The sequence below is a fragment of the Streptomyces sp. NPDC059534 genome (genome assembly GCF_042743475.1).
Lineage (GTDB): Bacteria > Actinomycetota > Actinomycetes > Streptomycetales > Streptomycetaceae > Streptomyces.
In genome coordinates, this window is sequence record NZ_JBHWAQ010000033.1 from 1 (window position 1) to 54285 (window position 54285).

General features: G+C 71.4%; 54 protein-coding genes, 1 tRNA gene and 2 riboswitches. Of the genes, 35 read left to right on the forward strand and 20 right to left on the reverse strand.

Annotation, left to right across the window (positions count from 1 at the left end; translation table 11 throughout):
• Positions 1-204 precede the first annotated feature (204 nt).
• Positions 205-1617: a tetratricopeptide repeat protein gene (locus ACFVZH_RS30935; protein ID WP_384902462.1), complete on the reverse strand. Its 1413-nt coding sequence runs from the start codon at positions 1615-1617 to the stop codon at positions 205-207.
• Positions 1618-1716: 99 nt separating this feature from the next.
• Here ACFVZH_RS30935 and ACFVZH_RS30940 point away from each other — a divergent pair, with 99 nt between their 5' ends.
• Positions 1717-3084: an FAD-binding oxidoreductase gene (locus tag ACFVZH_RS30940; protein ID WP_384902464.1), complete on the forward strand. Its 1368-nt coding sequence runs from the start codon at positions 1717-1719 to the stop codon at positions 3082-3084.
• Positions 3085-3110: 26 nt separating this feature from the next.
• Here ACFVZH_RS30940 and ACFVZH_RS30945 read toward each other — a convergent pair whose 3' ends face one another.
• A complete protein-coding gene (locus tag ACFVZH_RS30945; protein WP_384902466.1) occupies positions 3111-3602 on the reverse strand; it encodes an SsgA family sporulation/cell division regulator in 492 nt (163 codons plus the stop codon).
• A 297-nt stretch (positions 3603-3899) separates the two neighbouring features.
• Here ACFVZH_RS30945 and ACFVZH_RS30950 point away from each other — a divergent pair, with 297 nt between their 5' ends.
• Both ACFVZH_RS30950 and ACFVZH_RS30955 read left to right on the forward strand, forming a co-directional pair.
• Positions 3900-5405 (forward strand): RDD family protein, encoded by a 1506-nt coding sequence (locus tag ACFVZH_RS30950; protein WP_384902467.1) that lies wholly within the window; start codon positions 3900-3902, stop codon positions 5403-5405.
• A 75-nt stretch (positions 5406-5480) separates the two neighbouring features.
• Positions 5481-6254 (forward strand): RDD family protein, encoded by a 774-nt coding sequence (locus ACFVZH_RS30955; protein WP_384902469.1) that lies wholly within the window; start codon positions 5481-5483, stop codon positions 6252-6254.
• 31 nt (positions 6255-6285) lie between these two features.
• Here ACFVZH_RS30955 and ACFVZH_RS30960 read toward each other — a convergent pair whose 3' ends face one another.
• On the reverse strand, positions 6286-6564 hold the full coding sequence (locus ACFVZH_RS30960; protein ID WP_384902471.1) for a hypothetical protein: 279 nt from the start codon (positions 6562-6564) through the stop codon (positions 6286-6288).
• Positions 6565-6894: 330 nt separating this feature from the next.
• On the opposite strand from ACFVZH_RS30960, the gene ACFVZH_RS30965 reads away from it, so the two are divergent.
• Together ACFVZH_RS30965 and ACFVZH_RS30970 are read left to right on the forward strand one after the other, a co-directional pair.
• Positions 6895-9303 (forward strand): immune inhibitor A domain-containing protein, encoded by a 2409-nt coding sequence (locus ACFVZH_RS30965; RefSeq protein ID WP_384902473.1) that lies wholly within the window; start codon positions 6895-6897, stop codon positions 9301-9303.
• 122 nt (positions 9304-9425) lie between these two features.
• A complete protein-coding gene (locus ACFVZH_RS30970) occupies positions 9426-9737 on the forward strand; it encodes a hypothetical protein (protein ID WP_015033879.1) in 312 nt (103 codons plus the stop codon).
• A 43-nt stretch (positions 9738-9780) separates the two neighbouring features.
• Here ACFVZH_RS30970 and ACFVZH_RS30975 read toward each other — a convergent pair whose 3' ends face one another.
• Together ACFVZH_RS30975 and ACFVZH_RS30980 are read right to left on the reverse strand one after the other, a co-directional pair.
• On the reverse strand, positions 9781-10380 hold the full coding sequence (locus ACFVZH_RS30975) for an isochorismatase family protein (protein WP_384902475.1): 600 nt from the start codon (positions 10378-10380) through the stop codon (positions 9781-9783).
• A 119-nt stretch (positions 10381-10499) separates the two neighbouring features.
• Positions 10500-11828 carry a nicotinate phosphoribosyltransferase gene (locus tag ACFVZH_RS30980; protein ID WP_384902476.1) on the reverse strand — a complete coding sequence of 443 codons (1329 nt, stop codon included), beginning with the start codon at positions 11826-11828 and terminating at the stop codon, positions 10500-10502.
• A gap of 112 nt (positions 11829-11940) precedes the next feature.
• Between ACFVZH_RS30980 and clpS the strand changes: the two genes are divergently transcribed.
• The 4 genes from clpS (at position 11941) to ACFVZH_RS31000 (ending at position 15090) form a co-directional block, all read left to right on the forward strand.
• Complete coding sequence (clpS, locus tag ACFVZH_RS30985) at positions 11941-12246, forward strand: ATP-dependent Clp protease adapter ClpS (RefSeq protein WP_384902478.1); 306 nt, start codon at positions 11941-11943, stop codon at positions 12244-12246.
• A complete protein-coding gene (locus tag ACFVZH_RS30990; RefSeq protein ID WP_384902480.1) occupies positions 12246-12830 on the forward strand; it encodes a DUF2017 domain-containing protein in 585 nt (194 codons plus the stop codon). The genes clpS and ACFVZH_RS30990 overlap by 1 nt, the downstream gene beginning before the upstream one ends.
• Before the next feature lie 321 nt (positions 12831-13151).
• Positions 13152-14588: an amino acid permease gene (locus ACFVZH_RS30995; RefSeq protein WP_384902482.1), complete on the forward strand. Its 1437-nt coding sequence runs from the start codon at positions 13152-13154 to the stop codon at positions 14586-14588.
• Positions 14589-14664: 76 nt separating this feature from the next.
• Positions 14665-15090, forward strand: coding sequence for a Mov34/MPN/PAD-1 family protein (locus ACFVZH_RS31000; protein ID WP_384902483.1), 426 nt, complete (start codon positions 14665-14667; stop codon positions 15088-15090).
• Here the strand turns inward: ACFVZH_RS31000 and ACFVZH_RS31005 are convergent.
• Positions 15081-16034, reverse strand: coding sequence for a GlxA family transcriptional regulator (locus ACFVZH_RS31005; RefSeq protein ID WP_384902485.1), 954 nt, complete (start codon positions 16032-16034; stop codon positions 15081-15083). The two genes, ACFVZH_RS31000 and ACFVZH_RS31005, sit on opposite strands and share 10 nt — an antisense overlap.
• Before the next feature lie 73 nt (positions 16035-16107).
• Between ACFVZH_RS31005 and ACFVZH_RS31010 the strand changes: the two genes are divergently transcribed.
• The 7 genes from ACFVZH_RS31010 to ACFVZH_RS31040 all read left to right on the forward strand — a co-directional run bounded on the left by ACFVZH_RS31010 (position 16108) and on the right by ACFVZH_RS31040 (position 21307).
• The gene (locus tag ACFVZH_RS31010; RefSeq protein ID WP_384902487.1) at positions 16108-16746 is read left to right on the forward strand and encodes an HD domain-containing protein; all 639 of its coding nucleotides are present in this window, start codon (positions 16108-16110) and stop codon (positions 16744-16746) included.
• A 32-nt stretch (positions 16747-16778) separates the two neighbouring features.
• A riboswitch (cobalamin riboswitch) is annotated at positions 16779-16852 on the forward strand.
• 61 nt (positions 16853-16913) lie between these two features.
• Positions 16914-17885: an ABC transporter substrate-binding protein gene (locus tag ACFVZH_RS31015; RefSeq protein ID WP_384902488.1), complete on the forward strand. Its 972-nt coding sequence runs from the start codon at positions 16914-16916 to the stop codon at positions 17883-17885.
• Positions 17882-18979 (forward strand): FecCD family ABC transporter permease, encoded by a 1098-nt coding sequence (locus ACFVZH_RS31020; RefSeq protein WP_384902490.1) that lies wholly within the window; start codon positions 17882-17884, stop codon positions 18977-18979. Before ACFVZH_RS31015 ends, ACFVZH_RS31020 begins: the two co-directional genes overlap by 4 nt.
• On the forward strand, positions 18976-19761 hold the full coding sequence (locus ACFVZH_RS31025) for an ABC transporter ATP-binding protein (protein ID WP_384902492.1): 786 nt from the start codon (positions 18976-18978) through the stop codon (positions 19759-19761). Before ACFVZH_RS31020 ends, ACFVZH_RS31025 begins: the two co-directional genes overlap by 4 nt.
• 44 nt (positions 19762-19805) lie before the next feature.
• Complete coding sequence (locus tag ACFVZH_RS31030; protein WP_384902494.1) at positions 19806-19979, forward strand: putative leader peptide; 174 nt, start codon at positions 19806-19808, stop codon at positions 19977-19979.
• Positions 19980-20072: 93 nt separating this feature from the next.
• A complete protein-coding gene (locus ACFVZH_RS31035; protein ID WP_384902496.1) occupies positions 20073-20351 on the forward strand; it encodes a MoaD/ThiS family protein in 279 nt (92 codons plus the stop codon).
• A gap of 5 nt (positions 20352-20356) precedes the next feature.
• On the forward strand, positions 20357-21307 hold the full coding sequence (locus tag ACFVZH_RS31040; protein ID WP_384902498.1) for a PLP-dependent cysteine synthase family protein: 951 nt from the start codon (positions 20357-20359) through the stop codon (positions 21305-21307).
• A 43-nt stretch (positions 21308-21350) separates the two neighbouring features.
• On the opposite strand, the gene ACFVZH_RS31045 is transcribed toward ACFVZH_RS31040, so the two are convergent.
• The gene (locus ACFVZH_RS31045; RefSeq protein WP_384902500.1) at positions 21351-21854 is read right to left on the reverse strand and encodes a type II toxin-antitoxin system PemK/MazF family toxin; all 504 of its coding nucleotides are present in this window, start codon (positions 21852-21854) and stop codon (positions 21351-21353) included.
• 201 nt (positions 21855-22055) lie between these two features.
• On the opposite strand from ACFVZH_RS31045, the gene ACFVZH_RS31050 reads away from it, so the two are divergent.
• Positions 22056-22808 (forward strand): MBL fold metallo-hydrolase, encoded by a 753-nt coding sequence (locus ACFVZH_RS31050; RefSeq protein WP_384902502.1) that lies wholly within the window; start codon positions 22056-22058, stop codon positions 22806-22808.
• An 80-nt stretch (positions 22809-22888) separates the two neighbouring features.
• Here ACFVZH_RS31050 and ACFVZH_RS31055 read toward each other — a convergent pair whose 3' ends face one another.
• Complete coding sequence (locus ACFVZH_RS31055; RefSeq protein WP_384902505.1) at positions 22889-24154, reverse strand: PTS transporter subunit EIIC; 1266 nt, start codon at positions 24152-24154, stop codon at positions 22889-22891.
• 286 nt (positions 24155-24440) lie between these two features.
• A complete protein-coding gene (locus ACFVZH_RS31060; RefSeq protein WP_384902507.1) occupies positions 24441-25739 on the reverse strand; it encodes a PTS transporter subunit EIIC in 1299 nt (432 codons plus the stop codon).
• A gap of 210 nt (positions 25740-25949) precedes the next feature.
• Between ACFVZH_RS31060 and ACFVZH_RS31065 the strand changes: the two genes are divergently transcribed.
• The 4 genes from ACFVZH_RS31065 (at position 25950) to rdgB (ending at position 28160) form a co-directional block, all read left to right on the forward strand.
• Positions 25950-26207: a glucose PTS transporter subunit EIIB gene (locus ACFVZH_RS31065; protein ID WP_384902591.1), complete on the forward strand. Its 258-nt coding sequence runs from the start codon at positions 25950-25952 to the stop codon at positions 26205-26207.
• Between the two features lie 84 nt (positions 26208-26291).
• On the forward strand, positions 26292-27023 hold the full coding sequence (rph, locus tag ACFVZH_RS31070; RefSeq protein ID WP_384902508.1) for a ribonuclease PH: 732 nt from the start codon (positions 26292-26294) through the stop codon (positions 27021-27023).
• 97 nt (positions 27024-27120) lie between these two features.
• Positions 27121-27501 (forward strand): hypothetical protein, encoded by a 381-nt coding sequence (locus ACFVZH_RS31075; RefSeq protein ID WP_384902510.1) that lies wholly within the window; start codon positions 27121-27123, stop codon positions 27499-27501.
• A gap of 56 nt (positions 27502-27557) precedes the next feature.
• Positions 27558-28160: an RdgB/HAM1 family non-canonical purine NTP pyrophosphatase gene (gene rdgB, locus ACFVZH_RS31080; RefSeq protein ID WP_384902512.1), complete on the forward strand. Its 603-nt coding sequence runs from the start codon at positions 27558-27560 to the stop codon at positions 28158-28160.
• A 53-nt stretch (positions 28161-28213) separates the two neighbouring features.
• On the opposite strand, the gene ACFVZH_RS31085 is transcribed toward rdgB, so the two are convergent.
• Both ACFVZH_RS31085 and bcp read right to left on the reverse strand, forming a co-directional pair.
• Positions 28214-28300, reverse strand: a tRNA-Leu gene (locus ACFVZH_RS31085).
• A gap of 193 nt (positions 28301-28493) precedes the next feature.
• A complete protein-coding gene (gene bcp / locus ACFVZH_RS31090; protein ID WP_384902514.1) occupies positions 28494-28961 on the reverse strand; it encodes a thioredoxin-dependent thiol peroxidase in 468 nt (155 codons plus the stop codon).
• 126 nt (positions 28962-29087) lie between these two features.
• Here bcp and ACFVZH_RS31095 point away from each other — a divergent pair, with 126 nt between their 5' ends.
• The 3 genes from ACFVZH_RS31095 to ACFVZH_RS31105 all read left to right on the forward strand — a co-directional run bounded on the left by ACFVZH_RS31095 (position 29088) and on the right by ACFVZH_RS31105 (position 30268).
• A complete protein-coding gene (locus ACFVZH_RS31095) occupies positions 29088-29408 on the forward strand; it encodes a DUF3618 domain-containing protein (protein ID WP_384902515.1) in 321 nt (106 codons plus the stop codon).
• Between the two features lie 46 nt (positions 29409-29454).
• On the forward strand, positions 29455-29793 hold the full coding sequence (locus ACFVZH_RS31100; RefSeq protein ID WP_017237090.1) for a co-chaperone GroES: 339 nt from the start codon (positions 29455-29457) through the stop codon (positions 29791-29793).
• Positions 29794-29845: 52 nt separating this feature from the next.
• A riboswitch (guanidine-III (ykkC-III) riboswitch) is annotated at positions 29846-29914 on the forward strand.
• Between the two features lie 33 nt (positions 29915-29947).
• Positions 29948-30268 (forward strand): multidrug efflux SMR transporter, encoded by a 321-nt coding sequence (locus ACFVZH_RS31105; protein ID WP_093800677.1) that lies wholly within the window; start codon positions 29948-29950, stop codon positions 30266-30268.
• On the opposite strand, the gene ACFVZH_RS31110 is transcribed toward ACFVZH_RS31105, so the two are convergent.
• Positions 30262-32454 carry a transglycosylase domain-containing protein gene (locus ACFVZH_RS31110; protein ID WP_384902517.1) on the reverse strand — a complete coding sequence of 731 codons (2193 nt, stop codon included), beginning with the start codon at positions 32452-32454 and terminating at the stop codon, positions 30262-30264. The genes ACFVZH_RS31105 and ACFVZH_RS31110 overlap by 7 nt on opposite strands.
• Positions 32455-32604: 150 nt before the next feature.
• On the opposite strand from ACFVZH_RS31110, the gene ACFVZH_RS31115 reads away from it, so the two are divergent.
• The 4 genes from ACFVZH_RS31115 (at position 32605) to ACFVZH_RS31130 (ending at position 36611) form a co-directional block, all read left to right on the forward strand.
• Positions 32605-33405 (forward strand): ABC transporter permease, encoded by an 801-nt coding sequence (locus ACFVZH_RS31115; RefSeq protein ID WP_384902593.1) that lies wholly within the window; start codon positions 32605-32607, stop codon positions 33403-33405.
• 154 nt (positions 33406-33559) lie between these two features.
• Positions 33560-34336 (forward strand): ABC transporter permease, encoded by a 777-nt coding sequence (locus tag ACFVZH_RS31120; protein WP_384902595.1) that lies wholly within the window; start codon positions 33560-33562, stop codon positions 34334-34336.
• Positions 34337-34348: 12 nt separating this feature from the next.
• Entirely contained in the window at positions 34349-35329 is a 981-nt protein-coding gene (locus ACFVZH_RS31125) for an ATP-binding cassette domain-containing protein (protein ID WP_384902519.1), read from the forward strand.
• Between the two features lie 70 nt (positions 35330-35399).
• Positions 35400-36611 (forward strand): DUF445 domain-containing protein, encoded by a 1212-nt coding sequence (locus ACFVZH_RS31130; RefSeq protein ID WP_384902521.1) that lies wholly within the window; start codon positions 35400-35402, stop codon positions 36609-36611.
• Between the two features lie 34 nt (positions 36612-36645).
• Here ACFVZH_RS31130 and ACFVZH_RS31135 read toward each other — a convergent pair whose 3' ends face one another.
• Entirely contained in the window at positions 36646-36948 is a 303-nt protein-coding gene (locus ACFVZH_RS31135; RefSeq protein WP_384902524.1) for a hypothetical protein, read from the reverse strand.
• Positions 36949-37050: 102 nt separating this feature from the next.
• Here ACFVZH_RS31135 and ACFVZH_RS31140 point away from each other — a divergent pair, with 102 nt between their 5' ends.
• The 4 genes from ACFVZH_RS31140 to ACFVZH_RS31155 all read left to right on the forward strand — a co-directional run bounded on the left by ACFVZH_RS31140 (position 37051) and on the right by ACFVZH_RS31155 (position 41678).
• Entirely contained in the window at positions 37051-37518 is a 468-nt protein-coding gene (locus ACFVZH_RS31140; protein WP_384902526.1) for a very short patch repair endonuclease, read from the forward strand.
• Between the two features lie 112 nt (positions 37519-37630).
• A complete protein-coding gene (locus ACFVZH_RS31145) occupies positions 37631-39733 on the forward strand; it encodes a helix-turn-helix transcriptional regulator (protein ID WP_384902527.1) in 2103 nt (700 codons plus the stop codon).
• Positions 39730-40713 (forward strand): hypothetical protein, encoded by a 984-nt coding sequence (locus tag ACFVZH_RS31150; protein WP_384902529.1) that lies wholly within the window; start codon positions 39730-39732, stop codon positions 40711-40713. The genes ACFVZH_RS31145 and ACFVZH_RS31150 overlap by 4 nt, the downstream gene beginning before the upstream one ends.
• Positions 40710-41678, forward strand: a complete 969-nt coding sequence (locus tag ACFVZH_RS31155; protein ID WP_384902531.1) for a DUF6339 family protein — start codon at positions 40710-40712, stop codon at positions 41676-41678. Before ACFVZH_RS31150 ends, ACFVZH_RS31155 begins: the two co-directional genes overlap by 4 nt.
• An 8-nt stretch (positions 41679-41686) precedes the next feature.
• Here ACFVZH_RS31155 and ACFVZH_RS31160 read toward each other — a convergent pair whose 3' ends face one another.
• The 6 genes from ACFVZH_RS31160 to ACFVZH_RS31185 form a co-directional block, all read right to left on the reverse strand.
• Entirely contained in the window at positions 41687-42694 is a 1008-nt protein-coding gene (locus ACFVZH_RS31160) for a DNA cytosine methyltransferase (protein ID WP_384902533.1), read from the reverse strand.
• A 143-nt stretch (positions 42695-42837) separates the two neighbouring features.
• A complete protein-coding gene (locus ACFVZH_RS31165; protein WP_384902535.1) occupies positions 42838-43821 on the reverse strand; it encodes a DNA cytosine methyltransferase in 984 nt (327 codons plus the stop codon).
• A gap of 14 nt (positions 43822-43835) precedes the next feature.
• Entirely contained in the window at positions 43836-46835 is a 3000-nt protein-coding gene (locus ACFVZH_RS31170) for a Z1 domain-containing protein (protein ID WP_384902537.1), read from the reverse strand.
• Positions 46836-46884: 49 nt separating this feature from the next.
• Positions 46885-47868: a PD-(D/E)XK motif protein gene (locus ACFVZH_RS31175; RefSeq protein WP_384902539.1), complete on the reverse strand. Its 984-nt coding sequence runs from the start codon at positions 47866-47868 to the stop codon at positions 46885-46887.
• Positions 47861-49408 (reverse strand): ATP-binding protein, encoded by a 1548-nt coding sequence (locus tag ACFVZH_RS31180; protein WP_384902541.1) that lies wholly within the window; start codon positions 49406-49408, stop codon positions 47861-47863. Before ACFVZH_RS31180 ends, ACFVZH_RS31175 begins: the two co-directional genes overlap by 8 nt.
• Before the next feature lie 124 nt (positions 49409-49532).
• Positions 49533-50537: a hypothetical protein gene (locus ACFVZH_RS31185; protein ID WP_384902543.1), complete on the reverse strand. Its 1005-nt coding sequence runs from the start codon at positions 50535-50537 to the stop codon at positions 49533-49535.
• A 63-nt stretch (positions 50538-50600) separates the two neighbouring features.
• Between ACFVZH_RS31185 and ACFVZH_RS31190 the strand changes: the two genes are divergently transcribed.
• A complete protein-coding gene (locus tag ACFVZH_RS31190) occupies positions 50601-51416 on the forward strand; it encodes a class E sortase (protein ID WP_384902545.1) in 816 nt (271 codons plus the stop codon).
• Positions 51417-51599: 183 nt separating this feature from the next.
• On the opposite strand, the gene ACFVZH_RS31195 is transcribed toward ACFVZH_RS31190, so the two are convergent.
• Complete coding sequence (locus ACFVZH_RS31195; RefSeq protein WP_384902547.1) at positions 51600-53132, reverse strand: MFS transporter; 1533 nt, start codon at positions 53130-53132, stop codon at positions 51600-51602.
• 89 nt (positions 53133-53221) lie between these two features.
• Here ACFVZH_RS31195 and ACFVZH_RS31200 point away from each other — a divergent pair, with 89 nt between their 5' ends.
• Both ACFVZH_RS31200 and ACFVZH_RS31205 read left to right on the forward strand, forming a co-directional pair.
• A complete protein-coding gene (locus ACFVZH_RS31200; RefSeq protein WP_384902549.1) occupies positions 53222-53785 on the forward strand; it encodes a winged helix-turn-helix transcriptional regulator in 564 nt (187 codons plus the stop codon).
• 95 nt (positions 53786-53880) lie between these two features.
• Positions 53881-54177 (forward strand): DUF6412 domain-containing protein, encoded by a 297-nt coding sequence (locus tag ACFVZH_RS31205; protein WP_384902551.1) that lies wholly within the window; start codon positions 53881-53883, stop codon positions 54175-54177.
• Positions 54178-54285: the final 108 nt, after the last annotated feature.

A 54285-nucleotide genomic window follows, 5' to 3' on the forward strand; every position in this document is an offset into this window, starting at 1 on the left:
CACCTGTTGCGCGTCGCGCTGTCGGTGCGGGTCCAGGCGCAGGGGGCGGAGGCGCCGCTGAGGGCGCCGTCCCGTGTGCCCACCCGTCCCGCCCCAGCGGGACGATTGCCCACACGGAGGTGGGGGCCGCACGGGGGCGCCGTCCCGTGTGCCCACCCGTCCCGCCCAGCGGGACGATTGCCCGCACGGCGGGGGCGTTCCGGCTCATGCGGGGGTTGAGCCGGGACGTTCGGGGCGGGTGGGGGCGTCGGGGCGGAGTTCCTTCGGGAGTTCGTCCGGCGGGTCGCCCAGGGCCGTCATCGCCTCCACCGCGCGGGGGGCATGCAGCGGGGAGAAGCGCGGGTTGATGCGGAGGGCCTCGGCGAGGTGGCGGCGGGCCGGGCCGTCCTGTGCGAGGGCCCGCTCGATCGCGGCCCGGTGGTAGGTGAAGAGCGCGCTCCGCAGCCCTTCCTCAGTGGCCAGCTTCGCGTATCCCAGGGCCTCCTTGGTCCGGCCCGACCGGTGGAGGGCCCAGCCCAGGGCGTCGGCGGCGCGGACCGAGCGGTGGCCGCGCGCCCACTCGGCCCGCATGCGGACGGCCGCCGCCGCCGGGTCGCCGTGATCGGCCTCGAACAGTCCGAGGACGACCTCCGCCCCCGCTGCCGTCCAGGTGCCGGTCCGCAGGCGCGCGTAGAGGGCGCGGGCGTCCCCGTCCAGGCCGAGTGACTCGTCCAGCTCGCCGGCCTCCAGGAGGTACTCCGGCAGCGGCTGCCGGGCGAGGGCGGCCCGCCATGCGGGGACCGCCTCCTCCGTGCGGCCGAGGGCCGCCAGTGCCCGCGCCCGGCCCGCGAGCGAGGGTCCGTGGTCGCCCGCGAGCCGCAGCGCCGCCGTGTACCGGGCGAGCGCCTCCTCCGGCTCGCCCCGCTCCCACGCCAGGTCGCCGAGCCGGGCGAGCGAGGCCGCCTTCTCCGGGTCCGTCTCCGCGAGCGCCGCCGCGTCGAGCGCGGCCGCGTCGGCGTCCTCGCGCCAGCCCCGGTCGCGGTACGACTGCGCGGCCCTGCCCCGTACGGACGCGCCCGCGTGGAGCCCCTCCAGGGTCTCCATCGCCTTGTACGCGGCCTTGTGGTCCCCCAGGCCGTTGTACGCGTCGATGAGCACCGGGTACGCCGGCCACCGCCGCGGGTCCGCCTTCCGGACCCGCTCGCCCCACTCCTTGGCGGACTTCCAGTCGCCGCGCGCCCCCGCGAGCGCCCCGAGGCCCAGCTGCGCGTCCAGATTGCCGCGCGCGGCGGGCCGCTCCGCGAGGGAGCGCCGCAGCGCCCGCTCGGCCCGCGGGAAGTCCCGTGCGTCGCCGGTCCGCGTCCCCTGCTCCGTGTACGCCGTGCCGAGCCGCGCCCAGGACACGTCGTCGTCGGGGTGGGCGCGCAGCCACTGCTCCCGGTCGGTGATCAGCGCGGCCAGGTCGGGCAGTGCGGCCTGCGCGCCCGCGTGGGCCGCGATCGCCGCCCGCTCCGCCGGACCGGGCGGGGGCGGCGGCCCCTGGCCGACCAGCTCCGGGAGGTACAGCAGTGCCGTCGCCGCGAGCACCGCGCCCACGCCGGCCGCCAGGACCGTCCTCGACACGTTCTGGGTCTTCATGGCGCTCACTGTGCGCCCGCGTCCGCCTGTACGAAGAGCACACGAAGCGCCCGCCCCGGCGGGTTCACACCGATGGCCCCGGGTGCCACGCTGGGACACATGGACGATCTTCTGACGCGGCTGCGCGCCGGTCTCCCCGCCGAGGCGCTGCTCACCGACCCGGACGTCACGGCCTCGTACGCCCGCGACATGGCGAGCTTCTGCGCGGCCGGCGCGCCCGCGGTCGTCGTGCTCCCGCGGACCGTCGAGCAGGTGCGGCACGTCATGCGGACCGCGACCGAACTCCGCGTCCCGGTCGTGCCCCAGGGCGCCCGCACCGGCCTCTCCGGGGGCGCCAACGCCTCCGAGGGCTGCATCGTGCTCTCCCTGGTGAAGATGGACCGCATCCTGGAGATCAACCCGGTCGACCGGATCGCCGTCGTCGAACCGGGCGTCGTCAACGCCGTGCTGTCCCGGGCCGTCGCCGAGCACGGCCTGTACTACCCGCCGGACCCCTCAAGCTGGGAGACGTGCACCATCGGCGGGAACATCGGCACCGCCTCGGGCGGTCTGTGCTGCGTCAAGTACGGGGTGACCGCCGAGTACGTCCTCGGTCTCGACGTCGTCCTCGCCGACGGCCGGCTCCTGACCACCGGCCGCCGCACCGCCAAGGGCGTCGCCGGATATGACCTGACGAGGCTCTTCGTCGGCTCCGAGGGAAGTCTCGGCATCGTCGTGGGGGCGGTCCTCGCGCTCCGGCCGCAGCCTCCGGCGCAGCTCGCGCTCGCCGCCGAGTTCCCCTCCGCGGCGGCCGCCTGCGAGGCCGTCTGCACCATCATGGAGCGCGGCCATACGCCGTCGCTGCTCGAACTCATGGACCGCACCACCGTCCAGGCGGTCAACAAGCTGGCGCGCATGGGTCTGCCCGACACCACCGAGGCGCTGCTCCTGTGCGCGTTCGACAGCCCGGACCCGGCCGCCGATCTGGCCGCCGTCGGGGAACTCTGCACGGCGGCCGGTGCCACCGAGGTCGTCCCGGCCGCGGACGCCGCCGAGTCCGAACTCCTGCTCCAGGCGCGCCGCCTCTCCCTCACCGCCCTGGAGACGATCAGGCCCGCGACGATGATCGACGACGTGTGCGTGCCGCGGACGCGGCTCGCCGAGATGCTCGACGGCACGGCGGCCGTCGCGGCGAAGTACGGCCTGACCATCGGCGTCTGCGCGCACGCGGGCGACGGCAACACCCATCCCGTCGTCTGCTTCGACCACATGGACGAGGACGAGTCGCGGCGGGCGCGGGAGTCCTTCGACGAGATCATGGCGCTCGGGCTCGCCCTCGGGGGCACGATCACCGGCGAGCACGGCGTGGGCGTCCTCAAGAAGGAGTGGCTGGCACGGGAGCTGGGGCCGGTCGGCCTGGAGCTCCAGCGCGGCATCAAGGCGACCTTCGACCCGCTGGGGCTGCTCAACCCCGGAAAGCTGTTCTGAGGCCCGTTCAGGGCGCTGTACGCGGGTCACAGCTCGCCGTCCTGGGACTCGTCCGACGGCCACGGGTCGCGCAGCCACAGCTCGTCGGCGATCACGGTGGTCGCCAGGAGCTCGGCCAGGCCGTCGTCCATGCCGAGCCGCTCCGACTCGGTGCCCGGCGGGACGGCGCGCAGGGTGCGCTCCAGCCAGGCCGACACCTGCGCGGACGGGGCTTCGAGCAGGGCGTCTCCGTCGGGGGAGGAGAGCGCCATCAGGATGACGCTGCGGCCGTCGACCTTGGTGGGCCAGATGCGGACGTCGCCGTGGCCGCAGGCCCGGAAGACGCCCTCGACCAGCAGTTCGCGCGCGAAGGTCCAGTTGACCGGGTGGTCGGAGCCGACGTGGAAGGTGATGTGGACGGCGTACGGGTCGTCGGTGCGGTAGCCGAGCCGGGCGGGTACGGGGACGGCGCGCTCGGGGGAGAGCACCAGCTTCAGCTCCAGCTCGCGCTCGACGGTGGTGTTGTCGGTGTTCTGCATGGTCGTGCTCCCTTTCGCGGACCGGCCCGGGGCGGGCCTTCACAGGGAGAGAGCGGGGTGCCCGTGGTTCATTACGCGACTTCGGGAAGTTTTTTCGGGAAGTTTTTCCGGGCCGGATGTACCGGCCCGAACATCACTAGGAGTGATCGATTCCGGTATGCGTCCCCCGAAGGCGGCCTTTCTCGCGGGCTCTTTGTTCCCTCGGCGACGTTCTTCGTTACTGTCCTCCTTGGGCGCGGCTCGCCCGGACCGCGGCCGCGCGGTTCAAGGGCGTTGTGACTGAACGGAGTCGGGGCAGTGGCTACTCCTCCCGGAGGCGGCGAAGAGGTACCGCAGGCGGGGTACTACCCGGACCCGTCCATTCCCGGGTACATCCGGTTCTGGAACGGAGGCGCCTGGGTCCCCGGCACGAGCCGGCCCGCGCCCCCGGAAGGTGAGGTCGCGCCCCACCCGCCGGCCTCGGCCACTCCGGCCGGCCCGATCCTGGCCTCGGGACCGGCACCGACACCCGTACCCGTACAGCCCCGGCACGCCGCGGAGCCCGTCCCGGTCCCGCAGGCCGCGGAGCCCCGGCACGCCGTGGAGCCCGTGCAGCCCCGGCACGCCGCGGAGCCCGTCCCGGTCCCGCAGGCCGCGGAACCTGTGCAGGCCCAGCAGCCCGGACAGCCCGCCGCCTCCGTGCCGGCCCAGCACCACCCCGCCGCGGACCGGGCGCAGCCCAGGGCCGCCGCTCCGGCGCCCGTGCCCGTCCCCGCGGTGGAGGAGACCGGGCCGGTCTTCTTCGACGAGGAGCCGGCCGCCCCGGAGCCCGCGTCGGCCTGGCAGGCGGACACCGCGCGCCAGACCGGTTTCGGGGGCGACCGCGACCAGAAGGTCTCCTGGGGCGCGCCCCAGGCCGCCGACCCGCGCACCCCGGCGGAGTGGCCGGTCGCGGGCGGCGGCGAGCCGGCCGAGGCACAGGCCCCCGCGCAGGCCGCCGCGCCGGCACGGGGGACGGACCCCCGGGCGACCGGCGGAGCCGCGCGCCTCGGCGGGATGCCGGTCACCCCGATCCCCACCCCCGCACCGGCGCCCCAGCCGGAGCCGCAGCGCCATTCCCGGCCCCAGCCGGTGCCCGAGCCCGTACGGGCGGCCCCCGCTCCGACGGCGGCGGCCCCCGCTCCGGGCCCCGCCCGGACGCCCGCCCCCGTACCGGCGGCCCCGTCCTGGGCACAGCAGCCGCAGCCGCAGGCTCCGGTCCAGCCGCAGGAGCAGCAGCCGGTCGTCCCCTGGAAGCCGCCGGTCGAGGACGTGTTCCAGCAGGCGGCCCGGGTGCAGGCGTCCGCGCGCCCCGCCGGGCTCGGCAGGCGTCTGCTGGCGCGGCTGATCGACACCGTCGTGCTCGGCGCGCTGGTCGGCGCGGCCTCCTTCCCCTTCGTGACCGCCGCCCTCGACCACATCGACGGCAAGATCGAGGCGGCCAGGCAGTCCGGTGTCACCGTCCAGGTCTGGCTGGTCGACTCGACGACCTCCGTCCAGTTCGGCATCGTGCTGGCCGCGCTGTTCGTGATCGGCGCCCTGTACGAGGCGCTGCCGACCGCCAAGTGGGGGCGCACACTGGGCAAGAAGCTGTGCGGGCTGGAGGTGCGGGACATCGAGGCGCACCAGCCGCCGACGTTCGGGAAGGCACTGCGCCGCTGGCTCGTCTACAGCGTCCTGGGTCTCCTGGCCATCGGCGTCCTCAACGTCCTGTGGTGCCTCTTCGACCGCCCGTGGCGCCAGTGCTGGCACGACAAGGCGGCCGGCACGTTCGTGGCCCGCTAAGGGCCTGTCGCGGGCCGTCCCCCGAACGGGCGACGATCTTTTGCGGGGTCGTCGCCCCCGGGATGCACTGCCCCCATGAGCACCGACCAGCCGCCGTCCGGCCAGCCGCCCGAGGAGGACCCGTTCCTCAAGAGGCCGCAGGAGCCCACGCAGCCCTCCGCCGGCCAGCCGCCGCCCGGCGGGCCCCCTCCGTCCGGGCCGCCGGGAGAGCCGCCGGGAGGACCGCCGCCGGGAGGACCGCCGGGAGGGCCGCCGCCGGGAGGACCCCCGCCCGGGAGTCCGTACGGCTCTCCGTACGACAACATGCCCCCGCCCCCGCCCCCGTACGGGAGCCCCTACGGCGGCGGTTACGGCGGGGCGGATCCGCTGGCCGGGATGCCGCCGCTCGCCGACTCGGGGCGCCGCATCCTCGCGCGTCTCGTCGACTGGGTGATCGTCGCGATCCCGTTGGCGATCATCGGCATCCCGTTCGACATCTATCAGCGGGCCGGCCGGGACGGGAACGACTTCGGGGACACGGTCAACAGCCTCAACGGCGGCAGCCAGCTGGTGTTCCAGCTCATCACGATCGTCGCGTACGTCGCCTACGACACGGTGATGACGGCCAGGAACGGCCAGACCCTCGGCAAGAAGCTGATGAAGCTGCGGGTCGCGATGCTCAACGACGGGTCGACGCCCCCGATGAGCCAGTCGCTGCTGCGGGCGGTCGTCCTCTGGCTGCCCGCGCTGATCTGCTGCGCCTGCCTGTGGCCGTTGCTGATCCTGATCCTGATCCTGGTCGACAAGCCCTACAAGCAGGGTCTGCACGACAAGGCGGCGAAGACGGTCGTGGTCTCCGTCCCGCGGTAGGGGCCCGTTCCGTACGTATGCGGACGAAGCGTCATGAACCGATCCGGGTATCGGCCCCCGCGCCCACACGCGCGACCGGCACCCGGATCGTTTCGCTCCCGGGGGGCGGCGGAACCGCGACGGGACCCTTGACGGGGTTCGTCCGTGCGGGCATCGTCACCGCCACGAGGATGCCGAGCAGGAGACCGGCGGCGCAGATCACCGCGATGCCGAGCGGCGTCGTCGTGCGGGAGAGCAGCAGCAGGGCGACGGTCGCGAAGACGACGGTGGCCGAACCGTAAGCGAGCTGTGCGGCGTTCGGACGCTGCATGACGGGTACCGCCCTCTCGGGACAACGGTTCGACTCTACGACGGTGGATGCCCGAGCGGGGCCGCGAGTAAGCGTGACCTAACCCACGGTGTCGGTGCACGGGGGGCGCACGGGGTCACGAGATGCCCAATTCTCGGCGGTGATGCGCCCGGTGGGTGTCCGAATACCGGAATCTGACTCCCGCATAGTGCACTTGGTCTGTGCAAGTCAAGATCTGTCTTTTCTTGTCTCACTCCGGTCGAATGTCGTCACTTGTGACGCGCGACCCCGCCGGACGGACACCCCACCATTCGGTCCGAGGGCGGCGGGCGCCGGGGAGGAACACATCAAGTGACCAACAGACGACGGGCGATCAGAGCGTCCGCAGTCGTCGTGGCGCTCGCGGCCACCGCCGCCACCGCCTCGACCTTCACCACCGCCTGGGCCGACAACCACGGAAGCGTGGAGCCGGCCGGCATCCAGACCGTCGACAAGACGACGGTCGACCACGACCTCGAAGGCCCCTACAGCGAGCAGCAGGACCTGCAGCGCCAGGCGGCCCTGGAGCAGGTCCTCAACGGCGACGCCAAGGTCGAGAACCGCGGCGGCTCCAAGGTCGTCAAGCTCGGCAGCAAGAAGTACGTCGAGCTCGGCCGCGAGAAGACCGACAAGATCTTCACGATCCTCGTCGAGTTCGGCGACCAGGTGGACAACACCACCCTGGTCGACCGCAAGGACGACGACACGACCGACCTCAAGCCGAAGTACGGCGGCGAGCCCGGTCCCCTGCACAACCGCATAGCCCAGCCCGACCGTGCGAACGACAACTCCACGGCCTGGCAGGCGGACTACAACCAGAAGCACTTCCAGGACCTGTACTTCGGCACCGGCAAGGACGCCAAGGGACAGCCCAAGCAGTCGCTGAAGACCTACTACGAGAAGACCTCGTCCGGCCGCTACTCGGTCGACGGCACGGTCTCCGACTGGGTCAAGGTCCCGTACAACGAGGCCCGTTACGGCTCGAACTACTGCGGCCAGACCAACTGCGCCAACGTCTGGGACACCGTCCGCGACGGTCTCAACGCCTGGGTCGCCGACCAGAAGGCCAAGGGCCAGACGGACGCCCAGATCAAGGCCCAGCTGGCCACGTACGACCAGTGGGACCGTTACGACTTCGACGGCGACGGCAACTTCAACGAGGCCGACGGCTACATCGACCACTTCCAGCTCGTGCACGCGGGCGAGGACGAGTCGGCCGGCGGCGGCGCCGAGGGCACCAACGCCCTGTGGGCCCACCGCTGGTACGCCTACGGCACCAACGCGGGCAAGACCGGCCCGGCCAACAACAAGGCCGGCGGTACCCCGATCGGTGACACCGGCATCTGGGTCGGCGACTACACGATGCAGCCGGAGAACGGCGGCCTCGGCGTCTTCGCGCACGAGTACGGCCACGACCTCGGTCTGCCGGACCACTACGACACCGCGGGCGGCGAGAACTCCACCGGGTTCTGGACCCTCATGTCGTCCGGTTCCTGGCTCGGCCAGGGCAAGGACTCCATCGGCGACCTGCCCGGCGACATGACCGCGTGGGACAAGCTCCAGCTCGGCTGGCTGAACTACGCCAAGGTCGGCGACTGGCAGCGTGGCACCAAGACGACCCACAAGCTGGGCGTCTCGGAGTACAACACCAAGAACCCGCAGGCGCTCCTCGTCGAGCTGCCGAAGAAGGGTGTCACCACTGACATCGTCGCTCCCGCCGAGGGCGCGACCCAGTGGTGGAGCAACATGGGTGACGACCTCAAGAACACGCTCACCCGTGAGGTCGACCTGACCGGCAAGACGTCCGCCTCCCTGGAGCTCCAGGGCTGGTACGACATCGAGGCCGAGTACGACTACCTCTACACCGACGTGTCGACGGACGGTGGCGCCAACTGGACCGCCGTGGACGGCACCGCCGACGGCGTGGCGCTCCCGCGCGACGCGGCCGGCGCCCCGGCCCTGACGGACGTCTCCGGCGCGCACAAGAAGCTCGTCTACGACCTGGGCGCGTACGCGGGCAAGAAGGTCCAGCTCCGCTTCCGCTACCAGACGGACGGCGGCGCGGGCGGCAAGGGCTTCACCGCCGACGCCATCACGCTGACGGCCGACGGTGCCACCGTCTTCTCGGACAACGCCGAGAACGGTGACAACGGCTGGGTCGCCAAGGGCTTCTCCCGCGTGGGCAAGGGCTTCACGAAGGAGTACGAGCAGTACTACATCGCGGAGAACCGCCAGTACGTCTCGTACGACGCGACCCTCAAGGTCGGCCCGTACAACTTCGGTTTCACGGGTGACAAGGCCGGCTGGGTCGAGCACTACGCGTACCAGAACGGCCTGCTGATCTGGAAGTGGGACCTGTCCCAGAAGGACAACAACACCTCCCAGCACCCGGGCAAGGGTCTGATCCTCCCGATCGACTCGCACCCGACGCCGCTGAAGTGGTCGGACGGCACCCTGATGCGCAACCGCGTCCAGGCGTACGACTCGCCGTTCACGATCGCCCGCACGGAGGGCTTCGCCCTGCACAAGGCCGGCGTCTCGACCTGGGTCCCGTCCCAGGCCGGCAACCCGACCTTCGACGACCGCAAGGGCGTCTACTGGTTCGCCGAGACCCCGCGCGCCGGTGTCCAGGTAACTGACACCAACACCAAGATCCAGGTCGTCAAGGAGCCGAAGGATGGCCAGACGATCACGGTTCAGGTGGGTCCGTCCACGAAGTAATCAGTAAAACCGCAGGTCAAAGCATGATCGGCCGTCGCCCCCTAGCGGGCGGCGGCCGATCGTGTTTAGGTGCGTCTGACGCTTTTCTTATTGACATCTGATCCACGGGGGAGTGGTTCCGTATGCCCAACGGAGGGTTCTGCAAGCTGCCGGGCGGCAGCGTGGTCGTCGCGATAGGGCTGCCCAGCCCGGCCCGCGACGGCGCCACGGTCCGCTTCCTGGTGCACGCCGCCAACCGAGCCCGCGCCCTGACCCGGCTGCGGAACCTCGGACTGCGGGCGGTCTACCTCCGCGGCAACAGCGAGCCGCCCACCCCGGACGAGATCACGGCCGTCCTGCACCACCCCGACGGCCTGCTGTGGAGATCCACCCCCGGCGCCGCCCAGGAGCTCTGGCACCCCGTACGGTCCCTGCCGAGGGAACCCGCCGCGTAGGCGACCGGGAGCCCGTGCCGCAGGCGCCGGAGAGCCCGCGCCGCTACGCGACCACGGGCTTGCCGGTCAGCTCCACACCCGCCGCCCGGAGCTCCTCCAGGGCCCGGCCGGTGGTCTCCTTGGCCACGCCCGCCGTCAGGTCGAGCAGCACATGGGTCCGGAAGCCCTCCCGCGCCGCGTCCAGGGCCGTCGCCCGGACGCAGTGGTCGGTGGCGATCCCGACCACGTCGACCTCGGTGACGTCCCGGGCGCGCAGCCACCCCGCGAGCGTCTCGCCGTTCTCGTCGCGCCCCTCGAAGCCGCTGTACGCGGCGGAGTACGCGCCCTTGTCGAAGACGGCGTCGATCGCCCCGCTGGCGACGGCGGGCGCGAAGTTCGGGTGGAAGCCGACACCCTCCGTGCCGGCCACGCAGTGCACCGGCCAGGACGACACGTAGTCCGGGGCCTCGCCGGCCGGGGCGAAGTGCGCGCCCGGGTCGACGTGGTGGTCACGGGTGGCGACGACGTGCCGGTAGGAGGTGCCCGCCGTCTGGCCGACCAGGTCGGTGACGGCGGCGGCGACGTCCGCACCGCCCGTCACCGCGAGGCTGCCGCCCTCGCAGAAGTCGTTCTGAACGTCCACAACGATCAATGCGCGGTGCATGGCGGGTGTCCTTAGCGCGTCGGATGGGGGTGGAGTCCGAGCCTAGAGACTTCCCCCTCCCGGCGGGAGGGGGCGTCCCCGAGGACTCGTGGGCCTGCTCGTCGCGGGGCCGCAGGCCGTCAGGCGTACTCCGTCGGCAGCACCGGCTCGCCCCGGGAGAGCTGGATCGCCGACATCGGCAGCCCGGCGCGGGCCGCGATGTGCCGCGACCTGGCGGCCTCCAGGGGCTCCCGGGCCACCACGTCGCCGCCCTTGACCAGCTCCACCAGCAGCTGGTGGTCGGAGAGCTCCGGCGGGACCGGTCCGGTGCCCACGACCTCGGCCTCGGCGATCCCGGCCGCGTCGGGCCGGCGGGCCGCCCACTTGCGGCCGCCGACGGACGCCTTGCCGCCCAGGGACTTCTTGGCGACCGGGACGAGCGGCGCCTTCGGGTCGGCCGAGGAGGCCCGCGCCACCAGCTTGTAGACCATCGAGCAGGTCGGGTGGCCGCTGCCGGTGACCAGCTGCGTCCCCACCCCGTACGCGTCGACCGGGGCCGCGGCGAGCGAGGCGATGGCGTACTCGTCGAGGTCGGAGGTGACCACGATCCGGGTGTCGCGGGCGCCCAGCTCGTCGAGCTGCGCCCGCACCCGGTGCGCGACGAGCAGCAGGTCGCCCGAGTCGATCCGGACCGCCCCCAGCTCGGGTCCGGCCACCTCGACGGCGGTCCGGACGGCCTCGGCGACGTCGTAGGTGTCGACGAGCAGGGTCGTACCGCGTCCCAGGGTCTCGACCTGGGCCCGGAAGGCGTCCCGCTCGCTGTCGTGGAGCAGGGTGAAGGCGTGGGCGGAGGTGCCGACGGTCGGGATGCCGTAGCGGAACCCGGCCGCGAGGTCCGAGGTGGAGTCGAAGCCGCCGACGTAGGCGGCGCGGGAGGCGGCGACGGCCGCCAGCTCGTGGGTGCGTCGGGCGCCCATCTCGATCAGGCGCCGTCCGCCGGCCGCGGCCGACATGCGGGAGGCGGCGGCCGCGATGGCCGAGTCGTGGTTGAGGACGGAGAGGATCACCGTCTCCAGGAGCACGCACTCGGCGAAGGAGCCCTCGACGCGCAGCACGGGCGAGCCGGGGAAGTACACCTCGCCCTCGGGGTAGCCCCAGATGTCGCCGGAGAAGCGGTAGCGGGCCAGCCAGGCGAGGGTCGGCTCGTCGACGATGCCGCGCTCGCGCAGGAAGCCCAGGACGGCGGGGTCGAAGCGGAAGTTCTCGACGGCGTCCAGGACCCGTCCGACGCCCGCGAGGACTCCGTAGCGCCGCCCCTCGGGCAGTCGACGGGTGAAGACCTCGAAGACGGAGCGCCGGTCGGCGGTGCCGGCCCGCAGGGCCGCCTGGAGCATGGTCAGCTCGTACTGATCGGTGAAGAGCGCGGTCGACGGCACGTCCACCGGCAGCCCAAGGTCCGCAGCGTTCATGTCAGCGATGCTAGCGCAGAAATCGTCAGAGTGACGATTTCTATTGCCGTCCGTGTGCCGCGGGCGCGCCCCGTTTGCGCGACGGGCCCCCAGGGGTGACAACATGGGGTGAGTGAGCGTCGCGCCTATTGAGATCGAACGTACGGAATCGGCCGAGGAGGTCTCCGCGGTAGCGGAACCCGACGTGCCGTGGGTCACCCTCGTGCACAACGATCCGGTCAACCTGATGAGCTACGTGGAGTACGTCTTCCAGTCGTACTTCGGCTACTCCAAGGACAAGGCGCACAAACTGATGCTCGACGTGCACCACAAGGGCCGCGCGGTGGTCTCCAGCGGCACTCGTGAGGAGATGGAACGCGACGTGCAGGCGATGCACGGCTACGGCCTCTGGGCGACCCTCTCCCAGGACCGCTTCTGATGGCCGGCCAGTTCGAGACGCTGCCCGGCGGCGGCGCGGCCGTCGCCCTCGACGACGTCGAGATCTCCATCCTCCGCTCCCTCGCCGTGCAGCTCATGGAGCTGATCGGGCCCGGTGACGAGCCCGCGGCCGACGAGGACCCGCTGGCCGCCCTCTTCTCCGAGGGGCCGAGCGAGCCGCCGTCCGACCCGGCCCTCCGCCGCCTCTTCCCCGACGCGTACGGCGACGACAGCGAGGAGCTGCGGGCGGCCGCCTCCGACTTCCGCCGCTACACCGAGAACGACCTGCGGGCCCGCAAGCGCGAGGACGCCCTCCTGGTGGTCCGCGCCCTGGACGGGCTCTCGGCCGAGGCTGCGGGCGGGGGCGGGGCGGTCCTGAAGCTGACCCCGGACGAGTCCCGGGCCTGGCTCGGCGCGCTCAACGACCTCCGGCTGACCATCGGGACCCGGCTGGACGTCACGGACGACGAGGAGAGCGAGCAGCTGTACCGGCTGCCGGACTCCGACCCGCGCAAGCCGATGGTGATGGCGTACCTCTGGCTGGGCGCGCTCCAGGAGTCCCTCGTCGCGACCCTGATGCCGTAGCGGGATCTCCCGTCGGCGAGGTGTTCGCTCAGCGGACGCTCAAATCCGGATAACGAATGCGTTATCCGAGTTTCCGCCTCGCCCTCTTGGATCCCCTTTGTCCCGCTTTTTTCGTGGCGTGCGCCACACGCAACTCCGTCGATCGCCCCCCACCGCGTGATAAATCTTCACGACCGCTCGGGGACGCCACCCCTGTTCCCGAGGGCGCTTGGACCGGCTGACCGCCGGTGGCACTCCATCCACATCCGGGGGGATCAGGAACTGATCCGCAGCAGACGCACTCGCAGTCGCGCGGATCGGCATGGAGAAAGGCGCACCACCATGACCTCAGCGCAGGTCGACCAGCAGCACGACGGCAACGAGGCCGCGGACTCCGCACCGGGTGAGGGTTACCACCGGGCACTCGGCGCCCGTCAGATCCAGATGATCGCCATCGGCGGCGCCATCGGCACCGGCCTCTTCCTCGGCGCCGGCAAGGGCATCTCCATCGCGGGACCCAGTCTGATCCTCGCGTACGCCATCGCGGGCGTCGTCATCTTCTTCATCATGCGGGCGCTCGGCGAGCTCCTCATGTACCGCCCGGTCTCGGGCTCCTTCTCGGAGTACGCCCGCGAGTTCATCGGCCCCTTCGCGGGCTTCGCGACCGGCTGGACGTACTGGCTCTTCTGGGTCGTCACCGGCATCACCGAGGTCACGGCCGCGGCCACCTACATGACGTACTGGTGGGACATCCCGCAGTGGCTGTCCGCCCTCGTCTTCACCGTCATCCTCTACGGCGCCAACCTGATCTCCGTGAAGCTCTTCGGTGAGCTGGAGTTCTGGTTCTCCATGGTCAAGGTCACCGCGATCGTCGGCATGATCCTGATCTGCGCCGGCATCCTCACCCTCGGCTTCTCCGACGCTGGCGACACCGCGTCGGTGACCCACCTGTGGGACCTGGGCGGCTTCTTCGCCGGCAAGGACGGCATCGGCTCGACGCTGATGACCCTCCAGATGGTCATGTTCGCCTTCCTCGCCGTCGAGCTCGTCGGCGTCACCGCGGGCGAGTCCAAGGACCCGAAGACGGTCCTCCCGAAGGCGATCAACACCGTGCCGTGGCGCATCGCCGTGTTCTACGTCGGCGCGCTGATCATGATCCTCTCGGTCGTGCCGTGGACCGAGTTCCGGCCGGGCGTCTCCCCGTTCGTCGCGGCCTTCGAGAAGATGGGCCTCGGCGTCGGCGCCGCCATCGTCAACTTCGTCGTGCTGACCGCCGCGCTCTCCTCCTGCAACTCCGGGATGTACTCCACCGGCCGCATGCTGCGCGACCTCGCGCTCAACGGCCAGGGCCCGAGGGCCTTCACCCGGCTCACGAAGAGCGGCACCCCGCTCGTCGGCACCACGGTCTCGGCCGCGCTGATGATGGTGGGCGTCTGGATCAACTACCAGTGGCCCGGCGAGGCGTTCGACTACGTCGTCTCCTTCGCGACCATCTCCGGCATGTGGGCCTGGATCGTCATCCTCGTCTGCCAGATCCGCTACCGCCTCAAGGCCGACCGCGGCGAGCTGCCCCAGTCCTCCTTCAAGGCGCCCGGCGGCATCTGGTTCAGCGTCTTCTCGCTCGCCTTCATCGGCATGGTCGTCGTGACGATGGGCATGGACAAGGACAACCGTGTGGCGCTGTACGGCGCCCCGGTGTGGGGCCTGCTCCTCGCCGTCTCCTACCTGGTCCTCAAGACCCGCAGCCCCCAGGGCGCGGCCTTCGCCGAGCGGTCCTGACCCTCGCCGTCCCGGCATGCGGGCCGCCCCGTACCACTCCTCGGTACGGGGCGGCCCGCATGCTTATCCTGTCGGCATGCTGACCATCACCCGGGACCTGTACGACCAGATCGTGGACCACTCCCGCAAGGACCACCCCGACGAGGCATGCGGCGTGGTCGCGGGTCCGGCCGGCAGCGGCCGCCCCGAACGGTTCATCCCGATGCTGAACGCCGCCCGCTCGCCCACGTTCTACGAGTTCGACTCCGCGGACCTGCTCAAGCTCTACCGCGACATGGACGACCGGGACGAGGAGCCCGTGATCGTCTACCACTCGCACACCGCCACCGAGGCGTACCCGTCCCGCACGGACATCTCGTACGCGAACGAGCCCCATGCCCACTACGTCCTCGTCTCCACCGCCGACACCGACGAGGCCGGCCCCTTCCAGTTCCGCTCCTTCACCATCGTCGAAGGCGTCGTGACGGAGGAAGAGGTCGAGATCGTCGAGGCTTACGCGTAGGACGGGTCCGCCACCGTCGTGCGGAACCTCGCCAGATAGGCGGAGGGCGTCACCCCGACATGCCGGGCGAACGCCCTCCGCAGCGTCTCGTCACTGCCCAGACCGCTGCGCGCCGCCGCACCCGTCACGCTCGCCCCGCCCTCCAGCAGCATCCGGGCCGCCTCCACCCGCACCCGCTCCACGTAACCCGCCGGCGTCGCCCCGGTCTGCTCCCGGAACAGCCGCGCCAGGTGCCGGGCACTCACCCCCGCCCGCCGCGCGAGCACCGGCGCGCTGTGGTCCGCCGCCGGATCGGCCACCACCGCGTCCAGGAGCGGCCGGACCACCGGATGCGCCGTCGGGGGAGTCCGCGAGGCAGCCGAGAACTGCGACTGCCCACCCGGCCGCTGGAGGAAGACCACCAGGTCCCGGGCCACCGCGCGGGCCGCGTCCGGCCCCCGGTCCTCCTCCACGAGCGCCAGGCACAGATCGATCCCGGCCGTCACCCCCGCCGAACTCCACACCTCCCCGTCCCGCACATGGATCGCGTCCGGGTCCACCGTCGCCTCCGGATATCGCCGGGCCAGCTCCGCCGCGTGCTCCCAGTGCGTCGTCGCCCGCCGCCCGGCCAGCAGCCCCGCCGCCCCCAGCGCGAACGCGCCCGTGCACACCGACGCCACCCGCCCCGAGCGCGCCGCGAGCTCCGCCGTCTCCGGCGCCACCGCCGTGCACCGGCCCACGTCCACCGCCCCCGGCACGATCAGCGTGTCCGCGCCCGCCACCGCCCCCACCGCGAGGTCGGCCCCGATCCGCAGCCCGGCCGAGGTCCGCACGTCCCGCCCGTCGGGCGTGCACACCAGCACCTCGTAGCCGGACCCCGCCGTGGCGAACACCTCCAGGGGAGCGGAGACGTCCATGAGCCGGACACCGTCGAAGGCCAACACCACCACCGTGTGCGTCGTCATGTGTCCGATTCTGTGGGATGCCTGTCCGTACGGACATGGCGGGGGTACGGCTCCGCCGACGAGGCTGGTCCCCATGAACGCACTCGCGCTGATCCCCGACAGCAGGCTCGCCACCGCCGCCACCGAACTCGTCCGCGACACCGCGAGCGACCTCGTCTACGACCACTCCCGCCGCGTCTACCTCTTCGGCGCCCTCCAGGGCCGCGCCCGCGGCCTCGCCTTCGACCCCGAACTCCTCTACGTCGGCGCCATGTTCCACGACCTCGGCCTCGGCGAGCGGCACCGGGACAGCGGCCGCCGCTTCGAGGTCGACGGCGCCGAGGAGGCCGCCGCGTTCCTCCGCGCCCAGGGCGCCGACGAGGACGCCGTCCGCCGCGTCTGGACCGCGATCGCCCTCCACACCACCCCCGGCGTCCCGGAGTTCATGGAGCCCGAGGTCGCGCTCGTCACCGCCGGCGTCGAGTACGACGTGCTGGGCATCGGCTACGACGACCCCGCCGCCGTCACCCCCGAGGACCGGGCAGCGATCGTCGCCGCCCACCCCCGCCCCGACTTCAAGCGGCGGATCCTCGAAGCCTTCGCCGAGGGCATCGCCCCCAAGCCGGACACCACCTTCGGCAACGTCAAGGCCGACGTCCTGCGCCACTACGTGCCCGGTTTCGCCCCCGGCGACTTCGTGACCACCATCCGCGAATCGTCCTGGCCCGAGTGAGACACTGGCCGGGACCGAAGGGCGGCAGGACCCAGGAAGCCGGTGCGAATCCGGCACGGTCCCGCCACTGTGACCGCCTCCTCGCGGAGACGGAAGCCAGGAACTGACCTGCCGCCTCCCACCACCGATCGGGGACGTGGAAATCCCCGGAGGAGGCCCGTTCCGCCATGTCCTGGCGTCGCCCGCTGCTGTCCGCAGCCGTCCTGATCCCGCTGCTCGCCGCCTGCTCGGCCGCCCCCGAGGCCGCCGCCCCGCCCGCGAAGCCCGCCGCCGGATTCCCGTACACCGTCACCAACTGCGGTGTGAAGCACACCTACCAGGCACCGCCGCGGCGCGCGGTCACCATGAACCAGCACGTCACCGAGATCATGCTCGCCCTCGGCCTGGAGAAGTCGCTCGTCGGCACCGCCTACCTCGACGACGCGATCCTTCCCGCGTACCGCGAGGCGTACGACACCGTCCCCGTCCTCGCGAAGGAGTACCCCTCCAAGGAGGCCCTGCTCGCCGCCGACCCCGACTTCGTGTACGGCGGCTACTCCTCCGCCTTCGACGCCAAGGACGGCCGGGGCCGTGACGACCTCGCCCGCTCCGGCATCGCCACCCGCCTCAACACCGAGTACTGCCCCACCGGTTCGCCCTCCCTCGACGACCTCTACCGCGAAGTCCGCGAGACCGGGCGGACGTTCGGCGTCCCCGACCGGGCCGAGACGTGGATCAGGGAGGCCCGCGCCACCGTCGCCGCCACCGGGAAGCGGCTCGGGGACACCCGGCCCGTCTCCGTGTTCGTCTACGACAGCGGCGACAAGACCGCGTTCACCGCCGGCGGCAAGGGCATCGGCAACGAACTCATCACCCGCGCCGGCGGCCGCAACGTCTTCGCCGACCTCGACAAGGCATTCGGCGACGCCACCTGGGAACAGGTCGTCGACCGCCGCCCCGACGCGATCGTCATCTACGACTACGGCTCCACCACCGTCGAGCAGAAGAAGAAGCGGCTCCTCGACGACCCCGCCCTCAAGGACGTCCCGGCGATCAGGAACCGCCGGTTCGCGGTCATGCCGCTCTCCGACACCGTCCTCGGCGTCCGCGTCCCCGCCGCCGTCGACAAGCTCGCCGCCCAGCTCCACCCCACCCGGTGAGCACCACCCTCCGCCCGGCCCGGACCCCCGCCCGCACGGCGGCCCCGGCCCCGGCCCCGGCCCCGGCCCCGGGCCCCGGGCGCCGGGCGCGGTACGCCCTCGTCGTCGCCGGACTCGCCGTCGCCCTGGCCGCCGCCGCGCTCGCCTCCCTCGCCCTCGGCTCCGTCCGCGTCCCGCCCGGCCAGGTCCTCGACGCCCTGACCGGGCGGGCGGCCCCGTCCCCGTACCGCACGATCGTGCTCGACGTCCGGCTGCCCCGGGTCCTGCTCGGCATCGTCGTCGGCGCCGGGCTCGCCGTCGTCGGAGCCGTCCTCCAGGCCCTCGTGCGCAACCGGCTCGCCGACCCCTTCCTCCTCGGCATCTCCTCCGGCGCCTCCGCCGGCGCCGTCCTCGTCCTGGTCGCCGGTGTCGGGGGAGGGGTGACCACGACCCTCGCCCTGCCCGCCGGCGCCTTCGGCGGCGCTCTCCTCGCCCTCGTCCTCGTCTACGGGCTCGCGCGCCGCGGCGGCACCATGACCGGCGCCCGCCTCGTCCTCGCGGGGGTCGCCGTCTCCTACATCCTGTCCGCCCTCGCCACCCTGCTCCTCGTCGTCGCCGGGCGGCCCGAACAGTTCCAGGAGGCGCTGTACTGGTCCCTCGGCGGCCTCGGCAGCGCCCGCTGGGACACCCTCGCCCTGCCCGCCGCCGTCCTCGCGGCCGGCGTCGGCGTCCTCCTCACCCTCGCCCGCCCCCTCGACCTGCTCCTCACCGGCGAGGAGGGCGCCACCGTCCTCGGCCTCGACACCGCCCGGTTCCGTGCCGCCGTCTTCGTCCTCGCCTCCCTCGTCACCGCCGTCATGGTCGCCGCCAGCGGAGCCGTCGGCTTCGTCGGACTGATGGCCCCGCACGCCGCCCGCCTCGCCGTCGGCGCCCCGCACCGCCGCCTCCTCCCGGTCGCCGCGCTCGGCGGCGCGCTCGCCCTCGTCCTCGCCGACCTCGGCGCCCGGACCGTCGCCGCACCCCAGGACATCCCCGTCGGCGTCCTCACCGCCCTCACCGGCGGCCCGTTCCTCCTCTGGCTGATGCGCCGCCGCCCGGCAGGAGCACCCCTGTGACCGAGCTCCGCCTGCACGGCCTCTCGTACGGACGGCGTCTCCTGGCCGTCGACCTCACCGTCCGCCCCGGCGAGACCGTCGGCCTCATCGGCCCCAACGGCAGCGGCAAGACCACCCTCCTGCGCTGCGTCTACGGCACCCTCGCCCCCACGGCGGGACACGCCACGCTCGACGGCGACGACCTCCACGCCCTCGGACCCAAGGCCCGCGCCCGCCGCGTCGCCACCGTCCCCCAGGACAGCGCCACCGAGTTCGAACTCACCGTCCGCGAACTCGTCGCCCTCGGCCGCTCCCCGCACAAGCGGTTCTGGGAGGGCGACACCGGCGACGACCGGGACCGCGCGGCCGACGCCCTCGCCCGCGTCGGCCTCACGGACCTCGCCGACCGCCCGTACCCGACCCTCTCCGGCGGCGAACGCCAGCGCGCGCTCGTCGCCCGGGCCCTCGTCCAGGACCCGGCCCTGCTCGTCCTCGACGAACCGACCAACCACCTGGACATCCGCCACCAGCTCGACGTCCTGGCCCTCGTCCGCACCCTGGGCACCACCAACCTGCTCGCCCTCCACGACCTCAACCTCGCCGGGGCGTACTGCGACCGCCTCTACGTCCTCGAACGCGGCCGGGTCGTCACCGGCGGAACCCCCGACGAGGTCCTCACCCCCGCCCTCCTGGACGCCGTCTACGGGGTGGACGCCGAGGTCATCCCCCATCCCAGGACCGGCCGCCCGACCGTCCTCTACCACCACGGTCCGGCAGGCGGGCAGGATTCATCCATCATGTGAGATCACATTCCGGAACCCGGACCGGGAATCGATACGATGAGCCCATGGTTTCCCACGACGTGAGCGAAGAGACTCCGGGCACACCCCTGCTCGCTGCGTTCGCTGGCGCTCACTCCGCCTCCGCTCTTCTCGGAGCCTTCGGAGGCGGAGCCGCGCGCCTGCACGTCGACCTGTGCCGCCTCGCCAGCGCGATGTGTACGACCCGCGCTGCGCTCTGAGCGACCGGCCGAGCGCACCCTCGTACGACCCCCCCTCCGCGCGGGGGCCCCAGCAGCGCGCCCACCACGCCACTTCCGACAGGAGCCCACGCCATGGCCATCGAGGTCCGCATCCCGACCATCCTCCGCACCTACACCGACGGCGAGAAGGCCGTCGAGGGCAGCGGTGACACCCTCGCCGAGCTCTTCGCCGACCTGGAGTCCCGCCACACCGGGATCGAGGCCCGCATCGTCGACGGCGGCAAGCTCCGCCGCTTCGTCAACGTCTACCTGAACGACGAGGACGTCCGCTTCCTCGACGGCATCGACACCAAGCTCTCCGACGGCGACAGCGTCACGATCCTGCCGGCCGTCGCCGGCGGCATGGTCTGATCCACATGCGCTACGACTCCTCGCTGGCCGCGGTCGGCAACACGCCGCTGGTCCGCCTCCCCCGGCTCTCGCCCTCGGACGACGTCCGCATCTGGGCGAAGCTGGAGGACCGCAACCCGACCGGCTCGGTCAAGGACCGCCCCGCGCTCCACATGGTCGAGCAGGCCGAGAAGGACGGGCGGCTCACGCCCGGCTGCACCATCCTGGAGCCGACCAGCGGCAACACCGGCATCTCCCTCGCCATGGCCGCGAAGCTCAAGGGCTACCGCATCGTCTGCGTCATGCCCGAGAACACCAGCGAGGAGCGGCGCCAACTGCTCGCCATGTGGGGCGCGGAGATCATCTCGTCCCCCGCGGCGGGCGGCTCCAACACGGCGGTGCGCGTCGCCAAGGAGCTCTCGGCCGAGAACCCGTCCTGGGTGATGCTGTACCAGTACGGCAACCCGGACAACGCGGGCGCCCACTACGCCACCACCGGGCCCGAGATCCTCGCCGACCTCCCCTCGATCACCCACTTCGTCGCCGGCCTCGGCACGACGGGAACGCTGATGGGCGTCGGCCGCTACCTCCGCGAGCACAAGCCCGACGTCAAGATCGTCGCCGCCGAGCCGCGCTACGACGACCTCGTCTACGGCCTGCGGAACCTCGACGAGGGCTTCGTACCGGAGCTGTACGACGCCTCCGTCCTCACCACCCGCTTCTCGGTCGGCTCCGCCGACGCCGTCACCCGCACCCGCGAACTCCTCCAGCAGGAAGGCATCTTCGCGGGCGTCTCCACCGGCGCGGCCCTGCACGCGGCCATCGGCGTCGGGAACAAGGCCGTCAAGGCGGGCGAGAGCGCCGACATCGCGTTCGTCGTCGCCGACGGCGGCTGGAAGTACCTGTCGACCGGCCTCTACACGGCCGCGACCACGGAAGAGGCGATCGAGGCGGTCCAGGGCCAGCTCTGGGCGTAGCCCGAGGGGCGGCTCCCGCCCCGGCCCCCCACCGGTCCCGGCGCTAGCGCGCCAGATGGCGGACCTGGTCCCACAGGACCGGGTCCGCCGTTCCGACTCTCCGGCGGAAATCCGCCACCGGAACCTCCCGCAGCTCGTCGGTCTCCAGGAAGCTCGGCCGCCCCTGCGCGTCGCCCACGGCCCCCGGCGGCAGCGCGATGACCCCCGGCCGCTCGTCGTGGTACTTGCTGGTGATCTTGGCGACCAGCGCCGAGTCGCCCCGCAGCACGAGCACCAGGCACGGCCGGTCCTTCGACCCCGGGCCGTCCTCGAAGGGCACCTCCGCCCACCAGATCTCGGCCGGCCGCGGCAACCGCGCGGGAGCCTTCCGGGGGCCCGACGGCCGCCCGGGCGGCCGGGTCGTCCGCCCCGAGGGACGCCGCACGGCCGGACGGGAGGACGCGCCCTTCCGCCCCTTGCCCGACGCGCGCTTCCGCCCGTCGGCGAGCGCCACGACCAGCGCGATCACCACGACCGCGCCCAGCGCGGGCCACCACGACGTGTCCATACCTCAAGACGGTACCGGCGCGCGGTTCACTTCGCCGCAACGGCCCGCCATCCATCCGAACCGGTGACAGAGCCCGTGAGTTCGCCCACAACGGGCCACCACGAAGGAGCGACAGGCCCGGGTGCGCCTTACGCTCGACAGATCGCACAGCCTCCCCTCCCCAGCGCGCTTTCCGTACCCGTCCACGGAGGTTCACGCTCCATGAAGCTCACCGTCGTCGGTTGCTCCGGGTCGTTCCCGTCCGCGGATTCGGCCTGTTCGAGCTACCTCGTCGAGGCCGACGGCTTCCGGTTGCTCCTCGACATGGGCAACGGCGCCCTGGGCGAGCTGCAACGACACATCGGTCTGTACGACCTCGACGCGATCTTCCTCAGCCATCTGCACGCGGACCACTGCATCGACATGTGCGGGTACTTCGTCGCCCGCTACTACCGGCACGAGGGCGGACGCTGCGACGCGATCCCCGTCTACGCGCCGGAGGGCGCCGAGCAGCGGCTGACCACGGCGTACGCGGACACCCCGTCCGCCACCTCGATGAGCGAGGTCTTCGACTTCCGCACCCTGACCTCGGGCAGCTTCGAGATCGGCCCCTTCACCGTCCGCACCGAGAAGGTCTGCCACCCCGTCGAGGCGTACGGCATCCGGGTCGAGCACGGCGGCCGGTCCCTCACCTACTCCGGTGACACCGGCGTCTGCGACGCCCTGCACGACCTCGCCGACGGCACCGACCTCTTCCTCTGCGAAGCCTCCTTCACCCACGGCAAGGAGGACATCCCGGCCCTCCACCTCAACGGCCGCGAGGCCGGCGCCGAGGCGACCCGCGCCCGCGTCGGCCGCCTCGTCCTCACCCACATCCCCCCGTGGACCGACGGCGAGCGCAACCTGGACGACGCCCGCCAGGTGTACGCGGGCCCGTCGGAACTGGCCCGGCCGGGCGCGGTCTACGAGGTCTGACCCGCCGCCCGCCCTCGGGGACAACGGGGAAGGCCCCGGAACCTGTCGGTTCCGGGGCCTTCTCCTCGTACGGGCGGGGATCACGCCTTGGCGAGGTCCTCGAGCTCCTCCTCGGGCTCGCGGCCCGGGGTGGGGAGGTTGAACTTGGTGATCGCGAAGCGGAAGACCACGTAGTAGATCGCCGCGAAGACCAGACCGATCGGGATGATCAGCCAGGGCTTGGACGCGTACGTCCAGTTCAGGAAGTAGTCCAGCGCACCGGCGGAGAAGGTGAAGCCGTGGTGCACGCCGAGGGCCGAGGTGATGACCATCGACGCGGCGGTGAGCACCGCGTGGATCACGTACAGCAGGGGCGCCAGGAACATGAACGCGAACTCGATGGGCTCGGTGATGCCCGTGACGAACGAGGTCAGGGCGAGCGAGAACATCATGCCGCCGACGACCTTGCGGCGTTCGGGGCGGGCGGCGTGGGTGATCGCGAGGGCCACGGCCGGAAGCGCGAACATCATGATCGGGAAGAAGCCGGACATGAACTGACCGGCGGACGGGTCACCGTGGAAGAAGCGCGGCAGGTCGCCGTGCCAGACGGCACCGCTGGAGTCGGTGAAGGAACCGATCTCCTGCCAGGCGACGGTGTTCACGAACTGGTGCATGCCGACCGGCAGCAGACCGCGGTTGATGGCACCGAAGACGCCGGAGCCGAGGGCACCCAGGCCGGTCATCCAGTTGCCGAAGTCGGTGATCACGTTGCCGATCGGCTCCCAGAGGAGACCGAACAGGACACCCATGACGGTGCCGACGAAGGCCATGATGATCGGGACGAGGCGGCGGCCGTTGAAGAAGCCGAGCCAGTCGACCAGCTTGGTGCGGTGGTACCGCTGCCAGATGACGCCGGCGAGCAGACCCATGATGATGCCGCCGAAGACCTTCGGGTCGTTGTACGTCGCGGCGACGTCGACACCGTTGTTGGCGGTCGTGTTGACGACGGCGTCGGAGGTCGGGAACGCCGTCAGCACGTTCTTGTAGACCAGGAAGCCGACCAGCGCGGCGAGCGCGGTCGAGCCGTCGGCCTTCTTCGCGAAGCCGATCGCGATGCCGACGCAGAACAGCAGCGGCATGTTCGCGAAGACCGCGTCACCGGCCGTGGCGAAGACAGAGGCGACCTTGTCCCAGCCGAGGCCCTCGGCGCCGAAGACGTCGGGCTGGCCGAGACGGAGCAAGATACCCGCGGCCGGCAGAACGGCGATCGGCAGCTGCAGGCTGCGACCGACCTTCTGCAGGCCCTGGAACAGGCCGGATCCGCGCTTCTTCGCGGGAGCGGCGGCCTGGGCGGTGGCCGTACTCATCAACTTCCTCCAGTAAGGCAAGGCGCCGCCGGGGACGTGAACACGGGGGGAGGCGACGTCTCGTGGAACGCGGTGGTCTGGACCGCGTGGTCTACACCAATGAGTGGTGTAGACCAGTTTTAGCACGTGAGACTTAGATAAGGAACCTGCGAATTTTGTGGGCTCGGCCATAGCCTGAAAAGCACGACATAAGGCCCCCGGGCGGTGAGGTCCGAGGGCCTTGAGCAGGGCTTACGAGGGGGGCGAAAGCCCTGAATCGGTCAGATTTCGTGGGGTGATCGAGGCGCTACTTGACGTTCTCGCGCTCCATCTCGTCCCCGACCTCGTCCGGCTCGCGGCCGGGGGTCTGGAGGTTGAACTTGGTGATCGCGAACCTGAAGATCGCGTAGTAGACGACCGCGAAACCCAGGCCGATGGGGATGATCAGCCACGGCTTCGTCGCGAGGTTCCAGTTGATCACGTAGTCGATCAGACCGGCCGAGAAGCTGAAGCCGTCCTTCACGCCGAACGCCCACGTCACCGCCATCGAGACACCGGTCAGCACCGCGTGGACCGCGAACAGCAGCGGCGCGATGAAGAGGAACGAGTACTCCAGCGGCTCCGTGATGCCGGTGACGAACGAGGTCAGCGCCACCGAGAGCATCATGCCGCCGATCTCCTTGCGCCGATGCGGCTTGGCGCAGTGGGTGATCGCCAGGGCCGCCGCCGGGAGCGCGAACATCATGATCGGGAAGAAGCCCGTCAGGAACTGACCGGCGTTCGGGTCGCCCGCCAGGAACATGGGGATGTCGCCGTGGACCACCGTGCCGTCCGGCTTCTCGTACGTGCCGAACTGGAACCAGATCGGCACGTTCAGGAACTGGTGCAGGCCGATGACCAGCAGCGCCCGGTTCGCCAGGCCGAAGATGCCCGAACCCCACGAGCCGAGCCCGACCAGCCAGTCGCTGAAGTTCTCCAGGGCGTCGCCGATCGGCGGCCAGATCCACAGGCAGATCGAGGCGAACGCGATCGCCACGAACGTCATGATGATCGGGACGAGACGGCGGCCGTTGAAGAAGCCCAGCCAGTCGACCAGCTTCGTCCGGTGGTACCGCTGCCACAGGTAGGCGGTGAGTAGACCCATGACGATGCCGCCGAAGACGCCGGGGTTCTGGTACGTGTAGCCGGCGAACGATTCGTCCAACCCCAGGCAGCCCCCGACGATGTCCTTCATGCCCGCGGCGCAGTCCTTCGGGAACTGGCGCAGCACCGAGTAGTAGACGAGGAAGCCGACCACCGCCGCCAGCGCGGTCGAACCGTCCGACTTCTTCGCCATGCCGATGGCGACGCCGATGCAGAACAACAGGGGAAGGCCGAGGCTGCCGTCGAGCAGGGCGCCGCCCGCGCCCGCCATCACCTTCGCGACGTTGTCCCAGCCGAGACCCTCGGCACCGAAGACGTCCGGCTGCCCGAGCCGGTTGATGATGCCCGCGGCGGGCAGGACGGCGATCGGGAGCTGGAGGCTGCGCCCCATCTTCTGGAGACCCTGGAAGAGCCCACCCCACACGGACTTCTGCGGCCGCGCCGCGGCGCTTTCGGAACTCATCGGCGTCCTCCCTGCCCGGAACGTGCCGGGTCCGCATCTCGTTGCGCACTGGTGTAGACCAGTTGCGGTAGGCTCCGGGGGCCGCTGAGGACAGGCCGCCGGTGATCGTCATCATTCGGCAGAACGGCGGCACTCGCTCGCGAAGTTGGGCCAACCGTGGGTTACCGTGACAAAGCGGACCGCAGGTGCGCCGAGATTCGCGTTCGCGCGATCGGAACGGACAGGGAGAAACGCATGGCCACCAAGGCTGAGAAGATCGTCGCCGGGCTCGGCGGCATCGACAACATCGAAGAGGTCGAAGGCTGCATCACCCGCCTGCGCACCGAGGTCGTCGACCCCGCCCTCGTCGACGAGGCCGCCCTCAAGGCCGCCGGTGCCCACGGCGTCGTCAAGATGGGCACGGCCATCCAGGTCGTCATCGGCACCGACGCCGACCCGATCGCCGCGGAGATCGAAGACCTGATGTGAGCGTGAGCAAACCGCTCACATCCTGACGAGGGCCCGTTCCGGCAGGGGAACGGGCCCTTCGTCATGTCCCGCTACGCTCGTCCCATGTCTCGCATCGACGGCCGTACCCCCGAACAGCTCCGCCCCGTCACCATCGAACGCGGATGGAGCAAGCACGCCGAGGGCTCCGTCCTCATCTCCTTCGGCGACACCAAGGTCTTCTGCACCGCCTCCGTCACCGAAGGCGTCCCCCGCTGGCGCAAGGGCAGCGGCGAAGGCTGGGTCACCGGTGAGTACTCCATGCTCCCGAGGGCCACCAACACCCGTGGCGATCGCGAATCCGTCCGCGGCAAGATCGGCGGCCGCACCCACGAGATCTCCCGCCTCATCGGCCGCTCCCTGCGCGCCGTCATCGACTACAAGGCCCTCGGCGAGAACACGATCGTCCTCGACTGCGACGTCCTCCAGGCCGACGGCGGCACCCGCACCGCCGCCATCACCGGCGCCTACGTCGCCCTCGCCGACGCCGTCGCCTGGGCCCAGGGCAAGAAGCTCGTCAAGGCCGGCCGCCAGCCCCTCACCGGCACCGTCGGCGCCGTCTCCGTCGGCATCGTCGACGGCGTCCCCCTCCTCGACCTCTGCTACGAGGAGGACGTCCGCGCCGACACCGACATGAACGTCGTCTGCACCGGCGACGGCCGCTTCGTCGAGGTCCAGGGCACCGCCGAGGCCGAGCCCTTCGACCGCAAGGAGCTCAACGCCCTCCTCGACCTCGCCTCCGGCGGCTGCACCGAACTCGCCGCGATCCAGCGCAAGGCGCTCGAAGGAACCCTCTGACGCCTCGCTGCGTCCTGACGGGCAACACGGGCGCACGGAGCCGTACCCGGTACGATCCGTGCGCCCGCACGACCGTCCGTACAGGGGAGGACCCGCCTTGAAGCGCCGTCTCGCACTCACCGTGGCCACGGCCGCCGCACTCACCACCGTCCTGAGTGGCTGCGGAGCCCTCGACACCGCCATGGACTGCGTCAAGACCGCAGACGCGATAGCCACCTCGGTGTCCAACCTCCAGCAGGCCGTCTCCAACGCCTCGAACGACGTGACCCAGATCGAGGAGTCCCTCAACTCGATCTCCACCGAACTCGGCAACCTCAAGAACACCACGGACAACGCCGACCTCTCGAAGGCCGTCGACGACCTCACCAAGGGCGTCGACACCGTCCGCACCGCCGTCAAGAACGGCGACACCACCCCGGACATCACGCCGATCACCGACGCGGCCGGCGAGGTGGCCAAGGTCTGCACCCCGGGCTGACCCGCCCCGGCCCACCCCGGGCCGACCCCCGCCGTCCGGCCCGGATAATCGGGGACATGACCCGTCTGATCCTCGCCACCCGCAACGCGGGCAAGATCACCGAACTCCACGCGATCCTCGCCGACGCGGGCCTCGACCTCGAACTCGTCGGCGCGGACGCGTACCCCGAGATCCCCGACGTCAAGGAAACCGGCGTCACCTTCGCCGAGAACGCCCTCCTCAAGGCCCACGCCCTCGCGCAGGCCACCGGCCTCCCCGCCGTCGCCGACGACTCCGGCCTCTGCGTCGACGTCCTGGGCGGCGCCCCCGGCATCTTCTCCGCCCGCTGGTCCGGCACCCACGGCGACGACCGCGCCAACCTGGACCTGCTCCTCGCCCAGCTCTCCGACATCGACGACGCCCACCGCGCCGCCCACTTCGCCTGCGCCGCGGCCCTCGCCCTCCCCGACGGCACGGAACGCGTCGTCGAAGGCCGCATGCCGGGCACCCTCCGCCACACCCCGACCGGCACCAACGGCTTCGGCTACGACCCGATCCTCCAGCCCCACGGCCACGACGTCACCTGCGCCGAACTCACCCCCGCGCAGAAGAACGCCATCAGCCACCGCGGCCAGGCGTTCCGCGCCCTGGCCCCCCTCGTGAAGCAACTGCTGGGCTGACCCCCGGCATGCGAACGGCCTGCGCATCGATCCTTCGATACGCAGGCCGTTCATGGTGCGGCGGAAGGGATTCGAACCCTCAAGCCCGATCAAGGGCCACAGATCCTAAGTCTGCTGCGTCGCCATTGCGCCACCGCCGCTTGCCGCCTGCCATCGTACCGGGCGGGACTTCGTCGATGGGCTGCGCCCGCACCAGGTGTCAGTCGCCGCATGGCAGTTGGGGCACGGACGGCGAAGGTTCTCCCGCGACGACCCTTCGGGGCGTACCCGGCATGCGGAACGGCCCGCGCCGTCCCTTTCGGGGGTGCGGGCCGTTCGGGCGGAGGTGGGGGCTCAGATGCCGAGGTCGCGGATGATCTTGGCGACGTGGCCGGTGGCCTTGACGTTGTAGAAGGCGTGCTCGACCTTGCCGTCCTCGTCGACGACGACGGTGGAGCGGATGACGCCGGTCACCGTCTTGCCGTAGAGCTTCTTCTCGCCGAAGGCGCCGTACGCCTCCAGGGTGGTCTTCTCCGGGTCGCCGACCAGCGTGACCTTCAGGTTCTCCTTCTCGCGGAACTTCGCGAGCTTCTCCGGCTTGTCGGGGGAGACCCCGATGACGTCGTAGCCGGCGGCGGCGAGGACGTCGAGGTTGTCGGTGAAGTCGCATGCCTGCTTGGTGCAGCCGGGGGTGAGGGCGGCGGGGTAGAAGTAGACGATGACCTTGCGGCCCTTGTGGTCCGCGAGGGAGACCTCGTTGCCGTCCGCGTCGGGAAGGGTGAAGGCGGGGGCGGTGTCGCCGGGCTGCAGTCGCTCGCTCATGGCTGGCTCTCCTCGGAATGTTCGCGTACGCGTTTCAGAGCCTAATGGGGGTCGGGCGCGGCCCCGCGGCGGTGGAACTGACAGACTGACCGGAAACGACCGGATCACGACTACGGAGGCAGCGCGGTGTCGGACGCCAGGACCCCTGCGCAGATCGAGGCGGACATCGTCCGCCGGCGCGAGCAGCTCGCCGTCACTCTCGACGAGATCGGCATTCGGGTGCACCCGAAGACGATCATCGGGGACGCGAAGGCCAAGGTCGCCTCGACGGTCGACCAGACCGCGGGGCGGGCCTTCGTCGCCGTCAACCGGGTCGTGTCGGATGTGAAGGCACGTTTCACCCACGCGGACGGCGCGCCGCGCCTGGAGCGGGTCGTTCCGGCGGCGCTGCTGGCGGTGGCGGTCGTGGGGCTGCTCGCGGCGTCCTCGCGTAAGAGCCGGGGATGACTTCTTCCGGCTACGGCCGACACGCCCGGGCAGGTAGGTTCGAGCCGTGAGCGAGAACACGCACGACAAGCTGCCCATCCGGATGCTGCACGACCGGGTCCTGGTCCGCACCGACTCCCCGGAGGGCGAGCGGCGGTCCGGCGGCGGCATCCTGATTCCGGCGACCGCCGCGGTGGGCCGCCGGCTGTCCTGGGCCGAGGTGGTCGCGGTCGGTCAGAACGTCCGTACCGTCGAGATCGGCGACCGGGTGCTCTACGACCCCGAGGACCGTGCCGAGGTCGAGGTGCGCGGCGTGGCGTACGTGCTGATGCGGGAGCGGGACCTGCACGCGGTGGCCGCGGACCGCTTCCAGGGCGCGACGGACTCGACGGGGCTCTACCTGTAGGGCGCGAGGACCTCGCGCGGGCCCTGGTGACGGGTGTCACCAGGGCCTTTGTGCTTTCTTTGCTAGCCTGGAGACTCCCGACGAGACGCGCCGTACCGGGCTGACGACAAGACGACGCACCCCTTGTTGATCCGTCTCGCGGAGGTGTCCCGTCATGGCCTGGGTTCTGCTCGTCGTCGCCGGTCTGCTGGAAGTCGGCTGGTCCATCGGCATGAAGTACACCGACGGTTTCACCCGTCTCTGGCCCAGTGTGTTCACCGGCGCCGGGATCGTCGCCTCCATGGTGCTGCTGTCGCACGCGGCGAAGACGCTGCCGATCGGTACGGCGTACGGCGTGTGGGTCGGTATCGGCGCGGCCGGTGCGGCGGTGCTCGGCATGGTCGTGCTCGGCGAGCCGGCGACCGCCGCCCGGATCTTCTTCGTCTGTCTGCTGCTCGTCGCCGTGGTGGGTCTGAAGGCGACGTCCGGTCACTGACCCCGGACGGCGGTACGGGCGGGCCGGGGGTCGCGGGACGCGGCTCCCGGCGGCCCCGCCTCGCCCGTCAGGTACTCCTCCTCCGGGCCGTCGGGCACCGGCGGCACGGTCGGCATCTCCTCCGCTCCGGGCATCAGCCGGAGTTCGAAGTCCCTGGGCGCCGTTCCGGCGAGGGCGTCCCGGGTGAACTGGCCCCAGATCGCGGCGGGCGGTCCGCCGCCGCTGACGCGGGGCAGGCCGAGGGCTCCGTAGAGGGATTCCTGGCGGCCCGATTCGGGATCCTGGCCCATGAGGGCGACGACGGTGGCGAGTTCGGGGGTGTAGCCGGCGAACCACGCGGCCTTGTCGTCCTCGGCGGTGCCGGTCTTGCCCGCGGCCGGGCGTCCGGCGGCCTGGGCGGCGGTGCCGGTGCCGGTCTCGACGACGCTCCGGAGGATCGACGTGGTGGTGTCGGCGGCCTCCCTGCTGACGGCCTGCCGGGCGGCGGCGGCGCCGGGCAGGGCGATCTCCCGGCCGCCGCGGGTGACGGCGTCGACGAGCGTGTACGTGCCGTGCCGGCCGTGCGCGGCGAGGGTGGCGTACGCCGCCGCCATGTCGAGGACGCTGGCGGTGGCGGGGCCGAGGGCGATGGACGGGGAGGCGGTGAGGTCGGGTGTGGAGCGGGGTACGCCGAGGGCGATCGCGGTCCGCCGGACGTGCGCGGGGCCGACGTCCACCGCCATCTGGGCGTACACGGCGTTCACGGACAGGTCGGTGGCGGCGCCGACGGGGATCTCGCCGTAGCTGGCCTCGTCCTCGTTGGCCGGGTCGTACAGGCTGCCGTTCCAGCCTTCCACGGGGCGCCGGTTGGTGCCGTCGTACAGGGTGTACGGGGTGATGGGCAGGCCCTGCTGGGTCTGGGCTCCGCTCTGGACGGCCGCCGTGAAGACGAAGGGCTTGAAGGTGGAGCCGACCTGGTAGTCGCGGCGGGTGGCGTTGTTGACGTACTGCTGGGTGTAGTCGATGCCGCCGTACAGGGCGAGGACCTTGCCGGTGGCGGGGTCGACGGCCGCGGCTCCGACGCGGACGTAGCGGTCGGCGGGGGCGCGGGCCGGGTCGAGCCGGGACTGGACCTGGTCCTCGACGGCCTGCACGAGGGCGTCCTGCTTGTCGGGTTCCAGGGTGGTGGTGATGCGGAAGCCGCCGCCGGCGAGGGTCTTCTCGTCGACGATCCCGTGGCCGGTCAGGTACTCCTCGACGGCCTGGACGAGGTAGCCCCGCTGGCCGGCGAGGGCGGTGGCGGGCCGCGCGGTCTGGGGGGCGGGGAAGCGTGCGGCGGCGCGGGCGGCGGGGGTCAGCCAGCCCTCGGTGACCATGCCGTCGAGGACGTAGTTCCAGCGGGCGACGGCCGTGGCGTGGTTCTCGGGGTGGGTGGTGACGTCGTAGGCGCTGGGGGCCTTGAGGAGGGAGGCGAGGTAGGCGCCTTCGGCGGTGTCGAGGTGCTCGACGTCCTTGCCGTAGTAGGCGCGGGCGGCGGCCTGGACGCCGTACGCGTTCCGGCCGAAGTAGCTGGTGTTGAGGTAGCCCTGGAGGATCTCCTCCTTGCTCTTCTCGCGGCCGAGCTTGATCGCGATGAAGAACTCCTTGGCCTTGCGGGTGAGGGTCTGCTCCTGGCCGAGGTAGTAGTTCTTCACGTACTGCTGGGTGATGGTGGAGCCGGACTGGCGGCCTTTTCCGGTCACCGTGTTCCAGGCGGCGCGGACCATGGCCTTGGGGTCGACGGCCCGTGAGGTGTGGAAGTCGCGGTCCTCGGCGGCGAGGACGGCCTGCCGGACGGTGAGCGGGACCTGGTCGAGGCGGACGTTCTCCCGGTTGACCTCGCCGTCGCGGGCGAGGGGGCTGCCGTCGCGGTAGAGGTAGACGTTGGACTGGGCGACGGCGGCGGCGTTGGCGGGCGGGATCCCCACCAGGAGGTAGCCGGCGGCGAAGGCGCCGGCGAGCAGCAGCGTGCCGAGGAGGAACAGCCCGAGCAGCGTCTTCAGGGCGCGGCGGAGGCGGCGGGGTCGGCGGGGGCGCCTCCCGGGCCGCGCGTCCGGCCGCGGGGAGGGGAGGGTGGGGTCCCTCGGTTCCCAGCCTGCTTCCCGGTCCGCTCGGGATGGCCGGGGGGTGTCGCTCGGATCGTCACGCGTACCGGAGGAAGGGGACATGGCATCACATACTGCACGGAAGGTGATGAAAGTCCCGAACGCGACCCGAGTGTGCCCCGAATCCGGCGGAAAATCCGGTCGCGGTGACAGGGCGCGGCCCACTAGGGTCGTGCGCTTCGCCGTGATTCGTACCGGAAAGGGAACTCCATGCTGCGGCTGTACGCGACGGTGGCCGCGGGTGGCTTCCGACGCCATGCCACCTATCGGGTGGCGACGGTGGCCGGGGTGTTCACCAACAGCGTCTTCGGCCTCATCCTGTCGTACACCTACATCGCCCTCTGGGACGAACGGCCGCACCTCGGCGGCTACACGATGGACGACGCCCTCGCCTATGTGTGGATCGGCCAGGCGCTGATCACCGTCTGCGGCCTGATGGGCGGCGGCTTCGAGGACGAGCTGATCGAGCGGATCAGGACCGGCGACATCGCCGTCGACCTGTACCGCCCGGCCGACCTCCAGACCTGGTGGTTCTCGGCCAACGCGGGCCGGTCCGCCTACCAGCTCCTCGGCCGCGGCATCGTCCCGATGACGATCGGCTTCCTCGTCTTCGGCTTCACCCTGCCGTCCGGCCCCGGGACCTGGCCGGCCTTCCTCCTCGCCGTGGCGCTCGGCTCGGTGGTCGGCTTCGCCCTCTGGTACGCCGTCGCGATGAGCGCCTTCTGGCTGCTCGACGGCCAGGGCGTCGTCCAGGTGGCCTGGCTGGGCGGCCTGTTCTTCTCCGGCATGCTGCTCCCGCTGAACGTCTTCCCCGGCACCCTCGGCGAGGTCGCCCGGATGCTCCCCTGGGCCTCCCTCCTCCAGGTGCCCGCCGACGTCTACCTCGGCACCTACCAGGGCTGGGAACTGGCCGGCGCGTACGCCTTCCAGCTCTCCTGGGCCCTGGTCCTCCTCGGCACCGGCCGGCTCGCCCAGGCCGCCGCGACACGCAAGGTGGTGGTCCAGGGTGGCTGAACACGAAGGGACGTACGGCCAGGAGACGTACGGGCCGGGGGCGGTCGGGGCGGGGTCGACAGGGGTGGGGACGTACGGTCCGGGGGCCTACAGGCCGGGGATCCACGACCCGGGGACCCACGGGCCGCCGGCCGGCTCCTGGAGCACGTACCGCATGGTGGCGGGGATGTGGATCCGCTCGACGATGACCTACCGCCTGTCCTTCGCCCTGACGGTCTTCACCAGCTTCTGCGTCACCTTCTTCGACTTCGTCGTCATCCTGCTGATGTTCGGTCAGGTGAAGGGCCTCGGCGGGTTCTCCTTCGCCGAGGTCGCCCTCCTGTACGGGCTGACCGGCACGTCCTTCGGCATCGCGGACCTGACGATGGGCTCGATCCAGCGGATGGGCAAGCGGGTCAGGGACGGCTCGCTCGACACCTTCCTCATGCGCCCCGCCCCGCTGCTCGCCCAGGTGGCGGCGGACAAGTTCGCGCTGCGGCGGTTCGGCCGGGTCGCCCAGGGGCTGCTCGTCCTGGTCTGGAGCCTGCTCCTGCTCGACGTGGCCTGGACGCCGCTGAAGGCCGTCCTGCTGCCGGTCACCGTGGTGTGCGGCGCGGTCATCTTCGCCGCCGTCATGGTCCTCGGCGCGTCGGCGCTCTTCTGGATGCAGGACGCGGCGGAGGTGACGAACTCGTTCACGTACGGCGGGAACACCCTCCTCCAGTACCCGCCGACGATCTTCGCGCAGGAGCTGGTGCGGGGCGTCGTGTACGTCGTACCGCTGGCGTTCGTGAACTGGCTGCCCGCCCTCCACATCCTGGGCCGGCCCGCCCCGGACGGCGTCCCGGACGCGGCCGCGTTCGCGTCGCCGCTGGTCGCGGCCGTCTGCTGCGCGGTCGCCGGCCTCGCCTGGCGCGCCGGAATCCGCTCGTACCGATCGACAGGAAGCTGAGGTCCCGGACCCATGCCCTTCATCGAGTTGGACGGGGTCGAGAAGACCTTCACCGTCCGCCGCAAAGCCGGCCTGTTCCGCCGGGAGAAGCGGGAGGTCCGGGCCGTCGACGGCATCGGCTTCGGCGTGGAGCGCGGCGAGATGGTCGGCTACATCGGACCGAACGGCGCCGGGAAGTCGACCACGATCAAGATGCTCACCGGCATCCTCACCCCGACCGGCGGCCGCCTGCGGGTCGCCGGCATCGACCCGGCGCGCGAGCGCACCCGGCTCGCCCAGCGGATAGGGGTGGTCTTCGGCCAGCGCACCACCCTCTGGTGGGACCTGCCGCTGAAGGACTCCTACCGGCTCGTGCACCGCATGTACCGCGTCCCCGACGCCCGCTTCCGCGAGAACCTCGACCGCTGCGTCGACCTCCTCGACCTGGGAGAGCTGCTCGACGTCCCGGTCCGCCAGCTCTCCCTCGGCCAGCGCATGCGCGGCGACATCGCGGCGGCCCTCCTCCACGACCCCGAGGTCCTGTACCTCGACGAGCCGACGATCGGCCTCGACGTCGTCTCGAAGGCACGGGTACGGGACTTCCTGCGCGAACTGAACACCACCCGCGGCACCACGGTCCTGCTCACCACCCACGACCTCACGGACATCGAGCAGCTCTGCTCCCGGGTCATGGTCATCGACCACGGGCGCCTCATGTACGACGGGGAACTCGCCGGCCTGCACGCCGTCGGCGAGAGCGAACGGCTCCTCGTCGTCGACCTGGAACGCGAGCTGCCCCCGATCACCGACGTGCCCGGCGCCCGCTTCGTACGGTCGGAAGGCCCCCGCCAGTGGCTCGCCTTCCCGGCGACGGCCTCGGCGGCCCCCCTCGTCGCGACGGTGGCGGCCAGGTATCCCCTCCTGGACCTCTCGGTGCGGGAGCCGGACATCGAGGCGGTGATCGCGAAGATGTACGGGGGAACTCGGGACGAGCGCCGGGAGTCCCTGATGTAGGAGGTCGAGTGCATTGGTGAGTTTCTCGTACACAGCGGCGGACGAGGAGAAGAGCAGAGGCGTCCGGCGCATGAAAACGCTGGCGACGTCCCTGCTCGTGGCGGTGGCCGCGGTCTACGCGGTCATGACCTGGGGCCACCACGCGGGCTGGGGCGCCTGGGCGGGCTACGTCGCCGCGGCGGCGGAGGCCGGCATGGTCGGCGCGCTCGCCGACTGGTTCGCCGTCACGGCGCTCTTCCGGCGGCCGCTGGGCCTCCCCATCCCGCACACCGCCATCATCCCGACGAAGAAGGACCAGCTGGGCGCCTCGCTCGGCTCCTTCGTCGGCGAGAACTTCCTCTCGGCGGACGTCGTACGCGGCAGGCTGCACGCCCTCGGCATCGGCCGCCGCCTCGGCGCCTGGCTCGCCGACCCGGCCCACGCCGACCGCGTCACGGCCGAACTCTCCACCGCCCTGCGCGGCGCGCTCACCGTCCTGCGCGACTCCGACGTCCAGGCGGTCGTCGGCGAGGCCATCACCCGCCGCGCCGAAGCCGCCGAGATCGCCCCCGGCCTCGGCAAGACCCTGGAGAAGATCGTCGCCGACGGAGCCCACCACCGGGCCGTCGACCTCGTCTGCACCCGCGCCCACGACTGGCTCGTCACCCACGGCGACTCCGTCATGGACGCCGTCCAGGGCGGCGCCCCCGGCTGGACCCCCCGCTTCGTCGACCGCCGCATCGGCGAACGCGTCTACAAGGAGCTGCTCCGCTTCGTCACCGAGATGCGCGACATGCCCGGCCACCCCGCCCGCGGCGCGATCGACCGCTTCCTCACCGACTTCGCCGCCGACCTCCAGGCCGACACCGACACCCGCGCCCGCATCGAACGCCTCAAGTCCGACCTGCTCGCCCGCCCCGAAGTCCAGGACATCATCACCTCGGCCTGGTCCTCGGTCCGCTCACTGATCATCGCCGCCGCCGAGGACGACCGCAGCCAACTCCGCCTCCGCGCCCGCGCCTCCCTCATCTCCCTCGGCAACCGCCTCGCGACGGACACCCGCCTCCAGTCCAAGGTCGACGGCTGGGCCGAAGACGCCGCCGCCTACCTCGTCACCACCTACCGCCACGAGATCACCTCCCTCATCACCGACACCGTCGCCGGCTGGGACGCCACCCAGACCTCCCGCAAGATCGAGGCCAACATCGGCCGCGACCTCCAGTTCATCCGCATCAACGGCACCGTCGTCGGCGCCCTCGCCGGCCTCCTCATCCACACCCTCAGCCAAGCGGCCGGAGCCTGACACCGCAGCCCGAGCAGGCCCCCCGGCCCCGGCGTCAGCCCTTCCCGCGGGTCACGACCCACGAGGCGACGGCCATGCCACCGGCGACGGAGAACACCGCCGGCCAGGCCCCGATCCTCTTCGCCAGCGGATGGGACCCGGCAAAGGCCCCGACATACGCGACCCCGAGCCCGGCAGCCACCTTCACCCCACCCACCTCCCGCCACTCCCTCACAGCCACCCCACCGGCCGCAGCCAACACAACCCCACCCAGGGGCCGCTTCTTCGTCCACCGCGCCACGGCATACCCCCCGACGAGTCCGACGGCGGCTATGGCGGGGGAGGGGATACGGGGCATGGTGGGGCCTTTCGGGTCGACAGGTCGATTCTTCGAGCCTAGGGCACGGCGAATCGACGCCCTGTGAGGCTCCAGTCGGCTGTGCGCGTCACAATGACCGCCATGAGGGTCCTGGAGACGAATCCGGTCACGAGCTCGCGGATGAGCAGACAGCGCAGCCGGGATACCGGTGTGGAGAAGGCGCTGCGCAGCGCGCTGCACTCCGCCGGGCTCCGCTATCGGGTCCATCGGCGGCCGGTGAAGGGGCTTCGCCGAGAGGCGGACATCGTCTTCGGGCCGGCCAGGGTGGCCGTCTTCGTCGACGGCTGCTTCTGGCACGGCTGTCCGGAGCATGCGACGTGGCCGAAGAGGAACTCCGAGTTCTGGCGGGAGAAGATCGAGAAGAACCGGGCACGGGATGCGAACACCGATGCGCGATTGAAGGAAGCGGGGTGGGTGTCCGTACGGGTCTGGGAGCACGAGAGCCCGAACGAGGCCGCCCCGCGAGTGGCTGCGATCGTCGCGGAGCGGCGAGCGCTCCTGCAGGGTCGGCCGAAGGCTGCGAAAAAGCCCCCGCTTAGCGAGAATTGACAGACTGCAAGCTGTCAAATAGCCGGTGGTAGCCTTTCCGGCGGGTGCGTGTGGCGTGAGCGGCGCGCGGTGCGGGCACCGCAGCGCGGCGATCAGGGCTCGGGGGATGCACATGACGGAACGACAAGCCGAAGAGTTCGGTCCCTGGCTGGAACGCCAGCTCGCAAGGGCCGACATGAAGCAGGCCGACCTCGCTCAGCGCCTCGATCTCACCCGAGCGGCCGTCTCCGCGTGGATCAACGGTCGTGCCGAGCCCCGCGACGAGACCAAGCGGGCCATCGCCGCCGTGTTCGGGATCGATCCCGCCTCGGTTCACGACCGGACGACCGACATCGCTTCGGCACGCCCTCGCCAGTGGCACCATCGACCGGCCCATGCCGACGGCGGGCGTGAGTACGGCAACGCCGCGGCTTTCGCCTTCGACGCCGATCTGTCCGTCCTCGCTCGTGAGGCGACCCAGAACTCGCTCGACGAGCGCCACGACTCCACTGCGCCGGTCCGTGTCCGCTACGTGCTGCACGAGATCACCGGCGAGCACCTCGACGCCTTTCTCTCGGCGGCGCGGTGGGAAGAACTTCGTCCTCATTACGAGGCGGCGGCCGTCGGCGGGCAGAAGGTCTCCCGCAGTCTCCGCGCCGCGCTCGACGACCTCGACGAGGGGCGCTCGCTGCTGCTGCTCCGTGTCGAGGACTACAACGCCGCCGGTCTCACCGGCCCGGAGTACGAGGACGGCCGCTACGCCGCCGTGGTCCGTCGCCAGCTCGACAGCCACAAGCAGGCGGGAGGGCGGGCCGGTGGCTCCTACGGACTGGGCAAGGCCACTCTCTGGGCCACCAGTCGGCTGGGACTCGTTCTCGTCAACTCCACCCTCTCGGCATCCCACGAGGGGCGTGTCGAGCGTCGTGTCGTCGGTCGGCTCGACCTGCCCTGGCACGAGCTCGAAGGCGAGGCGTACGCCGGTCCCGCGTGGTTCGGCGAGACGGAGCCGGGGCCCGTCCACAAGGGCGTGTCCCGATCCTGGTGGGCGGACGAGGACGAGGTGCGTTCCCTCCATCTCGACCGGTCGAGCTCAGACCCGGGTACTTCCTTCCTCATCGTCGGCGCGCACGATGCCTCCGGCGACGCCGAGACCCTCCAGGAAATGCACGACAAGCTCGTGCGCTCCCTCGCCGACGGGTTCTGGGCGACCATGATCGGGGGCAGGACGGCCGGAGCATTGATGGAGGCCAGTGTCACCACCCTCCGCAACGGGCGTGTCCTGGTCTCCGAGGAGCGCGTCGACCCGCACGCGCACCATCCGGCTCTCGGACGTGCCCTGCAGACCTACCTCGACGGGGAGACGGTCCCCGAACTGACCGCCGGCGATCAGGTCGCGCTCGTCGAGGTCCCGCTCGTCGTCTCTCCGCTGAAGGGCCGGGGCCGTGCCCGGGACAAGGGACGGGAACATCGCGCGGTCCTCCTGCTGACCTCGGCCGCGGATCGCGACGAGCGGCACAGTCGGGTCGTCTGCATGCGCGGCAACCGGATGACCGTCACCGAGCAGCGCCCCCGCGAGCTGCCCCTCGGTACGGCCCCCTTTCAGGCCGTGCTGCTCGCCGGCTTCGCGACCGGGCGGGAAGGCGAGGACGTCGAACTCGCGGAAGCCTTCCTGCGGGCTTCCGAGCCGCCGGAGCACGACCGCTGGGACCGTACGGAGGAGCTCACCTCGCTCTACGAGCGCGGCGCTCTCACTCGTCTCAAGGAATTCCGGGCCGAGATCGACAAGGCCGTGCGGAGCCTGGTCGGACGGCGGGAGAGCGCTCGTTCGGAGGGGCCGGCCGCACTGCGCGAGCTGCTCAGGCTGGACGGCGGTGCCGGTACCGGCGGCGGCAAGCGGACGCAGGGCTTCCCCGTCGTCCGCAACGTGGAGGCCCGCGTCGACGACAGCGGCGCCTGGAACGTCACGGTCGGCCTCAAGCTGCCCGATGCCGAGGACCCGTGGGTTCTGACCCCCGTGGCCAAGTTCGACGTACGATCCGGTGGCCGTCCTGCCGTCGGCTGGGCCGTGCTCGCCGCCTCGGACGACTGCCGAGTGGAGAACGGCAACCTCGTCGTCGCCCCCGGTGTCCGGACGGCCGTGTTCACCGGCGTCACCGACCCCGCCACCCACCCCGTTCAGGGCGCTCTCGCACGACTCGTCGTCGATGTCCAGAAGGCCCGCGGAGGAGCGGCATGAAGTCCGTCTACCCCTACCCGACCCTCTTCGGCGACGTCGATCTGGACGTCCTCTCGATCACCGTCGACGGGACGTCCTCACTCCCGTACTCGCACGTGTCCAAGTCCGAACGGACCGTGGCCCTCCACCGCTCCGGCAGGGAGAACTGGGAGCACTGCACACTGCGGCTCCAGGCCACGCTCCCCGAGCCGGAGATCGCCGACGGGCGGTGGACGGACGTCGTCTGTCTGGCAGCACTCACGGAGAAGGCGACGAACGCCCGCACGACCGCGCGCCTGGAGCGGGCAGCCGACGGGACGTGGGGCGGCGGCATCGACCTGCACCGGAGCCGACACCTCGATCGCGCGATGCTCGGCCTGACGGTCGTGGCGACCTGCGACGGGGTCGCAGGAAGGGCCATCGGCGCGACGGCGGAGGACTGGTACGTCGACCTCAAGGGAACGACTCCCGTACGCCGACGCGAGATCGAGATCGTCGAGGCGGACTTCCGCGAAGGACCCGAGCAGTGGCTTCGTCCGTACAAGGACTCGCCCTGGATCGTGGACACCACCGGAGAGGTGCCCACCGTCTATCTCAACACCGGATCCGTCGACGGCCTCGTCGACATGCTCGGCGGCAGCGGGGGCGGCCCGGCCGAGAAGCTCCTGCGCGACGTGACCTCCAGCCAGATCGCCCAGGACGCCTGGACGGCCATGTTCCACACGGCCGTCAGCGCCCTCGACGTCGACGAGGACGGAACTCCCCTCATGCCGACGGGCTGGCGTGAGTCCGTCCTTCGGATGATGTTGCCCGACGTGCTGCCCGGCCGGCAGCTCACCGACGCCCTGTACGACATCGAGGAGCGTCGCACCAAGGGGTTCGGCTGGGCCGAGCTTCAGACGGCCGTGCAGTACGCGGCCGGCAGGAGAAGCCAGATCACGAAGAGGCTGACCAACGCGGTGCGATCCGTCGACGCCGCGGAGAGGAGCGGCAGTCGATGAGCGTCCTTGCCCCCGCCGACCCGCCGGCGGTGTTCGCGCTGTTGCCCGACGCAGCCGTCACCAAGTACCTCGGCCGCGGCATTCAGTCCGGCCTGGAGCTTCCTCCGCAGGTGGCACTGACCCGTGCCTGCGTCGCGTACGACCCTCGAACCGCAGAACGTCGCCGGACCGCACCGGTCCGCGAACTCCTCGACGAGGCGATGCGGCGCTTCGCCGACGATCGAAGCGCCGCCGACGGCTGGCTCGCTCCCCGTCTGCACGCGACCCTCCGGCTGACCCGTGCCGAGGCCGCGGACAGTCGTCTCTGGAACCACCTGGCCATGGTCGTCGCCCCCGACTACGTCGTCTGGCGCCACAGGGGCCCCGACACCGCCGACGGCCGCGGCATCGCCACCGCCGCCCGCTTCAGCGGTCCCCACTACACCCAGTCGTTCTCCCGGCTCTGGTGGGCGGCGGAACTCTTCCGCGACGGCGACGACTACGCCCCGGTCGTCACCGCCTGTCGGAACCAGGACGTCCTCAACACCACGCTGCGCCTGGACGTCATCGATCACCGTCCCACCGCCCAGGCGATGATCCGCGTCATCGGCGGCTTCCTCGACGCCGGAGTCCCTCGTCCCGGCGACCATGTCAACGCCTTCTCCGCCGCCGTGAACGCGGCCGGCAGCACCCTCGTCTACGACGTGATGGCACGGGACGTCGATCCCGACGCGGACGAGTTGCTCGAATGGATCGATGCGGGTTCCGGTGCGGTGGTCGGCTGGGAGCGACTGCCGGAAGGCCCCTCCGACGGACGCGTCAAGCCGGACGCCGTCGACGCGTTGATCCCGCTCTTCGAGAAGCTGCGGGTCGAGGCACCGCTCCGAAAGAGGACTTCCGCCGGGGAGGACAGGCAAGCGGACGTGTCCGTTCCTGCTCCCCGGGCCCCCGGGGTGGTGCTGTCGAAGCCCTCCGACTTCGTCTGACCGCCTGCTCAGCCCTCGGGATCGCTCGCGTATTCCTTCGCGGTGCCGAGGGCCGCCGTCAGGACCGCCTTGCCCAGCAGCGGCGGAATGGCGTTGCCGACCTGCTGGGCGATCGCCCTGCCGGACCACGGGTAGTCGCGAGGGAACGTCTGCAGCACGCCCGCCTCGTGCGCCGAGAAGCGCGGAAGCTCTCGGCCGTCGGTCGCGACGACCCGGTTGCGCGAGACCTTGCCGGTGACCGTGAACGCGGGTTCGCCGGAGGTTCGACGCCCGCGGCTCCTGGGGTCGCCCCCGGTCCCGTAGTTCGAGACGACCTCGAAGGGCGTCGGTCGATCGAGGACCTCGGCCATGGAGACCCACGGCTTCAGGTCGGGATCGCCCTGATCCTGGGGAACACCCTTGCGGTACAGACGGTGAGTGGGCTCCGGCAGCTCCGCGATGCGGTTGAGCCGGGCCACGAGGATCGCGCGGCGGCGGGTCTGAGGGACGCCGAACTGCTCCGTGTGCAGCACCTTCGGCTTGGCCACCCAGTATCCGTTCGCGGACAGCACCTTCGCGTACTCCTCCCAGACGGGAAGGACCGCGGGCACCTGCTCCAGCACGATCGCCTCGTAGGGCCGCCCGTCACGGAGCGCTTCCAGGGCCCAGCGCAGCGGTTCCAGGACCAGGCCGGTACGGTCGTCGTCGAGTACGGCGAGCTTGGAACGGACGTCCTCGCCGCGCGCCATCCCCCGGACGAATCCGATCACCTCGTCCAGGGCACGACGACCCGCTCCGGTGCCGGCCACGGTGAACGTCTGGCACGGGGGTCCGCCCGCCAGCACGGTCGCGTTCGGGAACTTGTGAGGGCCGAAATCCCGTACGTCGCCCTGCAGGGTGAGGAGGCCGGCCTCGGCCCGGGTGTCGCACGCGTCCTGATCGAACTCGATTCCCGTCACCTCGTAGCCGAGGTCGCGTGCCGCCACGTCGAGCCCGCCGGGCCCGGCGAACAAGTCGACAATCTCGGGGCGTGGCACGGTGGTCTCCAGGGGATGGTGTGTTCGTCAAGGGGACCGGGGACCCCGCAGCGCTACAGGTTACCCGGCGTGGCCGACCGAGCGGCTCGGCTGTCGGGCGTCGCCCCCGATCGGCCGGAGGTGATGCGTTCCGTACATCGAAGTCAGCATTCCAGAGCCGTTCCGATCGCCTCGCCGAGCGCCCGCCCGACCGGTGGAGGAGTGGCGTGGCCCACCTGCCGGTACCGCGCGGTCTTGCGGCCCGCGAAGTGCCATTCCGGTGGAAAGCCCTGCAGGGCGGCGGCCTGGGGCACGGTGAGGGGCATCATCCCCGGGCGTCCGAGCGACGGATCCCAGTCGAAATCCGGCCCCGGCACGTCGTCGGCCACCGTGCCACCGTCGACGCCCATGCGTGCCCAGGCACGCTTGCTGCCCGTCGGTCCCAGGTCCGCACCGCCGCGATTCCAGGAACCTCCGACCAGTGTCGGGGCCGGGCGATCGGCCTGAGCGGCCCACGAGGCGGCCTGGGGCCAGCCGCGGGCCGCCATCGAGGAGCCCAGCACCTCCCCGACCGTCCGATGTCGTGTGACGGAGGCCATGGGAGGAGTGAAGGAGTCCAGACGTCCATCCCTGAAAGCGACGACGACCCCCTCTTTGCGATCTTGCGCCACTCCGAAATCGGCGGCGTTGAGCACGAACCAATGAATGTCGTAGCCGAGGTGGACGAGTTCCTCGGTGATGTACTCCCGGATAGGGCCGTACGCCGCCTTGGTCACGAGATCGGGGACGTTCTCGATCAACAAGGCGCGTGGCCGGACGCCGTGCATGAGCATGATCGTGGCCTTCAGCGCCTCCAGTTCGTCGTCCCTTTCGGGACGGTGCACGGAGGCGGTGGCCTTGACGCGGGGGAGCCCGGCCGCGAGCAGGTCCACGTCGTAGGTCTGCTGATGCTCGACGGGATCGAAATCGAGGAGGTCGAGATCGAGGACGTCCCAGGCGGGCCTGTTCGCACGGAGCGTGTCACAGGCCACGGTCCTGTTGTCGAGAAGGAGCACAGGATCGAAACCCGCCTGCTCCAACCCGAGGGCGAGACCTCCGGCGCCGGCGCAGACGCCGACGCTCCGCAGGCGGGCCGTCGTGGTGGCCATCCCGTTCCCCGTCCTCATCCGAGTCCCGCAGCCGCTCCGGAGGCCGTGTCGATGATGGCGACCCCCTCCTGAGAGGAGTCGACGGTCGTGAAGCGCAACACACGACCGTCGTCGCTGCGGGCCGAGGCCGGTGCGACGAAGCCGAAGGCCATCACGACCCGGCTCGGATCGAGCGAAACGCCCTCCACGAGGGTGGCTCGGTGCTCGGGCTCGACGATCGGGTACAGGACGATCACGCCGCGGCGCGGGGCGACCAGGCTCTCGACGCCCGCGTCGCCGGCATCGGTGAGCGAGCCCGCGATGCGCAGGGCCGCCGCACGGTGCTTGACATCGCTGATGGCGCCGAAGAGCGGGGCACGGCGACGGTCACGGGCGAAGTAGGAGTAAGGACGCCCATCGGCCGCCAGCCGGATCCGCTTGCCCGGCTGGGCGTGCTGCGGAGCGAGCACGATCCAGTCGTCCACCTGGGCGGTGCCGCCCGCGGTGATCTCCCGCAGATAGTCCAGGTGCGGGGCGAACTGCGAAGGGGCGCCCCACCGCACTCCTGACACCAGGGCGAGCAGCTCCGCGGAGCCGATCCGGCCCGTGAGCGCGGAGAAACGATGGGTGACGTCCTTCTCGCGCAGGTGGTACGAGAGCTGTGCCGGCTCCGCCGACAAGGAGTCCAGGACGGGCGTCCACAGGCCGGTGTTGTGGCGGAGGTCGACGGCCCTCGTCGGGTAGGCCGTGGGTTCCTGCCACTCACCGGGAGAGCGGACGGTGACCAGGCGGGAGTTGTACATCTTGTTCGGGCTCGTCGGCTTGAGCCACGGGATGTGCTGCCATACGAGGGGTGGCACCCTGTCCGGGGTGACCTGCGGACGGCCGTCGACGGTCACCGAGTACTGGGCCAGCTCCGCCCGGAACGCCTCTTCGTCCCGGCAGATCGCCTCGAAGCCTTCGTACAGGTCGATCTCCTTCTTCCCCATGGTCTCCTGGCGTCCCAGGTAGAGACGGACCAGGTCCCGGTATCCCTCGCGGAAGCCGAACCAACGGCCCATCTGCATGAGGGTGGAGGCGTTTCCGGCCCGACGCCGGAAGTACGAGACGGTCAAGCCTTCCACGGTGAACCCGCGGGCCAGCTTCTGTCCGCCGATGAGGATCTTCCAGATCGACCGCTTGTCGAAGTCGGCCTCGCCGGTCTCGATGTCCTTGTCGCCGTTGACCACGATGATCGGCTTGTCGTCACCGCCGATCCGGATTGCGGCGGGACCGATGAACGGCGCGAGCTCCTCGAACGAGGACGGCACGGCCTGACCGTCGGCGCGCACGGCGGAGACGGGGGCGATGTCCGTGTCGAAGAGGTGGCGCAGCCGCTCGCGGCCGGCGGGGCCGAGGTAGCCGGCGTTCCACCACAGCCGGGTGACGCGACCGAGCAGCTCTCGATGGTCGTCCTGCCGAACGGACTCGTGGATCAGCATGGTGTGGTGCTGGAAGTAGCGATCGCCGAGACCGCCCTTGTCCTCGCGGTACAACTTCATCGCCGCGGTCAGCACGAACATGTCCATGGCGCCTTCGAGGCAGGCGTCGTCCTCGTCGCCCTCGTCGCCTCCCTCCACCACGATGGAGCGGACGTGCGCCCTCTCGTTGGAGTTCACGAACGTCCGCTCCTCGTCGGTCAGATCCGAGTCGAGGTCGTGGAAGTCACGGGCGCCCATGTATCCGTCCGGACGCGGCAGGGAGATGATGAAGTCCTTCGGGAAGATGTCCTCGGTGTCGCTGGGGTCGATGAAGACGTTCGCGAAGGGCGTCGCCGTGTAGCCCACGTACTGGGCGCGCGGCAGCATCCGCAGCAGTTCCGAGATCTTCTGGTTGATCGCGGTCCGCTCGGCGTTCGGCTTGGCCAGGTCGGTCGTGTTCACCGATGCCTCGTCGGACTCGTCGTCCACGATCAGGACCGGGATCTCGGCGAGGGGCGTCTGGATCTTCCGCAGGTCCTTGACCAGCTTTTCCAGGACCCTCTTGTTCTTCTTGACGACCATCAGGCGGGCCGCCGCCCGGTGCAGGTTGCGCGGGTCGTACAGGGGGAGGCCGGGTTCCTGCTTGTCGGCTTCGAGGGCGGCGATCCCCATCTGGAGGCTCTGGTAGTCGACGTCGCGGGTCGTCATCCGGTGGATGTCGAAGGCGCCGAGCGATGAGGGCATCGCTCCGAAGGCGGCGAACTTGCCCTGGCTCCAGGCGGGGTCGTCGGCGTAGTCGGACTCGTACTCGTTCCCGCCGCGCAGGATGTTCTCGCGGCCCACCAGCTCCATGTCCAGGCGGCGTTGGGTCTGCGCGCGCAGCATGTTGAGCGTGCCGCCCAGGACGATCACGAGTCGGTAGCCGGCGTCGATCGCCTTGGCGATGACACCGGCGAAGTTGGCGGTCTTGCCGGATTGGACGTAGCCGACCACCAGCCCCTTCGACTGGTACGCCTCGGCCGCCGTCGGGTCGGCCAGTCGCTCCACGACGCGGTCGGACGCCTCGTCGAGCCCGGCGACGATGTCCTCGGGCCATCCCTTGTCCACCAGCAGCTTGCGATACGCGGGCCAGTACCAGGGGCGACCCTGGAGCGACTGAGGCGTGTACCAGATCTTGTGCTCGGTGCTGATGACGACCGCTCCGGCGGCCTTGGACACGGGGACGAGGGCATCGAGCAGCTTGCCGGTCTCGTCACCGAGGCCGAGCAGCGTGTACACGTCGGCCCGCCGCTCGTCCGTACGGGGAAGGTGGGACGACCACGCCACCTTCTCGTTGTAGTCCCAGCGAGTGAGCTGCTTGCGCCATGTCTCCACCAGCCGGTCGGTGGCGGCCGCCGTGCGGAGCACGGACAGGAAGTCCGCCTCGGTGGTGTACTCGAAGGCTCCCGCCTGCAGGTCCTCGGCCTGGTACTCCAGGGCGCGGACCAGTCGCTTCGGCTTGCCCGAGCTCATGTCGCCGAGTGCGCGGTGGTGCAGGTCGAGACGGATGTCGGCGGCGCTGTCGGGGCTCGTCATCGGTGGTTCCTCGGCTGTCGGGACGGTGCGGGCGGGGAGCACGGGGGGATTACGGGAGGCGAAGACCGGACAGGTTCACCGGCGCGTCTGCGGTGGGGGTGAGCCCGGTGACGTCGGTTTCGTAGTGGACGGCGGAGATCCGCTCGAGTGCGGCCGCGGCGAGCAGCGCCGGTTCGAGACGTGGCACGGCGTCGGCCGCCAGGACCAGGGCCTCGTCACGTGGTGTCCAGCGCTCGTCGTCCGCGCGCTCGACCGACCAGCCGGACCGCTCCAACGCGGAGTCCAGACGCGCGAGCGCTGCCGGGGCCTGCTCCGCCACGGAGCCGCGCACGGCCGCGACCGACTCGGCGAGCGTGCGGCCGCCGGTGCCGCCGCGGGTGAGCCGGAGCGACGCGAACCACAGCGGCCGGCCGGGAGCGGCCTGCAGCTGCCCGATTCCATGGATCATGTGGCGTCGCCGTTCCGACGCCGTGGTCTTCACCTCGATGTCGAAGTCCACCAGGGCGAAGTCGTGTTCCTCGCCGTACGGGCCGGTCCATGCCTCGACGGCCGCTGCCCAGCTGTACGTCTCGGCGAGCCGGGTCAGTATCGAGAGCTCGCCCAGAAGCCCTATCCGCTGCTCCAACCCCATGGCGCGCGGCCGGCCGAGCAGGGAGCTCCAACCGTCCACGGTCTCGGCGAAGGCACGGTCGAGTGAACGGTTCTTCGTGACGATACGGTCGGCGACCGCGAGCAACAGATCGTGGAACTCGCGCATCAACTCCACCTGGGTGGTCCGGATGCGGGCCATGCGGACGCCCCGGCCCACGGCCACCTGGTCGATGAGGACGGCGGGCAGCGGGGAGCGGGGCGGCTGCTGGTTCCGGCCGAGCTCGACGAACAGGGCGATGTCATGGCCGCCGTGTCCCACCTCGTACGAGACGACCGGGTGCCCGTCGCCGGTGGAGAGGCGGTAGCTCGTGCCGAGACCCTCTCCCAGGTAGTGCTCGACGGTCGACCAGGCGAGGGCCGGGCCCGTCGTGGGGTCAGTCATCGTCCGCCACTCGATTCAGTTCGGCGCGGGCAGCCGCGACGAGCACGGACTGCCACAACTGCAGGTTGTCCTTTTCGCGACTGCCGCTGTACTCCTTCTCGAAGATGCTGTGGAGCAGCAGGTACATGAGCGACTTCAGCGTCGGGGCGTCGTTGAGGCCGCCACGCCGACCGCCGAGGATCGCGGCGCGATAGTGATGGTTGAGAATGATCGTCCGGTTCTCCCGGTCGATCTCGAAGAACGTGCCGTTGTCGATCTTCTGCCAGCGGACGGAGATCGGTTCCTCGCCGGGGATGACCGGCAACTCGTCCTCTATGGCCTCCCGCACCGACGATTCGAAGCCCTTGCCCGCGGGGATCACCGGCTTGCGGGTCGTGCCGGTCCGCTTGCGCGCCTCCCTGTACGTCGCGTCCGCGTCCGCGACGTACGCGGAGAACGCGTGACCGTCGGCATCCGTCGCGGACTCCAGGGCCATCACGAACTCCGGAGTCGTGGAGACGCCGTCCTTCTTCACGGTGAGGCGGAACACGTCCGAGGCGATGGAGTCGTCGGGGAGGTCGACGGCGACTCGTGCGAGGGCGAGGTGCTGTTCGGGCTGACGGAAGTTGTTCCAGCCACCGGCCTGGACCAGGCGGTCGTGCCGATAGAAGTAGAAACCCTGCCGGTCGATGACCGTCCCCACGGCCTTGAACTCGTCGTTGTTCATCTTCGGCGGCCAGATGTGCGCCGAGAGTGTGACAGGTCCGGCGGAAGGGACGGAGACGACGAAGTCCCGGGCGTAGTCGGGGTGCCCGCTGACCGGGTAGGCGAACGGGTCGAGCGGCTGGACGCCGAAGTTCATGTACTCGACGCCGGTGGAGACGTCCTCGACGGCGATGGTGATGTTGAAGTCGTCCCGCGCCAGGAACCGGTGCAGATACAGCCCGAGGTGGAGCCCCAGTTTGTTGATCGTGCGATGGAGGTAGCGATCGGTCTGGCCACCGCCGCCGGTCTGCGGGAAGTCCTTGACCTCGTCCCAGCGGACGATCGTGCCCTGCCAGACGATCGGACAGTCGTAGTAGCGGTCGATGAGCTGCTGTGCGTAGTCCGGCGCGACGATGTCGCACTGGTACCCGGTCACCGCCCGCTCCATCGTCCAACGGCGTCCGGCCGGTGCCGCCGCCCGGGTCCGTCGTACCTTGCTGACGACGGTGACGGCGCCCGCGTGACTGAGCGAGGCGGATTTCAGTCCGGTGCCGAACATCCCGAGGGCCTGAGGAGCGTAGTCACGGCGCCCGCCGACGGTCATCGCGACGTCCAGACCCTCCTCGTCCATGCCCTGGCCGTCGTCGACGACGAGCAGACTGACGAGCCTGTCCCCGTCCCGCAGGAAGTGGATCACGACGTCCTTGGCGCCGGCGTCGATGGAGTTGTCCACCAGGTCCGCGACCGCCGCCTCGAAGCCGTAGCCCTGACTGCTGAGCGCTTCCATGTAGCGCGCGTCCGGGGGCAGGTGCTTGCTGCCGGTGGTGGGTACCTCGAACTGCCAGTCAGTCGTCATGTTCGCCCTGGAATGTGCGTGCTACATCGGATCAAGCACGACCCTAATGGACGGCACCGACATCGATATGGGTGATCCCAGGACCGGGATGCGAACTCGCGACGGGAGGACGGCCCGTCCCGCCTCACGTGGCGACCGAGCCCCCGTGGCACTCCCCGTACGTGGCTTCCCGTCCGCACCAGCATGTGGCCGCCTGGGCCGGGGGCCATGTCGTCGCGCGTCCTCGGGCGGCGAGGGTGGTGGCGTACTGCGGCAGGAGGTCCGCGTTCGAGGGGCGGGTGGATTCGGAGGCGGCGAAGGCTTCGTAGGAGGGGACGGTGGCGCGGACGATGCCGAGGTTGGGGGTGCCGGCCTGGGCGAGTTCGCGGAGGGAGGCTTCGATGTCGGTGAGGTGGGCGCGGTAGGTGGGGTACTCGGCTTCGAGCTCGGGGTAGGCGGCGAGGAGCTCGTCGAGTTCGGGTTCGGGCCAGTGGAGGACGGCGACGGGGAAGGGGCGGGAGAGGGCGGTGCGGTAGGTGCCGAGTTCGGAGCGGAGGCGGGTGATCTCGGCCTGGAGCTCGGCGGGGTCGGAGGAGCCGAGGGACCAGAGGCGCTTGGGGTCGTGCAGTTCGTCGAGGGGGACGGCGCCGGTGTGGAGCTGGTCGGCGAAGGTGTCCCAGTCGTCGTGGGGGAGGGCGAGCATGCGGCGGACCCGGTGGCGGGTGGTCAGGAGTGACTGGGTCGCGTGGGGGAGTTCCGCGGAGGTGACGAGGAGTTCGGCCGCTTCCGTGAGGGTGGACTCGGCCGCCTCGAGTTCGTCGTGGGCCTCCAGTGTCTCCGCGGCGGTCTCCCAGGCGGCCGCGTCGGACGGCTTGGCGCGCCGGAGGCCGTCGATGATGGCGCGGGCCTCGGCCTCGTGGCCGTACTCCCACAGGTTGGCCGCCTTCAGCGCCCTGATCAGGTGGGGGTCGGCGGGGGAGGAGGCGAGGAGCTCGTCGTAGAGGGCGGTGGCGCCCGGGCGGTCTCCTGCGAGTTCCCGGTGGGCCGCGGCCTGGAGGTACAGGGGTTCCCGGTCTCCGGGGTACTGCGCTGCCGTGCGCAGGAGGCGCTCGGCTTCGGTGGTGTGGGAGGCAGGAGTGTCGGGGCGCATGCTCTCCACCGTACTGCTGTACGGGCCTGGAGAGTTGGCGCCTCAGCGCTTATCGTGCCCCGCGTGCGGGCCAGGGTGCGGGAGCGGGTGCCGGTCGTCGTCCAGGGGCGGGGGCGGCGGCGTACGGGCGCGCGTGTGCTGTGGATCGGTGCCGAGACCGTCGTCACCTGCGGGGTCGTCGTCCTGCTTCTCGTCGTCCATCAGCTCTGGTGGACCAACCGGCTGGCCCGCGCGGAGGCCCGTGAGCAGGTGAGTGTCCTGGAGCGGGAGTGGGGGGCGGAGTGGGGCATCTCTCCCCCGGTGGATGCCGAGGGGGCGGGGGAGCCCGTGGTGTCCGCGCCGCCCGCCGGTCCCACCGAGCCCGTCGGGACCGGGGCGCCGGTGGGGGAGCCGGAGCGGGAGCCGCCGTCCGGGGGCTCGTCGGCCGGGACGGCGTCCGCCGCGTTCGCCGTTCTCCGTATCCCCCGGCTCGGACTCAGCGCGCCCGTCGCCCACGGGGTGTCGAAGCGGTCCGTCCTCGACAAGGGGTATGTCGGGCAGTATCCGGGGACCGCGGGCCCGGGCGGCGTCGGGAACTTCGCTCTCGCCGGGCATCGGAACACGCACGGTGAGCCGTTCCGGTACATCGACCGGCTGCGGGAGGGGGACCGGATCTACGTGCGCACGCGGGCGCGTACGTACGTCTACCGCGTCGATCAGGTGCTGCCGCGGACGGCTCCGCGTGACGTCGGGGTGATCCGGCCCGTGCCGCGGTCGGTCGTGAAGCCGTCGTACGGGTACTCGGCCGCCGGGGCCTATCTCACCCTGACGACGTGCACGCCGGAGTTCAGCAGCGCCTACCGGCTCGTGGTGTGGGCGAGGCTCGTCTCGGCCGGGTGACCGGACGCGGGCCGTGGCCGGGGTGGCTCCTCGTTCCGTACGTGCCGCCGTGCCGCCGTGCCGCCGTGCCGCCGTGCCGCCGTGTCGCCGGGCACGACCGCGCCGACGAGGACGTCCTCGCACGGGTGGAGTTCACGGACGCGGCGGTCGTGCCCGGCAGGGGCCGGGTGTGCCCGCGCGGGATCACCGGCGGCGGCGTCCGAGGGCGAGCGTGAGCACCGCGCCCGTGAGGGCCAGGGCCGCCGAGGCCAGCAGCGCCGTGTCCGGGCCCGCCGTCGCGAGGGCGAGGGTCAGGGCCACGCCGGCGGAGGAACCGATGTAGCGGGCCGTGTTGTTGGCGCCCGAGCCCATCGCCGCGCGTGCGGGCGGTACGGAGTCGACGGCGAGGCGGGGGAGCGCCGCGTTCAGGAGGCCGCTGCCCGCGCCGGCCACGAGGAGGCCGGGCAGGAGGCGCGGCCAGGGGCCGTCGAGGCCGCCGAGCAGGGCCAGGACGCCCGCCGCGGAGAGGGCGAAGCCCAGGGCCAGTTGGTACGGGGCGGAGAGGCGGCCCGCGAGGCGGCGCGCCTGGAGCGCCACCACGAACGCGGTGCCCGACCAGAGGACGAACAGCCAGGCGGCGCCCAGCGGCGACATCCCGGCCCCGCCCTGGAGCAGTGCGGGCACCACGCTGAACAGGCCGATGACGGCGAGCCCGGTGAAGAGCGCGCCGAGCGTCGACGCGAGGAAGGCGGGCCGCCGCAGCAGCGCCAGGTCGATCATGGGCGTACGGCTCCGGTGCTCGACCGCCGCGAAGGCCGCCGTCAGGGCGGCGGAGGCGAGCAGGAGCAGGCCCACCGGGGGCCGGAGCCAGCCGTCCCGGCCGAGCGTGAGCGCGGTGAGCAGCGCCGCGAGGGCGAGGCCGAGCGTGACGGCCCCCGGGAGGTCGGGCCGGGGCGCGGACTCCGGCTTCTCGGGTTCCTCGGGCTTCTCCGGCTTCGTCGACAGCTCGGACCCCTGAGGTTCTTCCGGTCCCGTCGACAGCTCGGACCCCTGAGGTTCTTCCGGCCTCTCCGGCCCGACCGGCCCCGTCTGCCTCTCCGGCCTCGTCTGCGGCTGAGGCTGCTCGGCCTTCGTCGGCTTCGCGGGGAGCGTGCGGCTTCCCGCCGCCGCGATCGCCAGGGCCGCCGCTCCCAGCGCGGTGTACGCGAGCCGCCAGTCCAGCAGGCTCAGGGCGCCGGCCAGGAGGGGGCCGAGGGCGATGCCGCCGCTGACGGCGGCGCCCCAGATGCCGGTGGCCCTGATCCGGTCGCGGCCGGCCGGGTAGGCGTGGGCGAGGAGGCCGAGGCTGCCGGCGAGGACGGCGGCGCTCGCCGCGCCCTGGGCGGTGCGGGCGAGGGTGAAGGTGAGGGTGGAGCCGGCGAGGGCGCCGAGGGCGGTGGTGAGGCCGAGGGCGAGGGTGCCGAGGAGGAAGACGCGGCGGCGTCCGTGGGTGTCGGCGAGGCTGCCGGCCACGAGGAGGAGGACGGCGAGGCCGAGCGGGGTGCCGTTGAGCAGCCATGCCTGGGCCGAGGGCGGGGTGCGGAAGGCGGCGGCCATGGCGGGGAGGGTGAGCATCGGGGCCGTGTAGTTCATCAGCGCGACGGCGGTGGCCGCGGCGGTGACGGCGAGGACGGCCCCGGGGCGGGTCGCGGGGGTGGGCGGCGCCCCGGGGAGGGCCGTGGCGGCGAGCTGGGGCATGGCAGGAACCTCCACCCGTCGGTTCGGTGAATGAACTCACGGCACCAGCAAGGTTCGTTCAATGAACCTGCACCGCGTACGATGGGCCCATGGCTCTCGGCAAGGACTACGCCCACCAGCAGTGCTCCATCGCCCGCGCCCTCGAAGTCGTCGGGGAGCGATGGACCCTCCTCGTCGTCCGCGACGCCTTCTACGGCGTCCGCCGCTACAACGACTTCCTCGTCCACCTCGGCGCCCCCCGCGCCGTCCTCGCCGCCCGGCTCCAGGCCCTCGTCGAGGCCGGCGTCCTCGACCGCCGGCGCTACCGGGAGTCGCCCCCGCGCGACGAGTACGTGCTCACCGAGCGGGGCCTCGCCCTCTGGCCCGTCCTGCGCTCGCTCGGCGCCTGGGGCCGGGCCGAGGTGCCCGGGGCCCTGCCGGTGCGCCACTTCCACCACGCCGAGTGCGGCACCGAACTCGGCGCGTACGGGGAATGCCCCGCCTGCCGCCGTCCCGTGCCGCCCGCCGACGTCGAGATGCGGCCCGGCGCCGCGCTCGACCCGGACCCGGGCGACCCGGTGAGCCGCGCCCTCCTCGGGCCCCGCCGCCTCCTCGTACCGCTGGAAACTCCCGGCGCGGGAACTCCGGCGGGCCCCCGCGCGTCCTCACGGTGAGACGCGCGGACCGAGCGCGCTCCGGCGCGCGCGATCGGCGCGTCCGGTGAGACGTGCGCGATCGGCGCGACGGGTGTGACGAGGGGGTGGTGGGGATGACGGCCAGGGAGCTGGTCCTGCGGGTCCTCGCGCCGCTCTTCTTCCTCCTCGCCCTCGCCGACCTGCTCCTCTCCGACGGCGCGAGCGTCTCCGCCGCCGTCGCCCTCGCCGCGACCACCGTCGTCTGCGCGCTGATCGGGGCGCGTACGGCCCCGGCCGCGCCGCCCACGGCCGTGCGGACCGCCATCCGCGACCGCGAGCGGCGCACCGCCTTCCTGCCGCAGCGCGATCCCGACGCCGCCGGCCGCAGAAGACCCCGAGCTCCCGGCCGTCGCCTCCCGACGGCCGCGTAGGAGAGCCCGCACACCACACCGGACGCGCCCTCCCGCGGATCCGTCATGCCGAGACCCGAATTCCTTCCGGTTTCCCCCGGCACGACGAGACCCCACGGAGGGCTCCCC

What these genes read in the sequence shown, in the direction of transcription:
- ACFVZH_RS31185 (WP_384902543.1), bottom strand. Translation starts at nt 50,537, where the DNA reads ATGCGCCCCGACACTCCTGCCTCCCACACCACCGAAGCCGAGCGCCTC.
- rph (WP_384902508.1), top strand. Translation starts at nt 26,292, where the DNA reads ATGTCTCGCATCGACGGCCGTACCCCCGAACAGCTCCGCCCCGTCACC.
- ACFVZH_RS31125 (WP_384902519.1), top strand. Translation starts at nt 34,349, where the DNA reads ATGCCCTTCATCGAGTTGGACGGGGTCGAGAAGACCTTCACCGTCCGC.
- ACFVZH_RS31205 (WP_384902551.1), top strand. Translation starts at nt 53,881, where the DNA reads ATGACGGCCAGGGAGCTGGTCCTGCGGGTCCTCGCGCCGCTCTTCTTC.
- ACFVZH_RS30990 (WP_384902480.1), top strand. Translation starts at nt 12,246, where the DNA reads ATGGCCGGCCAGTTCGAGACGCTGCCCGGCGGCGGCGCGGCCGTCGCC.
- ACFVZH_RS31195 (WP_384902547.1), bottom strand. Translation starts at nt 53,132, where the DNA reads ATGCCCCAGCTCGCCGCCACGGCCCTCCCCGGGGCGCCGCCCACCCCC.
- ACFVZH_RS31040 (WP_384902498.1), top strand. Translation starts at nt 20,357, where the DNA reads ATGCGCTACGACTCCTCGCTGGCCGCGGTCGGCAACACGCCGCTGGTC.
- ACFVZH_RS31170 (WP_384902537.1), bottom strand. Translation starts at nt 46,835, where the DNA reads ATGACGAGCCCCGACAGCGCCGCCGACATCCGTCTCGACCTGCACCAC.
- ACFVZH_RS31105 (WP_093800677.1), top strand. Translation starts at nt 29,948, where the DNA reads ATGGCCTGGGTTCTGCTCGTCGTCGCCGGTCTGCTGGAAGTCGGCTGG.
- rdgB (WP_384902512.1), top strand. Translation starts at nt 27,558, where the DNA reads ATGACCCGTCTGATCCTCGCCACCCGCAACGCGGGCAAGATCACCGAA.
- ACFVZH_RS31015 (WP_384902488.1), top strand. Translation starts at nt 16,914, where the DNA reads ATGTCCTGGCGTCGCCCGCTGCTGTCCGCAGCCGTCCTGATCCCGCTG.
- ACFVZH_RS31165 (WP_384902535.1), bottom strand. Translation starts at nt 43,821, where the DNA reads ATGGCCACCACGACGGCCCGCCTGCGGAGCGTCGGCGTCTGCGCCGGC.
- ACFVZH_RS31055 (WP_384902505.1), bottom strand. Translation starts at nt 24,154, where the DNA reads ATGAGTACGGCCACCGCCCAGGCCGCCGCTCCCGCGAAGAAGCGCGGA.
- ACFVZH_RS30995 (WP_384902482.1), top strand. Translation starts at nt 13,152, where the DNA reads ATGACCTCAGCGCAGGTCGACCAGCAGCACGACGGCAACGAGGCCGCG.
- ACFVZH_RS31180 (WP_384902541.1), bottom strand. Translation starts at nt 49,408, where the DNA reads ATGACGACTGACTGGCAGTTCGAGGTACCCACCACCGGCAGCAAGCAC.
- ACFVZH_RS31130 (WP_384902521.1), top strand. Translation starts at nt 35,400, where the DNA reads ATGAAAACGCTGGCGACGTCCCTGCTCGTGGCGGTGGCCGCGGTCTAC.
- ACFVZH_RS31000 (WP_384902483.1), top strand. Translation starts at nt 14,665, where the DNA reads ATGCTGACCATCACCCGGGACCTGTACGACCAGATCGTGGACCACTCC.
- ACFVZH_RS31175 (WP_384902539.1), bottom strand. Translation starts at nt 47,868, where the DNA reads ATGACTGACCCCACGACGGGCCCGGCCCTCGCCTGGTCGACCGTCGAG.
- ACFVZH_RS30935 (WP_384902462.1), bottom strand. Translation starts at nt 1,617, where the DNA reads ATGAAGACCCAGAACGTGTCGAGGACGGTCCTGGCGGCCGGCGTGGGC.
- ACFVZH_RS30980 (WP_384902476.1), bottom strand. Translation starts at nt 11,828, where the DNA reads ATGAACGCTGCGGACCTTGGGCTGCCGGTGGACGTGCCGTCGACCGCG.
- ACFVZH_RS31140 (WP_384902526.1), top strand. Translation starts at nt 37,051, where the DNA reads ATGAGGGTCCTGGAGACGAATCCGGTCACGAGCTCGCGGATGAGCAGA.
- ACFVZH_RS31030 (WP_384902494.1), top strand. Translation starts at nt 19,806, where the DNA reads ATGGTTTCCCACGACGTGAGCGAAGAGACTCCGGGCACACCCCTGCTC.
- bcp (WP_384902514.1), bottom strand. Translation starts at nt 28,961, where the DNA reads ATGAGCGAGCGACTGCAGCCCGGCGACACCGCCCCCGCCTTCACCCTT.
- ACFVZH_RS30975 (WP_384902475.1), bottom strand. Translation starts at nt 10,380, where the DNA reads ATGCACCGCGCATTGATCGTTGTGGACGTTCAGAACGACTTCTGCGAG.
- ACFVZH_RS31145 (WP_384902527.1), top strand. Translation starts at nt 37,631, where the DNA reads ATGACGGAACGACAAGCCGAAGAGTTCGGTCCCTGGCTGGAACGCCAG.
- ACFVZH_RS30970 (WP_015033879.1), top strand. Translation starts at nt 9,426, where the DNA reads ATGCCCAACGGAGGGTTCTGCAAGCTGCCGGGCGGCAGCGTGGTCGTC.
- ACFVZH_RS31050 (WP_384902502.1), top strand. Translation starts at nt 22,056, where the DNA reads ATGAAGCTCACCGTCGTCGGTTGCTCCGGGTCGTTCCCGTCCGCGGAT.
- ACFVZH_RS31010 (WP_384902487.1), top strand. Translation starts at nt 16,108, where the DNA reads ATGAACGCACTCGCGCTGATCCCCGACAGCAGGCTCGCCACCGCCGCC.
- ACFVZH_RS30945 (WP_384902466.1), bottom strand. Translation starts at nt 3,602, where the DNA reads ATGCAGAACACCGACAACACCACCGTCGAGCGCGAGCTGGAGCTGAAG.
- ACFVZH_RS31110 (WP_384902517.1), bottom strand. Translation starts at nt 32,454, where the DNA reads ATGTCCCCTTCCTCCGGTACGCGTGACGATCCGAGCGACACCCCCCGG.
- ACFVZH_RS31005 (WP_384902485.1), bottom strand. Translation starts at nt 16,034, where the DNA reads ATGACGACGCACACGGTGGTGGTGTTGGCCTTCGACGGTGTCCGGCTC.
- ACFVZH_RS31120 (WP_384902595.1), top strand. Translation starts at nt 33,560, where the DNA reads ATGGTGGCGGGGATGTGGATCCGCTCGACGATGACCTACCGCCTGTCC.
- ACFVZH_RS30955 (WP_384902469.1), top strand. Translation starts at nt 5,481, where the DNA reads ATGAGCACCGACCAGCCGCCGTCCGGCCAGCCGCCCGAGGAGGACCCG.
- ACFVZH_RS31135 (WP_384902524.1), bottom strand. Translation starts at nt 36,948, where the DNA reads ATGCCCCGTATCCCCTCCCCCGCCATAGCCGCCGTCGGACTCGTCGGG.
- ACFVZH_RS31060 (WP_384902507.1), bottom strand. Translation starts at nt 25,739, where the DNA reads ATGAGTTCCGAAAGCGCCGCGGCGCGGCCGCAGAAGTCCGTGTGGGGT.
- ACFVZH_RS31200 (WP_384902549.1), top strand. Translation starts at nt 53,222, where the DNA reads ATGGCTCTCGGCAAGGACTACGCCCACCAGCAGTGCTCCATCGCCCGC.
- ACFVZH_RS30960 (WP_384902471.1), bottom strand. Translation starts at nt 6,564, where the DNA reads ATGCAGCGTCCGAACGCCGCACAGCTCGCTTACGGTTCGGCCACCGTC.
- ACFVZH_RS31155 (WP_384902531.1), top strand. Translation starts at nt 40,710, where the DNA reads ATGAGCGTCCTTGCCCCCGCCGACCCGCCGGCGGTGTTCGCGCTGTTG.
- ACFVZH_RS31150 (WP_384902529.1), top strand. Translation starts at nt 39,730, where the DNA reads ATGAAGTCCGTCTACCCCTACCCGACCCTCTTCGGCGACGTCGATCTG.
- ACFVZH_RS30940 (WP_384902464.1), top strand. Translation starts at nt 1,717, where the DNA reads ATGGACGATCTTCTGACGCGGCTGCGCGCCGGTCTCCCCGCCGAGGCG.
- ACFVZH_RS31035 (WP_384902496.1), top strand. Translation starts at nt 20,073, where the DNA reads ATGGCCATCGAGGTCCGCATCCCGACCATCCTCCGCACCTACACCGAC.
- ACFVZH_RS31045 (WP_384902500.1), bottom strand. Translation starts at nt 21,854, where the DNA reads ATGGACACGTCGTGGTGGCCCGCGCTGGGCGCGGTCGTGGTGATCGCG.